Below are 57,671 nucleotides of genomic sequence, written 5' to 3'. Positions count from 1 at the left end.
CTTATCTCCGGCGGTTGGCTTTTATATAGCGCTTGCGATTAGTTTGTACGTCGCTTTTTTGCTAAGGTGTCCGACAACCTATAAAGACCATATCGCGAGGTGTCTGCTTGATTAGGGTGCTAGTAGTCGATGATCACGATCTCGTTCGTACAGGCATTACACGAATGCTGGCTGACATCGATGGCCTGCAAGTAGTCGGACAGGCCGAGTCGGGAGAGGAATCCCTGCTCAAGGCGCGGGAGTTGAAACCCGATGTGGTTCTCATGGACGTCAAGATGCCCGGGATTGGCGGTCTTGAAGCCACGCGCAAATTATTGCGCAGTCATCCAGATATCAAAGTCGTTGCTGTGACCGTCTGCGAAGAAGATCCATTCCCCACCCGGCTGCTGCAAGCCGGTGCGGCCGGCTACCTGACCAAAGGCGCAGGGCTCAATGAAATGGTTCAGGCCATTCGTTTGGTCTTTGCCGGACAGCGCTACATCAGTCCGCAAATTGCCCAGCAGTTGGTGTTCAAGTCCTTCCAGCCGTCCAGTGATTCGCCCTTTGATGCGTTGTCGGAGCGGGAGATTCAAATCGCCCTGATGATCGTTGGCTGCCAGAAGGTGCAGATCATTTCCGACAAGTTGTGCTTGTCGCCGAAAACCGTGAATACCTACCGTTATCGAATTTTCGAGAAGCTCTCGATCAGCAGTGACGTCGAACTGACGTTGCTGGCGGTTCGTCACGGCATGGTCGATGCCAGCCTCTGAAATGACCGACCTGTTTGATCCCAGTGCTTTTCTCTCTACCTGCAGTGGCCGTCCTGGCGTGTATCGCATGTTCGACAGCGATGCGCGCCTGCTTTATGTGGGTAAAGCCAAGAATCTGAAAAACCGTTTGGCGAGTTACTTCCGCAAGACCGGCCAGGCGCCGAAGACCGCTGCCCTGGTGGCGCGCATCGCCCAGATCGAAACCACCATCACCGCCAACGAAACCGAAGCGCTGCTGTTGGAGCAGACGCTGATCAAGGAGTGGCGCCCGCCGTATAACATCCTGCTGCGTGACGATAAGTCCTATCCATATGTGTTTCTGTCGGATGGGGCCTTTCCGCGTTTCAGCATTCATCGTGGGGCCAAGAAGCAGAAGGGCAAGTACTTCGGTCCTTACCCGAGCGCCGGCGCCATTCGCGAAAGCCTCAGCTTGCTGCAGAAGACCTTTATGGTCCGTCAGTGTGAGGACAGTTATTACAAAAACCGCACCCGGCCGTGCCTGCAGTATCAGATCAAGCGCTGCAAGGCGCCCTGTGTCGGCCTGGTGGAACCTGAGGTGTATGCCGAGGACGTGCGCCACTCGGTGATGTTTCTCGAGGGGCGCAGCAATGCCCTGACCGACGAACTCTCCAGCGGCATGGAGGCCGCGGCCAGCACCCTGGATTTCGAACGGGCTGCGGAACTGCGCGACCAGATCTCGCTGCTGCGCCGGGTCCAGGACCAGCAAAGCATGGAAGGCGGGACCGGCGACGTGGATGTGGTCGCGGCGTTCGTCAACCCGGGCGGCGCCTGTGTGCACCTGATCAGCGTGCGCGGTGGGCGGGTGTTGGGCAGCAAGAACTTCTTCCCTCAGGTGGGTATCGAGGAAGAGGTGGCGCAAGTCATGTCGGCGTTCCTTGGCCAGTATTTTGTCAGCAGCCCCGAGCGCGACCTGCCCAGCGAATTGATCGTCAACGTGGTCAATGACGACTTCCCGACCTTGATTGCGGCGATCCACGAACTGCGTGGTCGCGAGCTGAGCATCAGCCATCGGGTGCGCGGCACCCGGGCGCGGTGGCAGCAGCTGGCGGTGACCAACGCCGAACAGGCGCTGAACGCTCGCCTCGCCAATCGGCAGCATGTGGCTGCGCGCTTCGACGCCTTGGCCGAAGTGCTGAACCTGGACGAGCCACCGCAGCGCCTGGAGTGCTACGACATCAGCCACTCCAGCGGCGAGGCAACGGTCGCGTCCTGCGTGGTGTTCGGCCCGGAAGGTCCGATCAAATCCGACTACCGTCGCTACAACATCGAAGGCGTGACCGCCGGCGATGACTACGCGGCGATGCACCAGGCACTGACCCGACGCTTCAGCAAGCTCAAGGACGGAGAAGGCAAGCTGCCGGATATCCTCCTGGTGGACGGTGGCAAGGGCCAGTTGTCCATGGCCCGTGATGTGCTCAATGAACTGGCGGTGCCGGACCTGATCCTGCTCGGCGTGGCCAAGGGCGCAACGCGCAAGGCGGGGTTCGAAACCCTCTACCTCAACGACGCCGCCCATGAGTTCACCCTGAAGGGCGATTCGCCGGCGCTGCATTTGATCCAACAGATTCGCGACGAAGCTCACCGTTTCGCCATCACCGGCCACCGCGCCCGGCGCGGCAAGACCCGGCGCACCTCGACCCTGGAAGGGGTGGCGGGGGTCGGCCCGAAACGTCGTCGCGACCTTCTTAAACATTTTGGTGGATTGCAGGAGCTGTCTCGTGCAAGCATCGAAGAGATCGCCAAAGCACCGGGGATCAGTAAAAAGCTTGCTGAGTTGATTTATGCAAACCTGCACAGCGAGTAGAATGCCACCTCACCTCGTAGCCAGTTGTGCCGATGAATATCCCTAATCTGATCACCGTTCTACGCGTCCTGCTTATCCCGATTTTCATATTGCTGTTTTACCTGCCCTATAGCTGGAGCTATATGGCCGCCAGTTCGGTGTTTGCCTTTGCGGCTGCCACTGACTGGCTGGACGGGTACCTGGCACGCCGCCTGGAGCAAAGCACCCCGTTCGGGGCCTTCCTCGATCCGGTGGCTGACAAGCTGATGGTGGCGGTGGCCCTGGTCCTGCTGGTCCAGGAACACGGCAACCTGTGGCTGACCCTGCCGGCGGCGGTGATCATCGGTCGTGAAATCGTCGTCTCGGCGTTGCGCGAATGGATGGCCGAACTGGGCGCGCGCGCGCAGGTGGCGGTCTCCAACATGGGCAAATGGAAAACCGCCGCGCAGATGCTGGCGCTGGTGATCCTGCTGGCCAACCCATCCGATTTCAGCTTCTGGGTGCTGGTGGGTTATGCCTTGCTGTTGGTTGCAGCCGGCCTGACCTTGTGGTCCATGCTCCAGTACCTGCGGGCTGCCTGGCCCCACCTGAAGACCGATACGGAAAAGAAATAAAACTTTTTTGAATCAAGGGGTTGACGGCGGTTCTGATTTCTATAGAATGCGCACCACCAAGACGCGGGAATAGCTCAGTTGGTAGAGCACGACCTTGCCAAGGTCGGGGTCGCGAGTTCGAGTCTCGTTTCCCGCTCCAAACATAGCGCTGCAGAGTTCCACTGAATTCTGTAAGTGATTGAAATAAGGGCCTTTAGGCTCTTTTTTCGTTCCGGCGGGAACCACTGAAATCCAGCACTATCCGGTGCGTTTAAGTCCCGATTTAAGTCCCGAATGGGAATCTTGAATTTGGACGAGTACTGAATCGGTTTGTTGCTGGAGCAGCTTGGATAACGAGATGAGCATCTGGCCCTGACTCTGTTCAGGAGCTCGCTATGGCACTCTCGGATATGACTGTCCGGCACGCCCGAATCACCGGTAATGACTACACGCTAGGCGACACGGATGGGCTTGCGCTCAATGTGACGGCCCACGGCGGAAAAATCTGGCGTTTCAGGTACTACTGGGCTGGCACGCAGAAGCGCATGTCCCTGGGTAGTTATCCGCAAATCAGCCTTAGAGAAGCCCGAGCGCGACGTGATGAGGCGCGTGCCTTGGTTGCCCAAGGAATCAACCCCTATGAGCACCGTAAACAGCAACGCCGTGCTGTTCGGTTTGCGGCAGAGCATACCTTCGAGGCCGTGTTCAATCAGTGGGTAGAGTTTCGCCGGCTGAGCCTGAAGGAAGGCCGCCAGAGCACGCTCTCGCAAATCTTAAGAATCTTCAATAAAGACATCCTGCCCATACTGGGTGGACGGCCTGTCTACGACATCAATCGTCACGATCTGCTGGATTTGCTGAGCAGGATCGAACAGCGCAAGGCTTTAACGACAGCCGAAAAATGTCGGACTTGGTTCAACCAATTGTTCCGCTATGCGCTGGTGAAGATCGAGGGGCTGGAACATAACCCGGCTTCAGACCTCGATGTGGTCGCACTTCCCCAACCGCCTGTTACACACAATCCATTTCTTCGAATGGACGAGCTCCCGGGGTTGATGGCTGCTCTTCGAAACTACGGCGGTGCCAACCAAACACGCCTTGGCCTTCGATTGTTGTTGCTGACGGGGGTCCGCACGGGCGAGTTACGATTGGCGACACCCGATCAGTTCGATCTGGAGAAGCGCTTGTGGGTCATACCGGCGGAAGTGGTAAAGCAGCTCCAGTTAGCGATGCGGAAGCCAGGGAAGCAGGCCCAAAATGTACCAGCCTATATTGTCCCGCTGTCGGTTCAGGCGCTAGAGATCGTGCGTCACTTGCTGGACCAGGTTGTCCCCGCACAGCGCTACTTGTTTGCGCATCGAAGCGACCTGAGCAAGCGCATCAGTGAGAATACGCTGAATGGCGCGCTACGCCGGATGGGGTACGTCGATCAACTCACGGGGCATGGCATGAGGGCGACGATCTCGACGGCGTTGAACGAGATCGGATACCCGAAGATGTGGGTGGATGCCCAGCTTTCTCATGCTGATCCGGATAAGGTGAGTGCGGCCTACAATCACGCGGAGTACGTGGAGCAGCGCCGGACCATGATGCAGGATTGGGCGAACCGTCTGGATCTGTGGGGGCAGGGCCAGCTGAAAGCGGCAAGCTCTCCGCTGACTATTCGTTTAGAGGGCGCAGCTTCGCTGCCGTTACTGGAAAACGCGAAGGGAAATGCCGTTCTGTACAGCAGCTTTCCACCGGCGACCACCCCGGCGGCGATGCTGGACAGTCGCGAGAATGCCCCCATGGAGTCCAGCCGATTGTCTGTCGTAGCTGCTCCGACACGGACTGAAAAAGCTCACAACTCTCACATGTCTGACATCCAGTCTGAACGCGCGGAAATGTTGGCCACGTTTGAGGCTCCGAGTAACTTGCCGTTGCTGGTTTTCGCCAGGCTGGCCGGCAAATCCCGTGATCAGATCAATCGCGATATTAAGGCTCGCCGCCTGCTGTCTCTGAGCCTGGGGAATCGCGGTCAGCGCATTCCCGATTGGCAGCTTGATCCATTGCGGTACAAATTGGTTCTCGCGGTGCTGATGCAGTCTCCGGATATGGATTCATGGAAGCTTTATCGCACTCTTTGTAAACCCCATGAGCGACTAAAAGGTCTTTCGCCAATTGATGTACTCACTCTGGAGAATTTCGACGTTACCGCACGGATCGTTTGCACTGCCTTAGGCTCGCGCTGAGGTGCTGTCTTCGAGCAGTGACAGCGGATGTTGCCGCTTGCTTAAGTGCATCTGGCACGAGCTACTTCTGGGTGCGTGGAGTTCACAAGTTACGTGAAATGTTGGAGAGGGGCGGAGAGAGGCTTCTATTGCGCAGAGTGACACCATTTGGCAATATCTCGCCCCCGAACTCTCTTGTCAGCTCTCCATCCCTCTCATTTGGGGGCTGCGTCTTGGAGAGGGTGGGTAACCCGGCCTCGCGCCGGGTTTTTTATTCGCCCGGCAGGCATGGCTGGCAGATAAATTTTGAATATTCAGCGACCCTATGTATGGGGTGCTAGGGGTCGAGTGTTCGAATCACTCCGTCCCGACCATATAATTCAAAGGGTTGCGAGATTTTATCTCGCGACCCTTTTTTGTTTTCAGGTGTTTTTACCCCCACAAAACGTCCGGCTCTTGATGGACATTTCGATGTGATACCACTATCGGAGTTTGCCCAGTGGACTTCGATCCTTTTTCGATATTGAGCTGTGTCGGTCGTAATATGTGACGTTCGATGATGGGCAGAGGAACCAGTGACGACCAAAGGCACATTACGGCTGTCGCTATAAGAGATATCATCCCGCCATCAGCTCAATAGGGGCTCCCTGGCCGTTCAGTTTCGGCACTCCCTTGAGCATAACGACAAGGATTGTTGCGCATGGACGATATCGTTCAGCCCCTCACACCCCAAGAAGAAGCCCCGCCTAAGGAAGTAAAGGTCCTTGCCACCTTGGTAGCAAAGCTAAATCTTGCAGATTTCCAGAACGCTATCCCTGTGATTCGCGAGCTTCGTATCTCGAACGAAACGAGTAATCGTTTCGTCAATGCCACTCTTACGCTTAGCTCGGCCCCCGAGGTATTTAAGTCTAAGATCTGGCGGATCGACGAGATCGCTGCAGATAGCTTCCGGGTCATACCTGGGCTTGATCTTGTCTTGGACGGCCCGTTGTTGAGTCGCCTGACAGAGTCAGAAATGTCGACCTTTACGTTTGTCCTCGAAGCCGATGACAAGGAGGCGGAGAGCGGTCGCAAGGAAGTTGCTCGGCTTGAACAGGTCGTAGACCTTTTGCCCAGAAACCAGTGGGGCGGATTGCGGCATTTACCAGATATGACTGCGGCTTTTGTTCAGCCGAATGATGCAGCGGTTGAGCGGTTGCTCAAACAGGCAGCCGAGTTGCTTCGTCTTAGCGATAAGCCGTCCGCACTTGACGGATATGAGGGTGGCCCCAAAAGAGCTTGGCAGTTGGCGTCGGCAGTGTGGGGCGCGGTGGCGCGCATGAAGCTCGACTATGCGTTGCCGCCGGCCAGCTTTGAACAATCAGGACAGAAGATTCGTAGCCCTAGTCAGCTTGCTGACTCCGGGTTGGCTACTTGTCTCGACCTGACTCTGCTTTTCTGCGCAGCATTGGAGCAGATTGGTCTTAACCCCGTGATCGTATTCACCCATGGTCATGCTTTTGCTGGTTTGTGGCTTAAGCCAGAAGAGTTTACGACTGCCGTGGTGGATGATGTCACTGCAGTACGTAAGCGGGTGAAGCTTCAGGAGCTCGTGCTGTTTGAGACCACTCTTATTACCCACGCCTCGATACCGCCATTCTCTTATGCGGTAGAGATGGGCACGAAACAGGTAGCCGAAGACGCTGAAAGTGTTTTCGAGATGCTGCTAGATATCCGTCGCGCCCGTTTGCAACGTATCAAACCGCTCGCCAGCTCAGAGGCTCAGATTGCACGTGTCGCCGTTGCTGAGTCTGATGAAGCCCCATCGCTTCTTGTGGAGGAAGGGATTGGCATCGCCGATGACAATATTAAGGTGCAGGTTGAGGATCTGTCTAAGCTCGACCCAGCAGATCGCCTCGGCCGGTGGCAGCGAAAGCTTCTGGATCTGTCGCTTCGAAATAACTTGCTCAATTTCAAAATGGGTAAGCGAGCGCTGAAGCTTGAATCTCCTGATCCCGGTGCTCTCGAGGACATTCTTGCAAGTGGACAGTCTCTGAAGCTGCTTACCAGGCCTGACCTGATGGATGGCGCAGATCCGCGTGAGCGCACACTCTATGAACAGCGTGAGCGAGAAGATGTTCGCCGTCGTCATGCTGAAGATGCTCTCAAGCGTAGGGAAGTATTCGTTGCGCTGACGTCCGCCGAAATGGATGTCCGGTTAACTGAGTTATATCGAAGCGCTCGTACTGCTTTGCAGGAGGGTGGCTCCAACACGCTTTTCCTGGCCATCGGTTTCCTTAGTTGGACGCGTGAGGATAGAGCTGGGCAGAAGTACAAAGCGCCACTGGTCTTGGTTCCTGTCACTTTGGAGCGTAAGAGCGCACGCTCCGGATTCACCATGGTGCTGCACGATGATGAGCCTCGTTTTAACCCGACTCTGATCGAGATGCTGCGTCAAGACTTTGAGCTGGGCTTAGGTTCGCTGGAGCAGGAGCTGCCTCGGGACGACTCCGGTCTGGATATCGTAGGCATTTGGAACAAAGTTGGTCATGCGATTAAGGACATCGCTGGCTGGGAGCTGAACGAGGACGTTGTGCTCTCGATGTTCTCATTTGCCAAGTATCTCATGTGGAAGGATCTTGCCGAGAATGCAGAGCACCTTCGACAGAGTCCAGTAGTCCAGCATCTTCTGGATACGCCACGCGATTCGTTCATCTCCGATACCCCGTTTCCGGAGGCTGAGTCTCTGGACCGTGATTACGGCCCGACTGATGTGTTCTGCCCACTGCCATCTGATTCATCTCAGCTTGCGGCTGTGATGGCCGCAGCCAAGGGTAAAGACTTCGTTCTCATCGGCCCACCTGGCACGGGTAAAAGCCAAACGATTTCCAACATGATCGCCCAGTCGATCGCTCAAGGGCGCCGGGTGCTGTTCGTGTCTGAGAAAATTGCTGCCCTGGATGTCGTGTACCGGCGCTTGCGTGAAATCGGTCTGGGTGAGTTCTGCCTTGAACTTCACTCCAGCAAAGCTCGGAAAACGGATGTCCTTGCTCAGTTACAGTCGGCTTGGGAAGCGAAAGGGCAGGTAGATGCTGCCGCATGGGAGGTGGAAGCGCAGCGGCTCGCGTCCCTGCGTGACAGCCTCAATATTTATGTCGAGCGTCTGCATCGCCGGCACCGCAACGGCTACACCATCTACGATGCCATCGGGACGGTGACATCGGGTGTTGATGAGGCAGTAGCTCCACTTGGTTGGCCATCTCCGGAAACGCATGATCAGAAGGCCATGCTTGAACTTCGAGAGCTGGGCGACCGCCTTGAAGTGAACGCACAGGCTGTGGGTTACAGTCAGCTGGCAGGCAACGCTTTGTCCGGGGTAGGCCAAGCAGAGTGGTCGCCTCATTGGCAGCAACAATTCGTGCAGGCGGCTCGTGACGTGCTTCCCGCTGTGCTTGAAGTCCAGAGAGCTGCCGATCGCTTTGTTGAGCTGTCTGGGCTTCCTGTTACGGAGTACACCCCAACAGCGCTTGAGGGGCTATCGATCCTTTCTCGAGCACTTCCTGCTGCCGCTGGGCATGATTGGCGTTTCGCACTGCGCCCCGATGCTCGCTCGATTTCTAAACGTCTGAGTGACGGCTGCACTTGGGTCGACGAACACCGTGACATTAACTCCAGACTCTCATCCCTCTGGTCCTCTCGTATTATTGCTGAAGCTAAACAAGGCATTGATTTGCTGCAGCAACGCCGCGCTACGTTCGTTGATCTAGGCTCGGCCTGGCCAGAAAATGTCACTGACGTTCTCGGGCAAGCTGTCACATTGCTGTGTCAGATAGACGACCTCAAGCACCAGCTAACGGCGTCCTATGTTGATGCGATTGAAGTACTTGATACCGAACTCCTGCTGCGCGAGTGGAAAGACGCGGAGGAGTCTTTCTGGCCTAAGTCTTGGTTCGGAAAACGCCGCATCGCTGGGCTATTGGCTCCGACGCAGACGTCAACAGGTGAAGTCGACAATGGCAAGGATCTCGCTACTTGGGTAGAGATTCGGTCGGTGCGTCGAGCAATCGATGAGCTGGAGCCAGGTCATGAGTGTGTTGCTGTTTGGCAAGGTGCCAAATCCGAAGCAACGCATCTTGCGACAGCGATCAAGCTGCAAGAGGCTATGCGGCTTCAGAAAAGTAATTCTGCCTGGATCGATGACGGCTTGCAGTTGGTTGAGCAGGGCCAGCTAGGTGATGGCCTGAAGGAGGAACTCCGCCGGCTGCGTGCGCTGACTCGTCTCGATGCTGGGTTAGATGAGCTGGTTGATCTCAGCTCAGCAACTAGCTCTCTCTGGAGCGGTTTGACCACGGATATTGACGTGCTGACTGCAGCTCTGCGCTTCCAGGCTGAACGACGTGGCATAGAAGAACGCGGTCGGCTTATCGACGACCATCCTCATGTAGAGGAGGGGCGTTGTGGCTCGTCGTTAAAAGCTGATTTTGAGTTGCTCAAGAACAGAGCAGCAGTTGAGCGAGAGTTGGTGGATCTGGCCGATCTGCGAGAAATCGTTCCTGTCTGGAATGACTTGAAAACGAAAGTTGATGTCGTGCGTAGTGCGGCAGCGTTTCAGGGGGAGATGGCTACCGCGGTGGCGAAGCTGGCACTCAATCCTGAGCAGGTCGCGGCCTACAAAACACCGCTTCAAACTCTGTTGGGGGATGGTAACGCACTACTTGAACCGGAGGCTGCTATAGCCAATGCCGGTGTTGCTCTTCGAGAAAAGCTTGAGTTGCTACAGGCGCGAGCGGCGCACCTGACGGCTGTCGGTCATTTCACCGAAATGGGCGTCATCGAAACTGCTCACCTGGCGCTAAGTGATATCAAGAAAAACTGCGAAACTGTCGTCTCGTCTGAATCGCGCCTTAAGGCATGGTGCGCTTGGCGGAAGGTTCGCGATGAAGCCTACGCTGTCGGCCTGGCGCCGATTGTTCAAGCGTTGGAAGCAGGAGCTATCAGCTCTGGAAAAGTCCGGCGTGTATTGGAAGTAAATTATGCCCGCTGGTGGCTGAATACGACGGTCGACAACGAAGAGGTGATCCGGACGTTCGTCAGCGTGGAGCATGAGCAACGCATTCGCGATTTCCGCGCTTTGGACGACAAGTTCACCGAGTTGACCAAAGACTGGCTCCGAGCTCGGCTGTGTTCCGACCTACCAAGCCAAGACAGTGTAAGTCGCTCTTCAGAGTGGGGAGTCCTGCGACATGAGATGGGCAAGAAGACCAAGCACATTCCATTGCGGGAGCTGATGAGTCGTGCGCCAGAAGCGCTAACCAAGCTGACTCCATGCTTGCTCATGAGTCCTCTATCCATTGCTCAGTATCTGCCTCCTGCCTCAACGCCATTCGATCTCGTTATCTTCGATGAGGCATCTCAAATACCTGTCTGGGATGCCATCGGCGCCATGGCCCGAGGGAAGCAAGTGGTGATGGTGGGCGACCCCAAACAGCTCCCTCCAACTTCGTTCTTTAACCGCGCTGAGTCGACCGCTGAAGATGAGGATGTAGAGGCTGATCTCGAGAGTATTCTGGACGAGTGCATCAGCGCCAATCTGCCAATGCGTAATCTTAACTGGCACTACCGTAGCCGCCACGAAAGTCTGATCGCTTTCTCGAACCAGCGATACTACCAGTCGAAGCTGGTGACCTTCCCATCACCGTTTACGGCGGACAAAGCAGTACGGTTATGCCCAGTCCCGGGTGTATATGACAAGGGCGGGTCGCGAACAAACTTAATTGAAGCAAGATATTTAGTTGCTGATTTGGTTGCTCGCCTACAGTCTCCTGCCTTCCGCGAAAGCGGGCGGACCGTGGGGGTCGTAACCTTTAACGGCGAGCAACAGAAGCTCATCATGGACATGCTGGATGAGGCTTGCCGGAAAGACCCATCACTCGATTCGTATTTCGCTGAGTCCGAGCTGGAGCCTGTGTTCGTCAAGAACCTTGAGAGCGTTCAAGGCGATGAGCGAGACATCATCTATTTCTCGACCACCTACGGAAAAGACGCTGCCGGTGTGCTGTCCATGAACTTCGGTCCGATGAACCGCCCTGGTGGTGAGCGTCGACTAAACGTGGCAATAACCCGTGCTCGCCAGGAGCTAGTGGTGTTTTCGACCTTGCGCCCAGAGCATATTGATCTAGCTCGTACGCAAGCGATCGGGGTTCGAGATCTTAAGCACTTCTTGGAGTTTGCAGAGCGTGGCCCACGGGCTCTCGCAGAGGCCGACTTTGGTAGCGTGGGTAGTTTCGACAGCCCATTCGAAGAGGCGGTTGCAGCGCTTGGCTAAAAAGGGATGGCAGATATTTACCCAGATTGGCGTTTCCTCCTTTCGAATAGACCTTGGGGTTGTTCACCCTGACGCACCTGGACGGTACCTTGCCGGGATTGAATGCGACGGTGCTACCTATCACCGCAGTGCGACCGCTCGTGATCGTGACAAGCTCCGTGAGTTTGTACTGCGTGGACTTGGCTGGGAGATCGTTAGGATATGGTCGACGGACTGGTGGGTTGATGCAATTGGAACTGCCGAAAAGGTACATCAACGTCTGACCGAACTCCTTGCTGAGTCCCGAGCCAAGCAGGCTGTCATCGATGCCGCTCAAGAGGCAGAGCGACTAAAAATCGACGCAGCTATGGCTGAGGTCATTGAGGTAGTAAGTCAGGTTACTGTGGTCGCCACAGTGGATAGTGTGGGGTCATCCAATGACCCCTCAGGTGCATTCCCTGATTTGAAGTACGCTAAGGCTGCATCTATCAAACCAGATGAGGATGTCCTGGCTTTTGCTCGTCCCCTTGAATATTTGATTTATAAAGAATCCGACCCTCGTCAGGCGGTAGGGTTGGTCGATCCAGATCAGTTCTTTGAGGCGAGTTACACGGAAACGTTGGAGCAGATGATTGCTCATGTCGTGGCGGAAGAGGGACCGGTTCTGGACACGGCGCTTGCAAGGCGCATTGCCCGTGCTCATGGCTGGGTACGAACCGGCTCACGGATACGTGATCGCGTTGACCAAATTGCCCGGGCGCGATTCCGCTCACATGAAGAGGAGCAGACAGGAGTCTTTTTCTGGCCGACTCATATCGAGTCGGATGCCAGTGTCGTCTTTCGTAAGCCCGGCGATGAAGACACCACGAGAGGGCTATCTGAAATCTGCCTGCCAGAACTACGTGCTTTGGTTGACGAGATGGTGCAGCGGGGGCACGAAGGGGAGGCCCTAATATATGCGGTCGCGAAGGAAGCTGGTGTAAGCAAGCTTGCTCATGCGGGACGCCAGCGGATTGAGAGGGCCGTACGTCAAATGGCGGAGTAAGCAAGAAACAAGGGGGCCGTGAAGGTCCTCTTACTTCTGGGAAACTGAACGTGCCCTTGCTCTGAGAAGCGTGGAGTACAAATGCATTCTTTATGCGCTAGCTGATGTTTCGGTTACGAAATGCGCAGGTGATTCAGGCAACGCTAAGAGTTATGTTAATGTGCCATCATATGGGCGTTATGGAGAGTCGTGATGGGTTGGAAAGGGACTGTACGTTCGCTGCAAGCGTCTGCGCGGCGATCAGAGCGTAACGCTCATCGCCGTCAGCGTGAACTTGAAAAGCGACAGAAAGAGTACGCAAAGATGGAAGCGCTGGAACAAGCAGCGTATGAAGTTGAGGTGTACGAAAATCACGTAGATATCATCCTTTCAATGCACAAGGAGTGTGCCGAGGCTGTGAAATGGAAGCGACTTCTCTCCAATCCTGAACCTAGGCAGCCACTCAAGAGCGGTACTCTTGAACAAGAAGCTACGCACGCGGCCGCTACATATCACCCCAATTTCTGGGCTCGGCTCTTCAAGCTAGAGGCTCGTCAGCGTGCAGCCCTGAAAAGCAAGATTGGCGCCGCGCAGGCGGAAGACGAAAGGCGATATCAGGCTCAGCTTGATGAATGGAAAACTGCCCATACCGAGTGGGCAGAGGAGAGGGACATTGCGATCCGTATCCTTGATGGTGACCGTCAGGCCAAGCTAGATGCCATCGAAGCTTTTGAGTCGTTTGCAGAAATATCACACCTCGGCTCAGCTATTCAGATGATTGTTCATGAAGGTGGTGTCCTAGAAGCCAAAGTCGCTATCCATGGCTCCGACGTGATTCCTACCGAAATCAAATCTCTACTCAAAAGCGGCAAGTTGTCGACCAAAGCTATGCCAGCTGGTCGGTTCAACGAACTCCATCAGGACTACGTGTGCAGCTGCGCGCTGCGAGTAGGTCGAGAGTTGTTGGCAATCCTGCCGGATGACCTGGTCATCGTCACCGCTCTTGACAATGTGCTCAACAGCTCGACAGGTCATATGGAGGAGCAGCCAATTCTGAGTGCTGCGTTCTCTAGGCCAACTGTTGACGGACTTAACCTCGAAACCATCGACCCGTCTGATGCGATGAAGAATTTCGTCCATAACATGAGCTTCAAGAAGGGCGCTGGATTCTCGGCCGTTGCCGCCCTTGATGCTCAGCGTTTCGCCGTGACCGTATAACTGAATCATCTGAGAACCCAGAGAATGGCATGGCAAACATGAAACAAATCGGCTTGTACGCTGGCATATTGGGAGCGTTGGCATCAGTGGCTGCGCTCGTCCTACCGACCCCGGCGGTTTCGCACAGCTCCGGCGGTAACAACAGTCCGGTCATTTCTGGCAATGGCAATAACGTCAGCTACCAATCCGGTTTTCCCGATCTTGAAACGATAAGAGCCCAGCGTCCCAATATTAGTGATCAACAATACGCTGCAATTAAGCCCGGCATGACATATGAACAGGTGCTGGATATCGTCAAGATTCCTGGTAAAGAGGCCGCCAGTGGCAGCAACGTGCAGATCTATACGTGGGGGACGGAGGTGTACGTATATATGATGGTGACCTTGGTAAACGGCAAGGTTGAATCCAAGTCACATTGACGCGGTTCCATGGTATTGCATCGCCAGGTAACGTCATGGATACCAGGCGACGCAGTTCAGCATTGATCTATTTGCTCCGAGGCTTACCGGCGTCACTCCGCTTGTCTCGAATTTGACCATCTTGATTTCGCGAGCGAGGCTGTTGGCCACCGCCGGGTTTCGGAACGGTCACATCTTTGTTGATAGGGCGTCGATCTGTCATCGTAAATCTCCTACGAGTGTGGGGTTTTTACACCTAATCTCCTAAGCCGACTTACACTAAAACACATCATGTGGTGGTTTGTGTTTATCGTAAGCACAATATAGCGCGTTTTTTCACGTTGGCAATGACTGGTTGTTGTCGCTGATGCGGAATTGACCCTGCTGCCGGCGCAACGCTGACCCAGCAGCAATCAGCTGATAGTCAGCACCGATAATGCTTTACGAAGCAGAAGCTTGGGTCAGTGAAATTTCGGTAGTTGGGTCAATTCAGCTTTGGACTGCCCCCGCCCCCACAGACATTTTCCAGCCTCAAAGCGAGGCACTTTCGAAGGCCTCAGGACTGACGCCGCCCAGGTAACTGTGACGACGCGTTCGGTTGTAAAACGCTTCAATGTAATCGAATACGTCGGCACGAGCCATGTCACGGGTTTTGTAGATCCTCTTGCGAATGCGTTCTTTTTTCAGGCTGCTAAAAAAAAGACTCCGCCACGGCATTGTCCCAGCAGTTTCCTCGGCGGCTCATACTCGGCTCTAGGTGGTTGGCTAAACAAAAAACGTTTCCAGTCATCGCTGCCATATTGGCTCCCCTGATCCGAATGCACGATGACTCTGGTTTTGGGTTTACGGCGCCATACCGCCATGAGCAGTGCATCCAATGCCAGCTCCTTGCCCAGCGTTGGCTTCATTGACCAGCCGACCACTTTGCGAGCATACAGATCCAGTACGACGGCCAGATATAACCAGCCCTGCCACGTCCGGATATAAGTGATATCGGTCACCCAAGCCTTATTAGGGGCATCGACAGTGAACGCCCGGTTGAGTCGATTGGGGGCAATGATCGATGGCCGCCCTTTGATTGCGCGCGGGGCTTTATAGCCTCTGAGCGCCTTGATTTTATTGGTGCGCATCAATGCCGCGACACGGTGCTTGCCGCAACTTTCTCCAGCCTCGCGCAAGTCAGCAAACACCCTCCGTGCACCATACACACCTCGACTGGCCGCATAGGAGTCGCGGATCAGCCCTAAAAGCCGACCATTCTCTTTTTCTCGATCAGAAACAGGCTTGTGTAGCCATTGATAGAACCCGGCACGAGCGACTTGCAAAACCCGACACAGCGTAGTGATCGCGTATTGATGTCGGTGCTCGTTCATAAAGCGGTATTTCACTCGGGTTCCCTGGCGAAGTACCGCGCTGCCTTTTTTAAGATGTCGCGCTCTTCTTCCAAGCGTCGCATTTGGGCTCGCAGCCGTAAAATCTCGCTTTTGGCTTCGAGCAGTTCGCTGGCCTGTTTCTCGGTTTTGTCAGGCGTCACGGCTTTGACCCATTTGTAGAGGCTGTGGGTCGAAACGCCGAGGCGCTCGGCTGTTTCCGCAACGGAATATCCGCGCTCAATGACTTGCCTGACGGCTTCTGCCTTGAATTCCGGCGTGAATCGTTGGGTGCTCATAAACTTCCTCCTATGCTCAAAGCATAGGCTGGAGATGTCTACGGTGCCGGGGGCAGTCCAACAATGTACGTCCCCTTCGGTATGACCTCGAAACGATTGAGTCTGGACGGTCCGGCTTTGGCCGATTCATGCCGGTAATGATGGGCAGAAATCAAGCCAAATGGCGCGCTCGGCGATGTCATACGAAACTATGAGTACTCAGTAATAAAGATGCCGACTTATGAAGTCGGTAGCAATCCAGTCGCGGTCTAGGCAGGGAAAGAAATCATCGACTCGGTCGGCGTGTGTTCATAGGTTGAGGACAACACTGCACTTAGACGATCGCCCAACAGACTCCACGCATTTTTCTTCTCATCGGCATAGTCGTGATGCAAGTAATGACGTCTCACCCGAGAGCCGGCCAACACATGGTTTTGGCAGCGATCGATGACGTCCAGGCTGACCCCTAAAGCCTGCATCATGGTCGCGCCGGTGCGGCGCAGGTCATGAGGCGTCCAGTCGCCGTTTTGGCCGCCGGCAAGGACCTGGGTATCGTCGTGACGCCGTTTGGAGAGGGCCTTACGGTTTTTGAACCGGGCCTGGCGATCGCCGACCTGTTTGCTCACCACTTTCACGTCCACATGCCCATCATCCTGCTTGTTCGGAAAGCACCACAGGGAGTCTCCCGTCAGGGTCTTGAGTTCCTGAAAGAAATGCAAGGCGAAGGAGGAGAGGAAGATATGGTGGTCCTGTTTCTTGCCGCGGGTGCCTTTGACGTTTTCACTGGGGAGGAACCACGTCTGCCGGTCCAGATCGACATTTTTCCATTCGGCCTGGAGCAACTCGCCAATCCGGCACAGCGTGCCCAGGCTGATCCAGAGTGCGAGTTGGGTTTCTTTCTTTAGCGGCCGTACGCCGTCGTATTTTTGCCCGGCGGGCAGGGCGTCGTAATCGGCGGTCATTTGCTGGAAGCGGTTGTGCAGTTCCATCAGCTCAGCCGGCGAAAGGATCCTGCTTCTTTCTGCCTCGTAGTCGGCCGGGATCAAGGGGGAAATGTCGACCAGCTCCGTCGGGTCGCCCTCGATCAATAAGGCCCGCCAGGGCTGACATTTTCTGGCCCAGCTGAACATCTGAGTGAGGTCGGCGAAGAAACTGATGGCTTGCCGGTGAGCGCCGCGGTTGACCACGGTGCGGATCAGCGCCCGAACATCGTGTTCGGAGACGCTGCTCACTGCGGTCTTGCTGAGTGCTGGCAAAAGGTCCTTGTTAAAGCGTCGTTGCAACTCGGTATTGCCGTCTTTACGCGAACAGCCAGGCCTTGACCAGATCCTGGACGGTCAGTGTTTGCACCTTCGACGTCTTTACCTGTTCGGCCTCTACGTTAGCCGCGGCATATGCCTGTGCCTTGGCGGTTTTCTTTTGCTCGTTGGGATTGATTTGCTCATCGATGAGCGCCCGGGCCTGGTTGCGTGCTTTACGGATGTCCGTCAGGGATTTGCGCGGCCAGGACCCGCAGGAGTACTCTTTGTTCTGCTCTCCCCAGCGATAGCGATAGAAAAAGCTGACCGACACACCGTCCTTACGGACGGAGATTCGACCGGCCAGATTGCCATCCTCCCTGAGGATTCGGCCGGCATCGTTGGCGGTCAGCGACTCGAGTTCTTTGAAGGTGATTTTGGCCATGAAACGGACTCCCCCTACTTTTACCCCCACAAAACCGTCGGCTCTTGATGGACGCTACTGGACTCTCGTAGAGCAGAACACCGCTGGAGCTCAAGTAAATACAAGCTTAGAAAAATCCAGGGTGAAATTTTGAAGTCTTTCAAGAAGTATGAAAAAGGAGATGGGGTGCTAGGGGTCGAGTGTTCGAATCACTCCGTCCCGACCATATTTTTCAATGACTTGGCCCAATCTGGAAAGATTGGGCTTTTTCATGTTGAAAAAAATACTCCCACATTTACTCCCACGAATATTCTGGAACTAGGTAGCGTTGGTATCTCAAGGGCTGTGAGCTAGCGTCGGCTTTGGTGCTACTTCGCGCTAGCTTTCGCACAAGCAGCAACGATGGGCGTTAGAGTGCAAGCACCCGTCCAACACACCTTGCGTGACTAAACTGGCGCCCACCTGTGCGGCAACAACTCGGTAATCTCACTCGCACGTTCCATCGGCAGGCGTGTAAGAACATCCTTCAAGTAAGCATACGGATCATGCCCGTTGAGCCACGCTGACTGGATCAAACTCATGTTCGCCGTCGCACGTTTACCGCTACGTAACGAGCCCACGAAGTTCCAGCGCCCAAGAGCCTGTGGCCGGATTTGATTGTCGGGTGGTCAGGCGCGGTTACCCCCGTCCAACCCCCTAAGAGTCGTGCATGCGAGTTTCCCAGCAAACGGCTCAAGCTGTTGGCGCCGACGCTGAATTGACCCGTTTACCGAGATACCACAGACCCAGTCTGATTCCTCACGAACCATTTCCTGTGCTGGGTTTCTGCCGTTTGGAGTTGGGTCAGTCTTGCGTCGGCACGTAGGTCAATTCGGCGCTGGCGCCAGCAACCAGCCAAAGCCAGGGTAGGCCAGCACCCAAAGCAGGCGGTACCATTACGCCAGCTTCCTCACGCGCTGAACCACTGCAACTTTGCTAATGCGCTTCCTCTTTCAAACGCACTGTTGAAAATTCCACCGAAGAAACTTAGCCTAAAGCTTAGTTATGGCTTATTTCTTTTGAGCTGTCTGGTGCGCATTGTTCATGAGCGTATCGCAACTCAGAATGAGCTGTCGACCATATGCTCTAGACGCCTCCCATACTGCCTTTTTATTTACAGAAAAGATCATGTAGGCAGTGTGGAGCAATACAGCAGCCATAACTATAATCAGTTTTTCATCGATGCGTGGAAGCTCTTCAAAGTAAGTCGGTTTGAAATATAAAACGGCTATGCAAAATGCCAAAACTAACAAATTGCAAATGATCGCAATCGTTTTTAGGCCAAGCAAATTTCGACGAAAGCCATAAGTGATATTTTCGCCAAACAGCATCGAAAATTTACTCGTGTCGCGCGTGCGGTCACGCAACCAAGCGTTGGCAGCACGATAAAAGTCGTTAGCCTTCGTAGTATCAAATTCTTCTTCGTTGGCTGTCGGAGCCTCTTGCTTCAGCTGATCAGCTACAAAGTTTCGAAAGAGGCTCTTTGAAACCTCCGGCAAATCAGAATTATCCCGATGCCATTGTTCGGGCGTCTCGCCAGATCCCAGTTTGGTTTGGATATTCTTGCCTCGGTGTCTAGCCATATCGGCAAATGCAAAAACCAATACCACTCCCATAAAGGACGCGATGGCTTGCGAAATGCCTAAGTGGTCCCAAGGCACAATGATAAATAATAATGCAAGCGTAGGGAGGCCTGCGATAATCGCAGGAAATACCCTTGCTTTAATGCTGTATGTGTCGAATTGCTTTAAGAACTCCATCTACTTGCCGTCTCTAGTTCTGGTTATAATTTAAACGAAGAGTTAAATAACCGGCTCCGCCCCTGCTGCTTTACGGCAGACAACACTGACACATCAGCCATGGCTGACTACATAACATTTTACCGCGCATGATGTCTATTTAGCGAATCAGTGCATTCCACAGTGTAGGGGCTCGTCTGGGCTGGGTCTGTGGCGGAAATGTTGCATCCATCGAGATGGGAGAAGGGACAGCTCCTCCGACACGAGCGTTATTTTTGCTCGCCGCTATCTTTCAATGCTTCGAGCCAATCATCAATTTAATCGACCGATACGCTTTAATAAACGTATCGACCGAATAAAATGTGATATGACGACAGTATTCTGTCTAAGCCTCTGAAATTTTCTTCAGGAGGATTTGATGAGTTCTTTTTTCGGTCACTCTTCTACTTCGTCATAGAAAGGAACGTAGGAGATCGGCCCCCATCCTTCGCGCTGTGGCATGCCAGGGGTGAAGTGACAAATTGTGCCCCCTTTCGTTTGGCCAACTTTAAAGCCACGACGGGCGAATGCGTTTGTTACAGCTCTTTTGGGATGACGCGGTGCTTTTGCTGCAACTGAAACAAAGGCGGTACGAGTAGGCTCCTCAGGCGCATTTGGCAGCGGCTCACCAACGAGCATATTCAAGGTCTCAGAGGAGACGTTGTGACGCCCTCCATGGTGAGGGATTTGCACGAAGGTTACACGCCGTGGCAAATCGATACCGATGCCAGCAGCATATTCTGCAGAGGCGCGAAGCGTTTGGATTCCTGCATCCCCCGTCAACAAATAGCCCCTATCTCCCACTGACGCGAACAGAATTGCGCTGCTTTCGTTTTCAGCAGAAGTCGACACGGTATCCGGAAGGTATTCCACGTCCCAACGATCGGCGATGAATCCCAAAGCTCCTTTGACTGCGTCAAAGACTGAAGCCAGTGCGCTCTCGTTTTTCTTTAGGTCAGGAGCTTTTTCGAATTGTGGTACTAACTCATGAACATAACGGTCTCGGGTGGGAGAGAGGACAGTAAAAATCCCAATCTTGCTACCGGCAAATGGCTCGAAGATTTTAACCCCTCGTTCTTGGGCCGTCTCTTCCAAAGCGTACGCTGCCGACATTTTTTCCTTCAAACGTTCTTCTAGGCTGGTGTCAGTGATCCGGCGGTCACGAAAATAATGTCGAATCTCGGCGCTGTACGTCCAAGGTTGATGCATCCAAACCTCGCCGACTGTTAGATTCTCCAGGACGTACAGAAGCCCCCCTGCGTGATCATTATCCGGGTGAGAGTTGACTACGTAGTCAACGTAATGAGAATGAAAATGCGTTTTCACGTGGTCAACCAATGCCGAGCCATAAGCTTTGGTTCCCCCATCGTAAATCAGTATTTTGTACTGATCATTTTCACGCCACCGAACAGCGATGGCATCTCCGCTGTGTTCCCCATCCCCAACCGGTAGGAAGTCAATCTCGATGCAGTCCGCCATAAAAATATGCTCCGTCAAAATTCCGCAAAATCTATCGCGGCCAAGGGGTGGCCTGTGGCCATCTGGAGTTAGATTGGGGGGTGGATCCAAAAACTTCAAGGCCCTTGGAAATTTCAGTCGTGCATGGTTTCGCCGTTGCGATGTCTAGTCGAAAGAGCGGGGGCAGTTATCTTGAGCTGCTTATATAATGCCGATTGCGCTTCCGGCCGAAGCTCATTTTGGCTCGGTACACCAGTTTGATGGCTCCAAGCAGCTGATTCCGTCACAGAAAGCATGTGCGAATCGACACTGATATCGGAGGTATTGATCGCGTTCGAAATGAAGGACTGGGTAAGCGGCGCGTGAAGACGCCAGTAAAAGTGCGTGGTGGACCCGTGCCTCGAATGGCTAAGCTCCACCTTTCAGTATTCGAGGCGAAGTTCATACATCTGCTTCGGAAGAGTCCACAATTTCTTCTCGCAAAAGTACAATCTGCTGGTTTTCGTCAATAGGAAGGTGTTCCTGCTGGTTCAAATTTAGTCGAAGCTTAAGATAATACAGCTGAGCTAGTCTAGTTCTAAGCCGCGCTTCACCGTTGTGCATTTGGTAGTCATGTTCAATTACCATCTTCTTCTTTTCTGGGTAATTGGGGTTAGGCCCAATGACGACATCAACAAAGGTATTCCACTCTTTATCTTCGGGGGTAGGTAGTGGTGGCGCTATCTCAGTCACAACTACGTTAATACGCCCCAGAACAAAATCTTTGAATTTTAGAGAGTTGAAACAGTATGCACGTAAGTGCCAGCGAAATCCGTCATTCGCAAATGACGTGGGAAATAAGATCCTAGTTGTAGGCTCTTCAAAATTTTCCATAGATCGGTAATCGACCACCACTGCCTGCTTTTTTTGTATCGCCCGTATTAACGCTATCAAAACATCAGGGTTAATCTTTCGCGTTGGAAAAGGAAGGTTCGCGACCGGTGGTGCCCAGCCAATAAAGCTTTCGCTTTCTCGGCCACTTCCGAGCTCTTTCCACTGAAGCTCGTTCAAATACTGCGCGCCGTCTTTATTTGCAAAAACTGGCTGGAAATCTTTAGAGGCCACGTACGATTTTAACGTGCGGTCATACACGAGATTTTCAGGGGCGAGCTCAGAGTATTTAGCTAGATCCAGAGATGCCTGCGGCACTGAGATCCTAAAAAATGATGTGAGGTCGGAGCGGTTCACGCGGCCTTCCCACAGCAAGCGGAAGTCGATGAATTCGAGACGCCTGTCCTGGCCCCATCGTCCCACTCGTACCATTTGCTCTGTCATGTCTTTGATTTGCCTACAAATTTTAATGGGTATAAAAATTATTCACTGACTTCATTGATCAGTATAGTTTATATGCGTATCGTGTGCATACCGTCCTGAGCTGGACGCCGACACTCGCTGAGGGTATCCACATGGCAGCAAAGTTCACATTTTTTAAAGTCGGCGATGGGGACATGACCCTTATCCGGCTCGCGGACACACGAGTAACTACCATTTTGGTCGATTGCAACATTCGGACAGCGGCTGATGATCCTAATGATGACACTGCGGACGTGGCTACTGAGCTTCGTAAGCGTTTGCAACTCGACCTTAATGACCGGCCGTTCGTGGACGTAATGTTGCTGAGCCACCCTGACGAAGATCATTGCCGTGGCCTGATGACGCACTTCTGGCTCGGCAAACCTGAAGACTATCCCGACGATAAGCTTGAGCGTTCCAAGCGGCGTATCATCATTCGAGAAATGTGGTCTTCGCCATTGGTGTTCCGTCGCCGTTCCGAAGACCACGTCCTGTGTGAAGATGCAGGTGCGTTCGATACAGAGGCCCGCAGGCGTGTGACGCACTGGAAAAATCATCGGTGGGCAACCAGTGGTAACCGTATTCTCATCATGGGTGAGGACATCAACGGTAAAACATCGAAGATCGAAGAAATCGTGATCAAGTCTGGTGACTGGTTCAACACGATTGATGGTACTCCTTCGGATTGCTTTTCAGCCCAACTGCTGGCGCCTGCACCACACGATGACGACGTCGATCTCGAAGAACAGCTTTCCAAAAATGAATCTAGCGTCATCATGAAAATGGAGCTCAGGCCGACTTTGGGTTCACACAATGTTGCCCGTGCACTTTTGGGAGGGGACGCTGAGGTGCTGATCTGGGAGCGGATGTGGACGCGCTTCAAGGACACGCCGTCTACCCTAGAATACGATTTGCTCCTCGCTCCTCATCATTGCTCATGGCACACACTTTCTTACGATAGCTGGTCGAAAAAAGGAAAAGACGCCAAGGTGTCTGAAGAAGCGAGAAATGCTCTGGGGCAGGCGCTGCAGGGGGCTACCATTGTCTCCAGCAGCAAGACCATCAAGGATGACGATAGAGACCCTCCATGCATTCGCGCCAAGCGGGAATATGAAAGCATCCTTCGACCTGTCGACGGTTGGTTCACCTGCGTAGACGATGTCAAAACCGCAAACGTTTTGGAGCTAGAGGCTACTAGCAATGGGAGCTTCAAACACCTGGTGGCTGGGGCAATCGCGGCGGGTGCCAGTACCGCTGCGGCCGCTGCGCCTCGTGCAGGTACGGCCGAAAAATGACTGAATACTACGAAATCGGAACGGTCATTCAGGATCCGGATGAGCTCGCGCTTTACCCGGAAACAGCCGCGCTCTGGCGGGCGTGTGAGCGCAATCCTTACATTGAGTTTCTTGAGCTTCGGCGAGAAGACCATCAGGGAGGGCATTCCGAATTCGTGGTAATCCACGCAGGTAATGGCAATGTGGCGACCGGGAATCCAGCGAATATACGTCGAACGGAAAGGCTCGCCATTGAGGTCAATCCGGCTCTTCGCGTACCAGTGATTGTACGAACCCTGCGTAAAGATTTTCCTGCGTTGTCACATCAACATTGCTGGGTACCCGGCACACCTCGCACGCTTTGTCTGTACGAGGTGAGCTGGAACACTGTGGCGCGTAGTTGGACGGCTGAGCGCTACCTGCAAAAGATGTTCTGGTGGTTGGGTGAGTCTTCTGACTTGAAACTGCATCGCGATGATCAGCCGATGGAACAGCTCTTCTACGACAGTCCCTACAAGCTGATCCTTCCAGCAAACCATGCCGAATATGCCAAAGATGACAGCAAGCGACTGATATTGGAGCGCGTCGATCAGACTACGAGTATCACCTTTAAGGCCGTACCAGCGGGCGGTGTGGAAAAAACTGGCGCTATACAGGTCTTGGCACTATGCGTTGAGCCTGTTGCTTCAGCAGAAGTAGTAATGTTCCCTTCCACCCTTGGTGCACTTGATGATCAATTAACTGCCTGGGGAAGTGGACTCTTTGACCAGCTTGACGCATCAATCCGCCAACAGGCTGCAGCGGGTATCAAAGAATCTGAACACCCTCAGGAGGAGGGGCTGCTTATCTTGGTGTGGGTGCCAAGGCTGCGTCACGGCGAGGTTGCCGGCACGGATGTGAAGGGGTACTTGGTTAAAACTTCGCTACTCGATCTGGCAAAGAAGCTTGATGTGGTGGGGCCAGCAGACAATGAAGGCCGCCACTTTGCTATCCAGTTAATCGGTGTCGCTGGCGGAGAGGAATGGAAAAACCTTAGCGTCCTGCCAGTCGAAGTTTGGCCATCGTTGAATGAAACGCTAGCTCGCGATATGTCGGCCATTGATGCAGAAACCGCAGAGTTCTCGGCAGTCCTGGCAGGAGTAGGAGCGTTAGGAAGCGCCCTTGGAGTTCTCTGGACAAGAGAAGGCTGGGGAAGGTGGACGTTCGTCGATCCAGATCAACTGCTGCCGCATAACCTTACACGGCATGTAGCGTTCAACTTTCACACCGGGTTTAGAAAAGCTGAGGTGCTGAGGGAGATCAGTGCTGAGATTTATCCGCACGCACCGAAGCCGAAAGCCTTCGTCATGAGCGTCGTAGACCCCAATCCTGAGCTGCGCCAGGTGATTTGTACCAGTCAGTTGGTGGTCGACGTCACGACGACATTCGAAGCGCCTCGGGAGCTTGCGCTGATGGATGCTGCGCCCAGAACGGTAAGTTTGTTCCTGACACCCTCAGGGTTGTCCAGCGTAATGCTGCTTGAAGATAAGCAACGGTCGATCAGGGTAGATGCGCTCGAAGGCCAATACTACAGGGCGATTATTCAAAACGATTGGGGTAGCACCCATTTGAAGAACCACCTGGGCGATCGGTGGGTAGGCGGTGGCTGCAGAGATGTCTCGCTGCGTATGTCGGGCGAATGCATTCAGCTACACGCAGGCATTTTGTCAGGGCAACTGCGCAAATCCATATTGGCTGAAGCGGCACGGCTTTGTGTATGGGAAGCCGACGAAGCTTCAGGTGGCGTCGCCGCTCACGAAATCCCGGTCTACCAGGTGATCACTCATGAAATAGCTGGATGGCTGGTCAAGGTGGATTTAGGCCTAGTTGAAAAAATTAGAGCCACACGGGCCAAAGCACTTCCGCATGAGACGGGTGGCATAATCGTTGGTATCACGGATCTCAAAAGTAAAACCATCGTCATCGTAGACGCTCTTCCCACGCCGCCAGACAGCGACGCCAGCAATACGCATTTTATCCGGGGTCGTGAAGGGCAGACTGAAGCCTTGGCAGACGTTCATCATCGTACAGCTCGAGTAGTTGATTACATCGGGGAGTGGCATTCACATCCTGAGGGGCACTCCGCGAATGCGAGCCCAGACGATAACAAGCTCCTCGCATTACTTAGCGAGCGTATGTCGGTTGAGGGTTTGCCGGCGGTGATGCTCATCCTAGCTGGAAGTGAGCTTCAGGTGTTTGTGAGCTAGTCAGTGCAATGCAAAATTAATAAAGACGATTCCTGTTTCCCGACAGCCAGGTAATCGAGCGCTGCTTTGAGCTCGTTTACCTCCCAAGTCGACCTATTGTCTTTGAGTAGCTAAGCCCAGAACCGTAGGAACCACTCCATTATTTCATCCGCCCTGCCTTGATTTAAGAAGTATGTTCAGCGAAGCGGGAAAAATGTAAGCGTCTGCCGAACTCACATTGCGTAATTTAGGCACAACCAAATGGTACAGCAGCAGTTGATAGCTCTCACTGGCCCTTCGGGTAGGCAACCGCGTCAGCAAATCTTCCAGGAAGGCATATGTCCGAAATGAAAGGCGTGCTCGACTGCTGGCGGCAGATTCGGCCCTATCAGGGAATGGGACTGGAGGTACCTGTAGAACCTATCCGACTATGCAGAATCAGATAGCCATCATCGACAAGGATTTTTTACGTGGCTCAAAATAAAAAACCGATACCGACTCTCGATGCAGCAAAGCTACGCGAGAACGCGCTCACCTCGATTCGCCTTGGGGTAGAAGATTTCCAGCGTTGCCAAGGTGGCGAGAACCCCGACCCCGCCAGAGCGCTCTCCTCGATCCGGAACCTCTTTGCCGGTGTTCTTCTGCTTTTCAAGTATAAGATTGCCACCAGCGTTGATGATCCAGCCGATGCGGCTACCTTGATATTCAACCCTCCGGAAATTTTGCCACACCCAGACGGCGAGGGTGGGGTTACTTGGCAGCCCGCTGCAAGGTTCAAGGAAACCACCATTGATGTGGCTACGATAAAGAAGCGCTTTGATGTTTTCGGTATCGAGATCGATTGGGGCGTCATAAATAAGCTTCAAACTTGCCGCAATCATCTGGAACATCTGCATCCAGCGCATACCCTTGGCGAAGTCGCCGATTTCGTAGCGGAATTATTCCCAGTGCTGCGAGATTTCATCCACGACGAGCTTGAGGAGGAACCTGCTGCCATTTTGGGTGACACTTGGCAGATCATGCTGCTACATCACGACTTTCTGACGGATATCAAAGAGCAGTGTGACGAGGCGTGGGCTGGCGCAGGCATCCCTGACGGTATGAGCGGGTGGCTAGAGGCATGCAAATGCCCTGAGTGCGCTTCCACACTCCTAAAGCCGGCTCCGGAAAACCTAGACGCCGGCGAAACAGTCAAATCCGACGATGAGCGGTTCCAAGCGATGTGTGTCAAGTGTGGCCACCGAGAGCTAATCGCTCCGATGCTTCTGGAAGCGTTAGGCAAAACGCATGGCTATGATCCACGTGACGGCGAAGAACCCACTTTGGAGCGCTGCCAGGAATGTGATCGGGATGCCTATCTAGTCTTGGATAACACATGCCTATGGTGCGCGTGCGAACTCGATTACACCGAATGCGAAGACTGTGGTGAAGCACTAGGGCAAGATGACCAAGAAAGCGGTGGTCGGTGCTCTTATCACGCATATGCGTATGAGAAGTTCATGCGCGAAGACTGATTGTTGGGTGGCCCTTCGGCAATCGCCCGATGTCGTGCTTTTAACGATGTTTAGGGGTATCTGAGCCTGCGGTGCTCGACATCGAAGCGTCCATGCAACACACCTTCCTGATGCCATCGCTTAAGGCGATGGTGTCCACCAATATGAGGACATCATCGCCCTTAATGCTAGAGTTCGGAAGGTGTGTTCCCCGTACGCTTACGGTGGCGTGTAGGGCTCCAAAAACCATCGCATCAGATTAAAAGTTACCCACAAACTGCGTGGGTATTTCTGTGGATAACTGTCTATTTGCTACGACGTATACGGGATGCAATGAATTGATCACAAACTGAGCATCTCTGTTTTCACCAGCAGGAGTGTGGGGTTGATATTCTTCTGTATCTAGAGACGCTAGACCTTGCGATATGTGCATGTTCATTCTCGCTCAAGCAAGAGAAAAGGATTGTCGGCAGGTATCGTTTCGAACAACAGTTCCGGCCTTTCTAGCAAATAACCTTTGAGTCTTGCTTTCTTCCGAGGACCTTCGACCTGACAGATCCAGATGTTCAAGCCATCTTCCCGTTTCCTGTGGACCTTCATTTTTTCGAACTGCTTCTGCACCCAACGCCATTCTTCAATCTCTTGATCGGAATCCTGTGAGATACCAGGAAACTCCTGCGCGTAGCGTTGGAAGAGACCTGGTGTGACCAATAGCACAGTGCCGCTCACTGTGTGGATTTTAGCCTTGCTGTCGTTGATGATCAGCTTGTGGCTCTGGATGCCTGCCTTGACCCAATTCAGGAATGCCTGGCCAGGGTTGTCCGAAGTGGGATTTGATATTTCGAGAGCATTTTGTGACGGCGTATCACGCACCTCGGTTTCACCCATTCCGAACATATCCAGCAATGTTCCGAGGTAGTCGGCATCCTTCATCGCCATAGGATCTTCCAGCGATTGGTTTTGATGCGATCCTGTTCCGTCTGCCTTGGGGACTAGTGCAGGTGCCGGAGCGTCAGTCGGGTGGTCATCGACTGCAATGCTCACCGTTCCGCTGAAAGCTTTTGGGCGGTCTTCGTTCCCCCAGATCAATGCCGGTTGAATGCGCAAAAACGTAAAGGTCTGCTGCCAGTCCCCCTGAGTGACAAGAGCGGTCCAGATGGCTTTGCCTTCTGGAGTCGACTCGGCCAGCCCATGCGATTGCAGTTCGTCGAACACAGCAAGGTTGGAGGAGGGAATGCCCTCAATCGCTTGCGACAGTAGATAGGCTCGCAGTTTGTCCGTGACCGTCTTGCTGACCAGCCAGAGTGCATCCTGGGTCAGCCATCCCGCGGCACCCGGCTGGTTGAGTTTCAGCTCGTGCTGAACCAGATGACGTAGTCCGCTGATCAAGTGATGTTGCAGCGAATGAATCGGCGCTTGCAGCGCCTTGCTCGGGTTACCACCGATGTTCTGTGCGGTGGAAACACGGTCGGCCTGCATCACCAACTCACCGAGCACGCCGGCACGTTCGTACTGGCCCGCCAGGACATACAGCAGGCTGGCCCACAGTGGCGGAAATCCACTGAGCCAATCGAGGATTGGGCGGTCGAGAATTTGGGTGTAGAGCAAGCCTGCGGCAGCGCCGTGCAGGTGGTAGTCCCGACCCTTGATGTAACGAAAACGGTAGGGCTGATCCAGGGAGCCCTGCCAAGGATGCCAAACACGGCCATCCTGGCGTTCGACCAGCAGGTCCACGGCGATCTTGCCGATGTCATGCAGCAGGGCGCCATAGGCAATACCCGCCGACCAGGCATCGGTCTGGGCGGCTTGGTCTTCGGGCGCGGCGCCGGTGGGAAGCAGATACGACTGACGCAGTTTCAAACTGCAAGCGACCAGCTCCAGGCCATGGTCGAGCATGCCGCCGAGATACGCATGGTGGTGTGTCTCGCTGGCCGGGAGTTGCTGGACCTGTTCGGCGTAGCGATGGATCGGATTTAAGTAGAGCTGGGTGAATTGGGCGTGGGAGAGGGCGGTGTATTGCCAGATGCGATCGAGCAACTGACGGCGGTGTTCCGCTGCTAACAAGCTGCTGGCCGACTCGATGGGCAGGTAGCCTTCGGCGACGCTCACGGTCGGTGGCGGAGGGAGCTTCTGCCTTTTGTGGCGAAACAGACTGAGCATCAGGACCTCCGGGAAATGGTTGGGTCAGTGGCCTTTTAGCCTTTTCGGATAGGGCTCTTACCCTAGCCCCCCATTCCCCTTCCAACCCTTACCTATCCTTTTGGTGCGTGTCCTTTTATACGGCAATCGGAATATTGATACGGCTAGACATCGTTTTGTTGGAGGGCTGGTTCGGAAAAGACAAGAGTCGGTACACTGCGGTGCGAATTTTCTCGGGGCTTGCCATGAATTTGACAGATGCCACGCTGGTGCTGCTGCTTGCGGCACGTATCCATGGGACCGACGAAGCCGTCAGGGCTTCGGCGAAGAGCGTGGTCAAGAAGTTGCCGCGCAGTAAACGCGATCTGATCTACAAGGTGATCGACAGCCGGAGTCCGCTCGAGCTGGTGGATTTTCTGGCGCAGAACCTGGATACATAACGGCATGCTGCGGGTGTGCGCCCCTCTCTTGTTCTTTGCGTGAGTGGTCCGCGGCCTGAAGTTTTTCTGGGCTCAGAAAAAAAGGCCCAACTCGCGTTGGGCCCTGTGATGCGATTACAGCGGTGAGGTAACGATCAAACTCCATCGTTCATGCAGAGTGAGTCATCCAAGACCGCTCGCTTCAGTTGCTGCTCCAGGTTGAGGACATATTCCGAGGCGCTACGGGCCTGGCCACTGGCCCGAAAGATCGCGCGTTTATCTGTCTTGAGTAGACTGAGCCAGGAGTCGATATAGCCCTCGTGCCGCAGCTCTCCCTGAATGCCGGCATAAGCACATAAAAAAGCAGCACCCATTTCGGCGATCAACTCCTCAAACCCGTAGTCTGGTGAGCCGAACGGACAGGCTGACGTCACGCCTTCGCGCTGCAACCGAGCGTGATGCCCGGTCCAGTGCGTCAGCTCATGCAGCGCCGTGGCGTAGTACCCGCTTTCATCGTGAAATTGTGCCTTTGTCGGCAGTTGGATGATATCTCTGATCGGGTGGTAAAAGGCTTCGTTGGCAGGCCGATGAACGATGCGTGCACCTGAACTTAACAGCAGATTTTCCGCGATGCTGTTGGGCTGGAAGGGATCACTCTGTTCCGTCTCGAGCAGGGTGTCACTAAGCATTTCGAGCCCCTCCGTTTGCTCGATGTTGAACAGAAAATGTGTCCTGAGAATACCGAAGTGAGCGACCTTGGGCTGACCGTTTTCATTGAGGACCGGTTGGCCTGACTCGGTCTGTTCCTCGCGCTCCATCGGCTTGTAGAGCACAGCCAGAGTACTGTGCTCACCCTTACGGATGTGCCCGCCGGCTTTTTTTGCTTGGTTGAAGGTCAGCCAACGATCTCGAGTGAACCCCTGCAACCTGGCCTCGGCCCAGAGCAGAGGTAAATTGATGCCCGAATACGGACGTCGCGTGACGGCATTGATGGGGAAGGGTTGATGACGACTGACGTCAACTGAGCCACTTGAGGACCAGGGGTTGATCCAGGGGGTAACGCCTTGGTCCAAAGCTTTAACGATCTTGTCTGTCACGTCTTGGTAGATATCGCGCATGGCAATTTCCTCGAGAGAAAACGGAGGAACTCCGTGCCCGTCGGGGAGGGTTCCCCGGTTGGGTGATGGGCTGGATTGATGCAGGTCTTGCATGGCGTCCGAATGTGGAGGTGGGCGCCTCCAATTGCGCTTAGCGCTGGTGTTCTCCTGCAAGCGCTATCAGTAAGGCGCCAGGCTGACCCGGTTCTTGGAGTAGGCTGAGACTCAATTGCAGCAACGGGTCGTGGTCGAAGTGATCGGTTGGTTCAATGTGGACTACCTCGAACAGCACACAGGACTTTTGTGGATAGGCCAGGTGGGCTTCGAAGGCTGCGCGCAATACATGGCTCAACCGATCGACCTGCAGCTTCCCAGCGTGATCTGAACGTTCGAACTGTACTGCGCGTTGCCACGCGCCAGGGGTGAACACGATGGGCAACCGAAGGGTGTTCAGTGTTTCCGGTGTCAGTGAGTCGGGCATGGTATGTCTCCGTTGAAAGCGCGAGAAACCTGTCCCGTGCGGGAAAAGATTTCCCCGCAGTGGGTTGAAGAAAATCAAGAGGATTTTCCTAACGAGCAGAGCTCGTAAGGCGCTCAGGAGAGCAGTAGGCGTTCATCACCGTAGAAACGGTCACCGTGCGAGCTACCGAACGCTAATCGCACTTGGGGAAGAACCATCACCGAAGTGACGTAGCCTTGAAGGTTCTGGCTGCCTGGGTAGGGTGCTGTCGATAACAGCGATCCGTACCTTGTATTTAGCGGAGCGATTTATACGGGTCAACCTCCGAAGAGACGCTGTGTCACGATGATCGTCTTCTGTTTTCCAGTGAAGATTTTTTGGCTTGGCAGGCTGATAAACGGTCAAGCACGGACAGTTTTCAGTAGTAGGCTGTTACTCCTGTCTCAATCATGAAAACGCTCAGCAGAGGGCGAGAACATGCCGACTCAGAACCCTGTTCAGAATTCACGTGTCCACCGCTGGGCATATACCTGTGGCATGTCGATAAAGCGCGGGTATCGCAATTTGAAAGCGTTTGAGTCCCGCGTGGCTGAGCGTGCGGTGACGGCAGGATTGCCCGCGGGTAAATTACTTGTTCGCGGGAGCTTTTTGATTGCCAGACTGGCATTGATCGGAGCACTGCTTTTTGTAGGTTTTTGGGCGCTCCTGTCGTTGATGACTCTAATGGTTTTGTATTGCGTAATCGCCCATCGCCGACTCAACGACTCAAAGGACTTTTACGGTGCTCAGGCATTCGGCGATCCTTATGGCGAGTACGAACTCAATCGTGCACCGGGACAGCCTGATCTAGAAGAGCATTAGTGGGTTGTCGTTAGCTTTTTCTGATTGAAGTACCTGCAGAGATCAGAGCGTCAGCACCTTTCGAACCCGCATTTTGTGCACTGAGAGTCCCTTTCCCTAGCATGCCTTCTGCTATGGAACCGACGCTATATCCGGCCCAACTCATGGTGGCTAGAAAAACCATCGGCAGCACGATGAACATCGCCCCCATCACATACTCGATCACCTGCGCGGTGACAGTCCCATCCATAAACCCGGATGTGGGCAGCGATAAAAGCACCTGATTGGACACCGACACTTGGTTGTACAAGGAATCGAGCATGCTGGAGTCGACCCAGCGTGCTAATTCCCACCAGAAGCTCAACATGTGCAGCGTGAACAGCGCGAACGTCACCGTCATGACGGTCTTCAGCTGGTAGGTACTAACCAGCAGAATCAGCGGCAAACTGATGATGACGCCCATGATCAGGAAGGCCTGCACCATCGGCAGGGCGGCGCGTAGTGCATTCATTGCCGGGAAGTTGCTGAAGGAGCCGAGGGCTAGCCCGGTGTTGGTGGCCAGGTTATTGAGTCCCTGATTGATCGAGCCGCCGCGGGCGCTTGAGCCATAGTCCTGGTATACCTGTCCGGGCGACATGGACATCGATTGCTGGCGCGGACTGACCAGTTCGCGCAGGGTGGCATCCTCGATCTCGTTGCTCGAGCGGCCAGTCAGCCAAACTTTCAGCTGAGTCAGCAGAGAGGGATCAACCTGCTGGATCAACCGCTCGCGCAAGCCAACCCCGCTGTCGCTCCACCACTGCTTGCAAGTGGGGTAGCCCGCGCCATTCTCCAGCCGCGGTAAGGAAATATCGCGGCTTTCGTCATACGGCCAACTGATTCGCGGTGTGCGTGAACGATCCGTGTCGTAGTAGCCGGGCGTGTCGAGAAGATAGCTTGAGCCGATCCAGGACGCGTCGTGACTTTGTGCCTTGTCCAGTTGCGGGCGGTTGGTGAACAGCCGAGAGCGGGAATAGCCATAGCAGTCGTGGGTGAAGTCGGCGACTTCCTGCAGCAGTACCTGGCTGTCGATGCGCGAACTGTCGATCTCCATGCGTATCTGCCGGATATCCGGTGCGCAGGGGATGGAGGCGGTGGCCGCCGCGGTTACCCCTTTGCTCAAGGCATGCACCAGAAACCACCAGATCGGCACGTTGGCAGAGCGTTCGCCAATGGTATTGAAGGTCGTCCCCCAGGCGGTTTCTGCTGGCTTAGCCACACTGATACCGCAGCGCTGGCTCGCCGCATCATCGAACGCCATTGAGGCGAGGCTCAATGGAAAGACAGGCGCGCAGCCGAATAACACAATGATGTAGGCCAGCCACAGCCGGTTCTCGATTCGCGGCACTGAGAGCAGTCCCTTGTTACCTTCATCCGCGCCTTGCTGACGGGCCGACAGCCATTCCTGCAAGATGATCGCGCCGAAGGGCGCGGCGAACAGCCCAGTATCGGACAATACACTCCAGAGACCGTTATTGATGATCCAAGCCAGCAGGGAGAGGTAAAACTCCAGGTAGCTGTTGGTGCTCATGAGCATGGTGGTGGCCTCACAGTCGGGTGAGTTCGACGCAGGTAAAGAGCACGAGCCCTAATGCCCCGATACGCTTCACGCGCAATTGATCCTGGGGTCGATGTCGGTAGCGCTGAAGCAGATCGCACCCGAGCGCAAAGAGGGCGCCGTAGAGCAGGGCACGCCACCCCCGCAGATAGGGTCGTACGGATTCGAATGCCTGCTGCCAGGCCTCGAAACTACCCAGCGCAGTGCGGCCGATCCAGGCGACCAGTGCAGCGGTCAGAATCATCACTGCGGCAATCCCAAGAGTTGAAAGCAAAGTGAATAGCTTTGAGCGTTTCATGGCTCACTTGCGCCTGGCGTCAGCATCATTGAGTCGGCCCCGTTCAGGGTCGCCTTGCTCTACGGTGCGCGAAGCATCGGCACCACCGGCATGCCGATCGAGCACCAGGCTGGCGGTGTTGGTGGCCAGCATCTGCCGGACCTGCAGCTCGGTTTGTAGCAGACGTATTTCGCGCTCCAGGGCATCGATGTTTTTTGTCAAAGCGGTTTGGGCCGGCTCGGCGGAGGCGATGTTCGGTTCGTGACTGCCCGCTAGAATCGTGCGCAGCAGTAGCAATGCCTTGTCGAGCACACTGGACAAGGCTGTCTCACTGGCCAGGCGTCGTGCCAACAGGTCCTGATCGGGGTCGTCACGCAGGGCTTCGACCACACCACGGGTCACCGGCAGCATCGGGCTGGAGGCTTTCGCCAGGTTGTCAGAGGTAGGCGGCAGAGAGCCAGACAACAGCCCTTGCAGGGCCTTGAGGCGCTCGTTATAAGCCTCCTGGATCAGCGGCGTCAGTCCGCTGCCAGCGGTCGCACGCAGAGTTTCGCAGCTGTCGCAGGTCGCGACTTCGCTCTCGCCCAGTACGCGGACGGCCCATTCGGATTCCTCTTGGGGCGAGGTCCAAGTCTGGCAAATAGCCCCGCCTAAGCAGTCGCTGCTACTGATCGAGGCGCTGTCATCCACCGACCGATTATGCAGCAGGTTGTAGCCTGCTCGCACTACGTCGGAAGTCACCCGGATGGGGGGTTGCCCACTACCTCCAGCCTTCTGGCCGCCGACCCAGGACACCCCGTTGCTGCCGTTACGGGCCTCGGTGTTTTTCACCGCGGCCACCGCATCACCGCCGGTTTGCTCCAGATTGCCCTGCATTTCCTGGTTCTTGGCCAGCGCGCCCCAGCCGGCTTGACCGACCTTGTCCGCCATCTTCTCGGCCATGGCCTGGCAGGTCAATTTGGAACGATCGAAGTCGATACGCCCCTGCATCACCCCGTTACTCAGCAACTCATAGAGTCCGGGGTTGGCGCGCTGAATGATCAACGCTGGCAGCGACATTACCGCTTGGGTCGCGTTCTGCACGATGCTGCCCATGATCTGCTGGAAACCTTCGGTGGCGCCGTTCAGCTGGTTTTGCAGGGTATTAGTGAGGCTCATGTTTCCGCACATCATGTTCGCTCGCCAAGATCCGCCGACACCGAGACCACTGGGTCGGTAGAGCGAACTCGGTGAGCCGACTGCCGAGCCGCCACCAATGGTGTACATGACTCGGTCGTCGAGCACTTCGCCTTGAGTGCCCAGACGGTAATCGCCTTCGGCGGCTTGGGCATGCGTGGCCATGGCGAGCAGTCCACAGAGCAACAGGCTCATCATGTCCAACCATGATCGCGCGCAAAGCCGAATCATGATGCAACGCCTTCGAAGTCGATACTGAACAGAAAGGTCTGCCCCTCACGTTTGCAGCAGCTATAGGGACGCCACAGCGACCAGGCGTAGCCGCCATCCGCGCTCTGTACCGGATCGCTGGGGAAGATGGCGCATGTGGGCTGAACCTGAGGGAAGAGCAATTGCCATTTGTGGGTCGACGCGTCGTTTTCAACGATCGGGCCAGGCGGCCAGTAGCCGTCGCGTTTGGCGGGCGTCAGTGGTACATAGACATGCGGCTGCCAATTGCGGGTAATCACATCGCCGGCCCGTTGCGCCATGACGGCGGCCGCCTTGAAGTCGTCGGGCTGTACCAGAAAGCCCTGCCGGGGATAAACGTTGCCCCACATGTTTCCCGAAGCCTGACGACCAATTTCACGGATTCCCGGCATGAGCGACTCGGGGTAAAGACTTTCTGGGATGCCATGGCGCCAGGCCAGTGAGTCCAGGGTACTTAGGTAGTAGGGCATGAACGCAATAGCGCCGCTGGCGCAGGCATAGCCGGATTGCGAAGCCAATTGCGTGGCAGCCCAACCTCCGGGGTGGCCGATGCCATCAACGTTCTTGAAGCGAGGCAGGTTGTCGCGCTGGGTGCTCGGCGTGATCAGGTTGCCGCCACCTTCCGCACCACTGATGGCAGAGGAGAGGGTAGCCATCTCGGCCCAAGGGTTACTGCCGGTGGTGGCGTAGCTTGAGACCACCAGTTCAGGAATGAAATGACGAACCTTGGTCGAGGTTTTGACTGTACAGCCGAAGGGCGTGCAGAGCAGCCAAAAACAAATGCCGACGACCCTGTAGGCGAGACAGTTTGGCGAAAGCACGGAGGACGTGATACTGGCGGTGTCCAGCGCCACGCTTGGGCCGCACGCCAGCAAGATGCTCAGCGCCAGGGGCCGTAGCTTTGTGGGCGAGATTGACGAGCAGGCAACAGGCATGATCCAGGCTCTCGGTGTATGGCCTGGGCAGGTTCGGTTAGGGACTGAAGACTGTCAGTGGAAATTATGAAGGCAGATCTATCGGGTTTGTGAGACGTAAGACTATTATTTGACGTGAAGGGCGCTGCGCAGGATATCGGGTTCTACAAGTAACTGATCTGTAGTAATTTCGAGAGTATTGGCTAGCTTGCATAGGACCAACAGCGACGGATTGCCCGTGCATCGCTCGATTTGACTAACGTACGTGCGATCCACCTCGGCCATGAGCGCGAGTTGCTCTTGGGTAAGGTTTTTCACGCGTCGCATCAAGCGGATGTTTTCCGCCAGCTGCAGACGAAGCTGTTCGTAGTCTTGAGTCATGCGCGCAAATTGCGCCTTGAGGGACTCTCAATCCACGGGATATAGTCTACATTGGCATTGATCTAGGCCATTTGATGCTCATGCCTGTTATCGAGCGTTCATTTGGCGTGGTTAAGCTTTTCGAAGTTGGCCCCAACGTCTAACAATAAATCAGAAATCTAGGGTGGGTATGGACGAAAACTACATCTCAATTCCTGCGGCGGATGGTTGCCCAAGTCTTCTGACACCTTGGGGCACTGAGTTTGCCTCGATGATCGAACGGGGCGTGCAATGCGCTCAGGCTTGGCTTGATACGCCCGGCGAGATTCCCCTGTGGTGGGAGCTGGCGCAAACCCGCAAGACCTTTCCTGTCGGTGACTGCCAGGATGCCTTCGAAGCTGGATTCTTGTTAAGGATTCAGCAGCGGCTTCGAGGTGCATCACAGTAACTTGTCACTTGCGTTAGAACGCGAGACCTGAATGGATTTCGCTATGAGGGTTTTATACCTCGCGCTCTATCTATCCGTTCAGCTACCCGATACGCCGCTTCCAGTTCAGAGCAGCCGTTCTCCTGCATCAGTGTCCAGCGCTCGGCTTTTTCCTCGGGCTCCGTCATGGCCAAGGCGAGATAAAGACTGGGCGGCACGGCTCGAAACAGCGTTTCGAGCTTCTTCGATAGCACAACCCCCTCAGTGTACTTTCCCGGCTCCTTGCTGGCGGAGAGCAGTAAGGCTTTCTGTGCCGGCGTGAGTTTCTTGAACCGTGCGATTTCTTCGATTTCCGCGGGCGGCATGTTCAAACAGATCCACCACTCGATCATGTTGAGCATGGTCTGCGCAGCCGTGGGAAAGTCAGCAAGGTTTTGCGTCGCCAGCCAGAACCATGCGCCGAGCTTGCGCCACATCTTTGTACCCTTGACCACGAATGGCGCAAGCAATTGGTTCTTGGTGATGATATGACCTTCGTCAGTGACCATGATGATCGGTCGGCCCAGGTACTGGTCGCGTTCGGCGAGGTTGTTCACGGTGTTCATCAGGCTGATGTAGCTGATGGACATCTGCGCCTCGTAGCCTTCGCGAGCGTAAGTGGCCAGGTCGACAATGGTCACATCGCTCTCGGGCCAAGGCGTGCCCTCGCGATCGAACAGTTCACCCTCGAAACCCTGGCAAAACAGGTCGATGGACTCGCCCATTTCCTGGGCACGCTCACGACGCTTCTCCGGCAAGTGCGGGTCAGCGGCGACGCGCAGCAACGCGTCGCGCACGTCGCGGGTCAGTACCTGCCGACCCACCGCGACACAAGTCTGTGCCGCATCCAGAATGCACTCGCGGATCAGACTGCGATCGGCTCGACTCAAGCGGGCTTCTTCCTTGGCCTCGCCGCCGGTGATCATCAACCGGGCGGTGATTTCCAGTTCGCCGAGCACGTCGCGCTGGTCCTCGTGACTGGCTACCGCTTCATCGTCCCACTCATCAACGGAAAGACTCGCCACCTGATCTGGCTGCTCGACCAGACGGTAGGCATCGGCAAAGGGGGCGAGACTGACCGAGGCGCCAGGCTTCAATTGGACCTTGTTGATCGACAAGCCCTGTGTCGCGAAGTAGTCGCCCTGCAAACCGAATGAGTTGCCGGCCTCGACGATAAACAGGCGAGGGCGGTACACCGCCATGACCTGCATCAGCAGGGTGACCAGGGTGGCCGACTTGCCGGCACCTGTGGGGCCGAACAACAGCAGATGGCCGTTCATGGCCCGGTCCAGACGTGACAAGGGATCGAAGCTCAACGGCGAGCCACCACGATTAAACAGGGTGATACCGGGGTGGCCGGTGCCCGTGCTGCGGCCCCAGACCGGAACCAGGTTCGCCAGGTGCTGGGCGAACATCAGGCGTGTGTACCAGTTGCGCGTGTCGCGGGCTGGGTTGTAAGCCATCGGTAACCAACGCAGGTAACTGTTGCAGGCGGCGACTTCATCGCCTTCGCGTACCGGTTGCAGCCCCGCACCCAACAGCGCGTTGGCCAGGCTGACCGAGCGCTGGTGCAATTGCTGCTCATCGTGACCGCGCACGTAGAACGCCAGGGTGCCGCGATACAGCTTGTGCTGGCGACCGATGATCGCACGAGCCTCTTCAACATCTTGGCGGGTCTGGGTCGAGGCTAGGTTTTCACCGATGGCTTTGCGGGCCAGGCGGTTCAACTGATCCTCAAGTACATCCTGCGGTTTGACCACCAAGGTCAGACTCATCACCGTGCCTTCGGGTAACTGGTCGAACAGGGCATTCACCGCGTCGCCCTTGCGGGTTTCTCCGGTGAGTTGACCAATCAAGGGCGCCCGGCGAAGCTTGTCCACCACCATGACCCGGTGGGGCTGATCGTCAAAAAACCAGAGTCCGTGCTGCACATTCGAACGCGGTTCGTTGAAGAACAGCCGCTCGGCAAAGTCATGATCGAAGGGCAGTTCCAGCGACTCGCCCTCGGCAGACTCCGGATAGGCAACGCGTTGGTAAAACTCCTCGGGCGCTTCATTGGTTAGCGTGGGCGCAGGATTGAACCAGGGCACTAACCAGGCATAAAGACCTCGGCCATCGACTCGTGTCGATTGCACCCCGCACGCCTGCAACGAAGCCGCGATACGTTCGCAAGCCTGTTGCAGGGATTGCACTGGAGTGACTCCCGTCTCCTCAGCGTCAGACTCAAGCCAGCGATAGATCACCAGGCGCCCCCGTCGGTTATTGCCACGCCAGGATAGGCGGGTCACCACCTTATCCTCAAACAGACCACCGGGCTTGGTGATGGCCTTCAGATGACGACGGCTGAGCTCCAAATATGCCTGGGTGAAGACCGTGCCTCGCGCGCTGTCCCGGATATAGTCGGTGAGTCGGGTCAGATAGGGGGTGAAATCGTTGTCGTCCTGGCAGAAAAACTGCGCTATCCAAGGCGCTTGATCCAACTCGTCAAAGCTATCCTGCAGGGCATCCTCGAGGGCATCGCGAGCCGCCATCAGCCAATCGGGTTCGCGCCCTTCGGTGCCGATGGGCAGCAACTCGAACACCGCGCCCACCGAACGATTGTCATCGAGCAGAAAACACTGCTCAGTGTCGAGGTACTCGACCCAAGGCAGGTGATCGGTGAAGCTGGGGTTGTGCGCATACAGTGCGGTTTCATCGGCTAAGGTCACGCGCGGGCGCGACGGGTTGCGCCAAGCTTTCCACGCGGGAGTGCGGTTGCCCGAATCGCCGGTACGCACTACAAGTCTTCCTGACGTTCACCCGGTAATGCGTACTGCACCCGTTGGTAGAACGGAAAGACGGTTGAGTACCCCGGGACCGGTGCCTGCTCGGTACCACTCAAATGCGGATACACGTACAGCACCAGATCGGGATTGGGCAGGCGCGGGAACAGGTTGCGGATCTCGTTCGCCGCGGTGCGCGTGTACGGCTCCTGGAGAGGCGCGGAGAAATCCGCCTGAGCCAGCGGGCGGCGTAACTGTTGCCGAGCATCCAGCAGTTGCTGCTGAGTGCCTTGCGAACCGGCACCGTTCCAAATGTCCAGCATGGTTTGCTCGCCATGGGGCAGCAGCGTCTCCTTGTCGGTGGAGCATCCCGTCAGGATCCAGCAGAGCAAGCTAATCCAGATCAGACAGGGAGGCATGGTCTTTTTCATGGCGAACGCTCCGGCCCTTGGGCTCGTAGTCGATGGTGATCTCATGGTCGAGGTGCAGTGCGACCTGTGCTGCCGGTGGCACGTACACAGCAGCAAAGGCTTCGCCATACAGTTTGTTGACCCACTCGCGAATGTCGCTGACCCCACCACTGAGAATGGAGTTCAGTGCGCTATTGCCACTGCTACTGGTGACCCCGAGCGTACTGCCGCCCGAACTGATCACGCTGCTGTTGTTCCGCTCATCCCCGAGCAAGGCGGCGACACCGGCACCGGCGGCAGTGATCAGGCTCTGGCTGCCGAGGTATTGCTGGGCGTTCGAGCGGCGCTCGCCGGCGATGCACGGAATGCCATACGGATCGGACACGTAACCCAGTCCACCACGGATCTTGTCGGTGTTCGAGCTCTGGGTCGTGGAAGCCGTGCGGCTGGCTATCGCCTTCGGCTGAGGCACCGTGCGGATGGTGCCATCGGTAAACACAAAGGTAATTGACTCGACCTGTCCGCGTACGCAGGACAGGGTCCAGTCACCGGACGCCGTGCCGCTCATCACGGCCCCCGCGACGTCCGGCAGGTCGATGCCGTTGGCGGTCAAGTTCTCCGGGCCGACCAGCACCTTGAAGGGATAGGGATCATTCACTGTGCCGTCCACCGGGACTCGGCCTATCAGCGCGGTCATGGCGACTGAGCCCATCAATGTCGCGTTTTCGGGAATGGTGTAGACCGGCTTCGCGCCTTCGGTACGATCAACAGATCGCGTCAGGTCGCGCTCACCCTTGGTAACTGCATGTAGCTGTTTCTGGCTGCGATCAATCGCGTTGTCTTTCAAGCCTTCCAGAGAGTTGAAAGCGGTAGGCAGGCTCAGTGCGGAGGAAGTCGTGGTTTTGCCTCTGGCGTCGGTGGACGGAGCATCCGAGGGTTCAATCCACTGCAGCGCATCATTGGTAGAGTGTCGCCCTTCGAACTGAGCGCCGTCGCCGGGCTCAAGCCCCAATCCGATCGGCATGTCCTTGCTTTTGCCGGTCAGCCCCGACAACTGCTCCTGCAATTGAGTCAGCAGGCCGCGAGCCTGACGACTGTCTTGTTCCGCTTTGAGTCGGGCCTCGTTGGCTTGGCGGCGGCCTTCGTCGACCTGCTGGGTCACACTGCCAAGCGCGGTCTGGATACGCGAATCGACACTGTTTTCCCGCTCGCGTAGGCGGTTGTTTTCCGTCTGCAGTGAGTCATTGTGTTTCTTCAAACCGAGCATGTCGCTGCGCATGGCCTTCACCTGGCCGACCAGGGTAGCGACCGTGTCGCGTGGGGTATCGCCCGCAATGCCGAGCGACTTGGCTTGCTCGGCGGATAATTGAATATTGCCCTGATCAACTGGGTGCTCTGGAGAGGAAGTGTTACTACCCGCGACCCAGGTTTTCAGGATGATCAGCACCACGCCCAGCAGCGCAGCCGGTACCAGCCATTTGAGCAAGGCGTTAGCTTTCATCGTCAGCACCTCGCGCAACGGGCGGGAGCAGCACGGCGTGTTCGAGGCCGGCACCCCGAGTGACGAGATAAGCGATCGTGGTGTCTTCGGCACTGCCGACAGGTCCGAGGAAAGTATGCTGGAAGGTCGCGGCGAACAGCGTGGCCTGAAGCCGGCGTGGATCGAGTTGCACCGTCTCTGAACCACGATTGCGCAATTTCACCGCCGTCACCCAGTAATCACCGAGTCGCCAGGCGGCGATGGGTGTGCTGGACACGTGTTCGGTCGGCAGCAGGGTTGGCAGTTCGGTGCGCAACTTAAGCGGGACGCGGCGTACACCGGGATGGGACTCCACGGTGCGCAGCGGCGCGTACAGGCTTTGCGCGGCGTAGCGCGTCAAAGCGACCGGGATCGGTGTACGTTCTGGAACAGGGAAGGTGCTCGATTCCGCCTCGGTAGCCTGCACGGGAGCATTCTTGAGAATTCGCACGGGCTCCAGCGGTTGATCGCCAGGCGTAGCCGCGATATCCAGGAGGATGATCTCGCCCGTTCCCACTGATTGCAGTTGCAGGCGGGTCGGGGCAATGGCTTCCGATGCGCGCAGGTAGAGCGTGCCGCCGGTTGATTGCACGCGCAGCTTGCCCGTCAAGGTTGAGGGCACGCCGACTCGAACATCCTCATCGACAAAGACCACCCGTTCCTGATTGATCACCAGCGGGACCGCGAGGGGGAGGCGTTCCCAGTGCATCAGCTCGACGGCCTGCGCTGCAGCTCCCCATAGCATCAGTGCAACGGCGAGTCCCAGGGTAGAAATCCGCTTCATGGCTCACCTCCAGGCGGGGAGATTTTTTGCGGAGTGCCCTGATAACAGTCCAGTGCCAGCCCCCACTTGTTGCGTTCGGGGTCCAGATCAAAACGCACCACGCGTAATGGATAACGCACCACCACTCGTTTTACCGGTTCGGCGGCGTAATACTCATCAGCGTTGAGGTCGAGCTTGACCAGCCAGCTGTCGCGGTCGAGTTGCTTGACCCTGAGTTCTGGATCCTCGCTGTAGCCTCGCCCCAGGATTTCGTAGACGCCACGCACCCGCTGGCGCAGTTCACCAGCGGCCTTGCGGTACTCGTAGTCGCCGTCGAGGAAGGCCTTGCAGGCGGGTGTTAGGTAGGACTGCAAGCCATAGATGGCGCGGCGATAATCCCGCTCGCCATCCGAGGGCCAACGGTTGAGCTGACCAAAGATGTACAGGGCAAAGGCATAGACATTCTCTGGGGGAATATCCCACCACTTGCGGGTGCTGCCCGAGCGCAGATCTGGCGGTACATGTACGGTCAGATCGGTCGGTGCCGAGCGCCAGCCGTACCAAAGTCCGGCACAGACCAGGGCAACGATCACTACCGCCAGACGCAGGCTGAGGATGTGGGCCTGTTGGGCATCGACCTTGTTCCGAAATCGGCTCATGGTAGCCACCGGGACAGGGCAGGACGCAGACGGCTTGAGCGGCGAACCGTCCAGGCACCGGAGTGCAGAATCAAACTTCCGCGACCCAGACGCCAACGGCTGGCAAGCATCCATTCGAGCTTGCGGTACAACCAGGTCTCGGGGCGAGCCCGTTTGGCCCGACGCAGTAGTGTGCCACCGGCAAATAACACCACCGCCATGCCTGCGATCATGCTGGTCGGCGCCACGGCAATGGAGGCGGTGGCGATCGCCAGCGGAACGCCTAGCAGCAGGCCAATGACCGCACCGGTGCCGAGCGCTACCCACATCTCATCATTGGTCAAACCACGCAATACGGCGGGATCACGGTTGAGCCGCTCCGGAAGAAAAACCAAGGTGCCGTCGGAAAGGCGTTCGATAGCGTCGTTCATGCCTACCTCACAGAATCGCGGCAGCCTTGGTCAAAAACCAGATAATGATCACCACCAACAGGGCGCCGATACCGACCACAGCGCCGAGATCCTTCCAGGTCTTGCGTTGGTTCTGTACGTCGGCGTATACGGTCAACGAGTGCCACGCCACCCCCAAGAAAGCGAGTAGGGCGATCAGCAGGCCGAGCAGGATGCCGCCGTCGTAGGCATAGTTTTTGATCGTCTCGATTAACCCTGATCCTTCGCCACGCGAAGGGGCCTCCATGGTGGGGAGTTCGGCAAAAGCCAGGCTTGGACCGAGCACCAGCAGCAGGCCGAACAGGCGCTGACTGGCACGATCACGCAAGTTGTTTTTCAGAGGGACAAGGCACTTAAGCATGATGGTGATCTCCGGTGTTAAGACAGGGTGAAGAACATCAGAACCAACAACGCGAGCAACACGCGTGCAGCACTACCGCCAAACGCGCCGAAGCGCACGCTGCCGGCGGCCCAGCCGCGGTAAGCCGTCCAGATCACCCAGGCGCACCAAAGCAAGGTCAGAACCAGAACCAGGGATATCCAGAGCGTCGAACTGCTCTGCGATGAAAAACCGGAGGCGTTTTGAAACGCAGCGCTCTGAGTTTCAGTCATGCTCATGGCGAGGGCTCCGCAGGCGGAGTGTCGAGGCGGTAATCACCCACCAGCTCACCAGGGTCGCGAGGTTGTGCGCGGGAAGGGGATAGATAACCCTGTATGCCGTCCCGTATGTGTTGGATGTCCCTGGACAGGCGGGGATAGTCGAAGCGATAGCGATCGTCGGGAGCCGCCGTGTTGTCTGTCATAGCTCGCGCCGTAAGGCGCTCGATAATTTCGAGCTGCTGCTGGACTCGGCTGAGCTGATCCTGCTCATGAGCAGATGCGGCATAACTGCTGCCATTGGCGATAGCCAGCGAGAAAAGCAACAAGAAGCGAAAGGCGGTAGTTGGCATGATACTGGCCCGTGAAGATATGGGAACAGAATCAAGTCAGAGGTCGAATGACTCAGCATTAAACGCGAGGTGGGACCTATCGCTTTTTTGGGGAGAGCCGAATAGGTCTGCTCACATACATCAGTAGTCGATTTGGTTAGAAAAATGCTCAGAAGAAAATTTTGAGCTCAATCCTAGTGTGTTGTTCATACGACAATGTGTGCATAAGTTAATTCTGGGCCAGCATAGGTGACGAGGAGCTAATCATCGCTTAGCATTGGAATGTTTATTCTTAATTACCCTAACCTGAAGGAAGTTTCAGATGTCTCGTTTGGCTGAATTTCGCAAGCTTGAGCAACAACTGGCTGAACAGCTCGCAGAGCTTGAGTCGATGAAAAGTGATTCCGGCCTGAAAAAAGAGATGGAGTTTGAGAGTAAATTGCGGACGTTGCTTGGTGAGTACGGCTTCAGTTTGAAAAACATCATTAGCATTCTGGATCCGGAAGCTGGCCGTCGTACCTCAGGCACGGCAGTTTTCCCCGTAAAAGCAGTCCGCAAGACTAGAGACGTGAAGATCTACAAGAATCCAAACTCGGGTGAGGTAATCGAAACCAAGGGCGGAAATCATCGGCAACTGAAAGAATGGAAAGTCGAGTTTGGCGCGGATGTTGTCGACTCCTGGCGTACTCAGTAAGATCGGTTTGATGACAAAGGGCCTGTAAAGGTCCTTTTTTCGGTGGGAATGATACATCTAGAGTGCAAGTCTTGAGCCCATCCTGCAACAGTTTCAATTGGTGTTTAGATCCTTGATGTTCCCGCAATCTTGGGCGACCGCATTTCACCTAATGCTCTAGCTCATAGTGGGAGTAGTGGATGATCTCTAGCAGTTTTTGCACTCATATGGAATATCAGTTTTCGGTCGTTGGATCGCTATCCTGGCATCAGAATGTTTAAAGGGATTTTTCCCGAATCAGAGATACTTCTTGAATGTGGTTGCCGTGATTGCCGTAGTGATGCCGAGCATCACAGCACAAGGAACAAACACAGCCATGGGATTGAGCGAAAAGGGCAAGGACAAGTAAATAACCCACGGCACGATCAGCATTGGTATTACGGCTCGTTTCGCTCGATGGTAGACAAAGCTACTTTCTCGCCCCGCGCCAAATTTACGTAGATCCCGGCGCATCAGTCCATCGACAAAGCCGGTCAACATTGCCAACAGAAACAGAGGGGCGGACAGGACCAGAATGGTCAGGCGCACCACGAAGGTGAAAGTGACATACACCGCCGACAGTACAAAGTCCTCGATATGTACGTAGAACTGGTTGATCCCGCTCCAGAAGCCGTTGCCCTGGCTCGAAACCCGCGCCTGCTGGGCAAAATCCGCAAAGCCTGTTTTGACCAGCACCCACTGATAGAGGAAATCCAGCCAGTGGGTAATCGTTTGCCCAGGCTGTTGGATAAGAAGTGAAGATTTAAAGTGTTCGCTAAGCCAACTTAATTCACTTCTCAGCATGGCCTGACTATGCCGCCAGCCCTGGTCTCCCCAGAAAAGCAGCAGGCCAGCGAACTCGATCAGGATCGAGAACAACAATGAGGCCATCAACAAGCCGATGACGCGTAGGACTAAGCGGATCGCCGAGATGATCAACCCTGGACGCTGGATCGGCTGTTGCACGGTGTGCTGAGCGGGTGTCGCCATTCTTCACCTCCATGCACGCTGCGGAATTCGTGTGGTCACGACGTTTTCTGGATCGTGTGCTACTGAATAAAAAAATTATCGCGGGACGGGCTACCCCACCTGATCCAGATCGAAGTTTTCTGTTGGCCCGCCTCCGTTGACCGTCCACCACTGTCCCGCCTGCGCGTTGTAGGTGGCGCGCATACGGTGTGCGAGCTCCTGCAGGTCTTTGGGCATGGCATCGTCGTTGGACGGCTTAGGCAAGGGCATGCGGACTTTCCAGAGCTGCCCACCGGACTGGAAGGAGAACATTTGCCCCTTGGGCAAGCTGACGATGTGAGCGGGCTCAATCAACGGCACGCTGGTGCTGCTGACGCGGTCCTGGGAGGAGGACGTGAAGTCTGTATTGGCTTCGGGGTCAGAGGTGTCAGTTGCGCCCGATACCAGGGTTCTGGTGAGCACGTTCACCTTCGGTAACTGCTGAGTGAGCAGCTCCGCGGTGGCTGTCTCGCGCACGCGGAGCATCTGCAGCGTGTTGAAATTACCGATCACCTGGCCGGCCTTGGCACGGCTACCAATGCGCGCTTCGATATCGCTAAGCGTCTGGGTGTAAGCCGTCACCTGGATGCCGGCACCGCCACCTTTGTTGATCAATGGGATGAATTCATCACCCATCAACTCGTTGAACTCATCGGCATGCAGGTTGATCGGCACCTTGTCACTGTTGCTGCTTGATTGGGGCAGTCCATGGTCGACACCGTGTTTGTAGATATGGCCCGCGACGGAGACCAAGTCGGCGAACATGGAGTTGCCCACCGCGGCGGCTACCTCGGCATCGGTCAGCGCGTCCAGACCGACATACACAATGCCGCGTTTGCGGATGATCTGCATCCAGTCGAAGATCGGCCGCGGGTCATCCAGGTCGGTGTAGTTGGGGGCCAGCAACTGGGCGGTTTTGCCGGTGGTGAGTTTCTCCAGCAGTGGCAGCAGCGAGGCGACGATTTTGTCGAAGTAGGTGCGGTCATACCGTACCGCAGAGCGCAGCCCATCCAGCACTGGATCGAATACTCTTTTCGCCGCCAAGTATTGCTCGATGGCCACCACGCGCCGCTCACGCCCAACCATATGCCGGGGAATGTTCTTCTCGGTGAGCTTGCCCTCGAGTTGGACGATCACTTCCCAGGCCGTCGAGTCGTTCTTGGCAAAAAACTGTTGAGCGTATTCGATGAACAGTGCATCAATGTTGACCACATGCCGTTGGATCTGCAGGTAGTCCGGACGTCGGCCCAGCTCGATCAGCGCTCGAGCGATGATGTTGACGAAGCGCCAGGCAAACTCGCGGAAGGCTGCGGAATTGCCTTCACCACTGAGCTGCCCGGCGATGCGCGATGCTACCTCCGAGATACGCCCGAAGCGTCCCACGGCGTTGTAGCGAGCGGAGATCTGCGGCCAGCCCAGATGGAAAACATAAAACTCCTTTTCCCGACCAGCGCGTTTGGCTTCGACGTACATCCGTTTGAGCAGGTCGGCATCGCCTTTCGGATCAAAGACGATCACGACCTCGTGTTCGACGCGGTGTATGTCTTGGGTGATGTACACCTCGGCGAGCCGCGTTTTGCCAACACGCGTCGTGCCCAGCACCAGGGTGTGTCCGACCCGTTCGCCCAGTGGCAGACTGACCACCGCTTCGTCGGGCTCAACCCCATGCAATAGCGTTGAGCCACCGACCGGTGGTAACGGTCGCAACGGGTTGAACGCGTTATCCCAGGCGGTGACGCGCGCCAATGTCGACAGGGGAAACGGTGCATGTTCCAGGCGTCTTTCGAGTCCACGGGCCAAGCGGTAGTGCGGCGGTTGGTCGACGTAGTGAGCGACCGCCGGATCCTGAGCCTCGACCAAGCGCTGGGTATGCAGGCGCGTCCAGCGAAAGCCGCGCCCCATGAATAGATATTTACGGCTGACCGGAATCTGCCGGCTGGTCAGTTCGTAGCGGGGCAGCCGCCGGATGTTGCGCCGATAGCGCAATACCTCCCAGCCTTGTCGCAGGCGTATGAAGCCAAACAGGGCATAAGCCAGCGCGACCACCAAACCGATTTCGGGTGACAGGGCCACGGCCCAAGGCGAGTACAGGCACAACACGGCGGCTGCAAGGCAGATCGCGACGGTGTACAGCTCCACTGCTGGCCGAAGCTTTGATTCCATCGCATGCTCGGCCATGACATGGACTCACTGTTCCAGCGAGGTACTGGTGATCAAGACGGGGTAGTGTTGGATCTGCAGGCGTGTGGCGATGTCGTTACCGTTGACTGGGAGGATGGTAAGGCCGGGGGCAAGTGCTCGAATCCGGGCCAAAGCCTCTGCATCGGCCACTTCGACGGCGAAGCCTGCGGCACCCAGTTCGTGTAGTTCAGATGCGCGTTCACGCAACCAAGTCAGTGACTGGTGATCGTCACCGACCAGAAAAAATGCTTGCAAGCCCGGCATGTTCAAGGTTCGAGATGTGATCTGGCCGGGGCTCAGGAGGGCGCTGTGCACAGGCAATACCCAGGTCTCATCGGCAAACGTGGACAGGTCCGTATGAACGGGCAAATCAGCCGGTACTTTGCGAGCTATTGGCAGGGCCGTTGCCGGAATATTGCGTTGGTTGAGGTAGCTAGCCGAATCCCCAGTGTCGATTGGCGTCGCCTGGGCGAAAGGTGCCGATAGGAGGATGAAGCAACAGGTTAGGAGGATTCTCTTCATGGCGGTGTGCCCTGTTTGCCGGAGACCAGCAACCTTTGAAGTTGGCGGGAAAAACCAGCGCGGTAGCGCGCAGCCGGCGCTCCCCCCGCGGGTCGGTGATAGCGTCCTGCAGCGGATACCCAGTCGCCGGTAGCGGCGTGATGCTCCTGCAGCAGGGCAGCGGTAACGGCGAGATTTTGGTAGGGGTCGAGGGCTTCACAGGGACTGGAAAAGCGGTGCCCGTGGTAGCCAAGATTGGTTTGTCCAAGCCCGGCATCGACTCGCTTGGCGCTATACCGCGTGAGGGCCATGAGCAGTGCATAGCAGGCGGCTTGTTGAGTCGCGAAGCGATAGGGCACTCCGGCAATGTTCAGCGTCCATGGCCATGGCAGCAGTTGGTCACGAACCCGGGTACCGCTTTCCTGTAGGGTAATCGCAAACAATACTGCCGAAGGTATGCCGGCCTCATGTGCCGCCAGTTGGTAGGCCGGCGGCGGGAGCTCCTCTGCCTGAACCGCTAGCATCACCAATGTCAGCGCAATCCCACTCAGTCGAGTCGTTGCCATTGCCCATTCACCTGTTGAAATGTGGCAGGCAAGGGCCCCGGGGCACCCAGACTGAACCAACGTCCACGGTCATGGTTCAAGGTTATTTGCCGGCGCTGAACCTTGGCCGGATCAATGTCTGCTTGCCGAGCCCAACTGAGAACGCGTTCATCCTCGCCTTGACTGCCCACCAGGTAGATGTCGAAAGCCGTGTTACTGCTTTGCAAGCGTTGCGCTGTGGCAATGCACGCCGAACAGCGATCTTCCACAAACAGTGCTTGGCGTGGCACGACCGGCGAGCTGGTCGGGGATGCCATGCCCTGAATCGGCAGCAGTCCAGGAAACAGCTTGGCCCAGGCCGCGGTGTAAGCGTTCTGATAGGCCAACTCACGCTCGGCGCGTTTGGCTTCTAACGCTACTTGCAACTCGGCATAGCGCTGGCGCTCTTGGTCAGTCTCGGCCTCGACTCCGAGTGTGGTCAGTGGATCGAGGTCTGGGCTCCAGAAACCGCGAGGGCCCGCTTGGATCTGTTCGAAGCGTGTCCACTCCTGCTCGGTTAGCCCCCAGTTTGAAGCCTGCCTGGAGTCAGAGCGTCTCAGGGGTGCAGGCTGCGTGTCCTGGAACTGTGACTGTGTCGAAAGAGGATTCCCTATCGCAGCACCTGCACTCAACAACGACAAAAGACAAACGACGGGGAAGAGTGGCGCTCTGTTCATGATCGCCTCTCAAGGCCAATACACGGTCTGGTCTGGCTGAGCGGCCACCGCGAAGACGGCTGAGTTCGGTTCCAGTGTTTTCAGTTGCCAGGCTCCGAACTGCTCGCCGCTATGGAGCAGTCGAACATCCGTGAGCGAGCGAGAGTGATGAGGTGCAACTGCCAGAAAGCGTTCGCCACCGCGGGACTCGACACTTAACACTGAGAATGGAGGTGAGAGCGGGGCGGGCTTGGTACGATCTGTTGCTCTGGGTTTGATCTCCGCAGGTGGCGGTGCTGGTGGTTGGGACGATGGCTGAGGCTTGATGTCGATCAGTTGCAGTTCGACGTGCTCAACGCGTGTGCGTAATGCCGCCAGGTCTGCCTCAGTCGCACGGGTTGTCAGACCGTCGCGCAGTTCCTGTATCTCCTGTGCCCATTGATCCAACATCGGATCGAGGGTGTTGGCCTGTTGCTCGCCACTATCGACCATTAGTTTCAAGTCTTTCACCGCGTACTGCAGCTTCTCCTGGGCGTCTTTTAGGGTGTTTGAATCATGTTGCAGGGTGTCCAGGGTTTGTCGGTATTGCGTGGCTGTGCTCTGCAGTTCGGTCATGTGTTGATGCTGGTTGAACACGCCAGCGCTCAGGCTGGCGACCGCCAGGCAAAGCAATCCCACGATGAGGGTTTGAAAGGTTGAGGCCTTCATGGGCGAGCCTCCGACTGGTGAGTTGAAGCAGGGGCTGGCGATGCGATGCCGAGCTCAGGTTTCTGTTGTTCGAAGCAAACTGAGCGGCTGACGTCGTCGGTAGTGAGTTGCCAGGCGGGGCCTGCGAGTACTTGCAGCGCACTGCGTAATGGGATTGGTCCAAGCCGGTAGTGGGCGGCAGGCAGGGGGCGAGTAAAAAGCGTTGTCACGGGCCCGGCGGCAGGACAGAGCGAATAACCCGAGCGCTGCAACACGTAATGCATTGCATCCTGCACTGAAGGACTCAGGTTGGAGGGCACACTGACGTCGATAATTTGAGAGAGAAGGTCATGTTGCTCCTTGCTGGCCTCAGTGCTGACTAGCGTATAGCGGCCATAGCGGAGTTCTGCCGGGTGATGTGTTTTGCCAGTGTCTCCCGAAAGCCGGGCACCCTTGGCGCCAGCGTCGATTTGCGGATCAGTCGGCAATGGGGTAGGGATTTGCGAAGCACAGGCGCTTAGCAAACCCAGCAAGCAGATAGGCGTGAAAAAACGCTCCATGGAACAAACCTCATGTCAGATTCATTGCAGAAGCTGACATGAGGTGATAGAGCGAATCAGTGAAAAAGTTGATCCAAGACGGGTCGTGTTTACGCCGAACACGTGACTACTCATCAAAAATGGCGAGTCCATCCAAGACAGCAGCATCAGGATCGAAGATCAACAATCGCACATCTGCCAGTGCCGCGAGATACAGTACGTTGACCAAGGTTTCTGGTGTGCCAGCGTCGAGTTGCTCTTGCCTCAGCCATGAGTAAGGGCGGCCCTCGATCGTTAACAGGTTATCGTCAGTCCAGGGTGTGCCGATCAACTTACAGCCGACGCCCTGGCAGTCGTTTAAGGTAAAGGGTTCGAACAGCAGGCCGGTTGGTCTGCAGCCCAAGCTGCCAGCCCGGCGTCCCAAGTAGCGCACTGTTTCTTCAGTGAGGTGTACGGTGCTGATTTCCCAGGCTCGACTGTAGTGACCTGTTTCGAAGCGTAAACGGTGGACCATGGCTTGGGCTTCTTCCTGGGAGTACAAGTCGCCGACGTGATGCCACTGGTTGAACATTTCGCCCCTCACGGCGTAGATCACCTGCCGTACCAGTCCCGTGGATTCGTACTGCTCATCCAACTCATCCGGAATGGATTGGCCTTCACTGATCAAGGCGAAATCGTCATTAAACAAGCACGGGTACTGTTGCAGGGCATCATCAGGCAGATGGGCTTGTGAGTCGTGCACGGGGCGAAAGCAGGGAGGGCAGTCGTTTTCATAGGTGATCAGTAACAGCCGTTCGATCTGAAAGTGGTCATAACCGCGTGCAAATGGGTTTGAGCTTGGCAGCGGAGTTACTGCTTGCGGGAGAGGGTTCATGTGAAGTCTCCAGAATGAAAATGAACAAGGCGCCATTCGGCGCCTTTGAGGGTTAAAGCAAGCCATGTTCGGCCAGGGAGAACGGACGACCTTTGCCTACGATGAAGTGATCCAGCACCCGCACTTCGACCAAGGCCAAGGAGTCTTTCAGCCGTGCGGTTAAAGCACGATCTGCCAGGCTAGGTTCCGTACAACCGGAAGGGTGGTTGTGAACAAGAATGGCGGCCGCGGCGTTATGAACCAGGGAGCGTTTAACGACTTGGCGGGGGTAAACACTGGTGCTATCAATGCTGCCGTGAAAGAGGACTTCGAACGCCGAGACGCGGTGTTTGGCATCGAGGAAAATCACCGCGAACACTTCATGTTCCTGCGGCGCCAGTTGCAGTTTTAGATAAGCAGCGACCGTGTCAGGTGACGTTAGGTCAGGGCCTCGGGCAAACAATCGACGATCCAAAATATGTAGCGCTTCGTCGATCAGTCCATTTTCTAGGGCAATGCGATCAGCTTCGAAATCCGAGGTCTCAATCTGTGCGAATGAGGGGCTCATGGCGGTACCTCTGAGGGAGAAAGTCAGGGGTACACGCCCTGATGGGAGTAGTACCCCCAAGGGTGGATGTGGCGTCGTGTGTGTTAGCCGATGACATTCTGTTTACAGGCGAGTGAAACGGTGGCGTTGGCCGTGTAGTAATGAGCCGCAGCTATCGCAGGGTGATGAGGAAAAGGCTTTTATGCCCCAGCCTGCGTTTAAGTCGAAGTCGGCGCTGATGGGCATTAACTGCATCAGGCCATGATGTATCGCGGCAATGCGCTGCTCGATTTCATGTTCCGAGTGATAGAGCGATAACGTGCTGTAATCCTCGTAAGCGGCACCGAACAGGCAGTCGTCGCAAAGCCAGAAGGATTCCATGAGGGGCCCCCTGTGTCGATTGAAAAAGGCGCTCTAAGGAGCGCCTTGCTGAGGAACATCGTGAACTGTTCAGGCGGACTGAACGGTACGTGTAGCGTCACCGCAAGTTGTGCCTGCAATGGGTGGGGAGACGGACTCGAGTCGAGTCTGTGTTGGCGTTTCGATCTCCTCAGCGTCGGCGTTGGCCGACGATGAGGAGGACTCACTGTTGGGCGCCGGCTCAGCAGGTACTGTTGCCTCCTGCCTGGCTGGCGCTTTGTATTCGAAGGTGCCGTTGACCTTGATCCAGTCGATGAACAGCAAACGGCCCTTCAGGCCGGCGCCCGGTTGACCTTGTTTATCGCCTTTCTCGTAGAGAAAGGGATCGATCCACAGGTCGCCGATACGGAATGACAGCAAGACCTTTTTCTCGGCATTGACGGCGTCCTTGTAGAGTCGGATCAAGCGTTCAGCTTCACCCCCAGCGACTTTGCAATCGAAGCGGGTGTATTCCACGGCGTTGGAAGCGCCGTGTAGGGCTGAGATATCACATGCCATGAAGGGTTGGCCGCGGCGCACTTGTACCTCGCGAACGCGGTTGAGGTAGCCGATGCCGACGGTGTGCAGGTTGAAGTAAGTGGTCGCTTCTGGGGATTGGTTAGCGTGGGCCATGGTGGTTCTCCTGTTTGAAGGGAAAACGGTGACGCACGGTCCCTGGCGGGGAAGTGAGCCCCCGTCAGGTTGGGTAAGGTGAAGACGCGCAGTGAACTATTCACCACCGGTAAGCCGGTAATGATCAGCGTGATACATCTAGGGAATAGCAGCGCAGCAGAGGAGCGTCTGCGGGGGATCCGAAGGTCTGGAGTAGTGGGCATTCATCACCGCCGAAGCAGCAATCGTACGAGCCTCCGAACGCTGATCGTACTTGGGGTAAACCACCACATAAGTGGCGTAGCCTTGAAGGTTCAAGCTACCTGGGCTGGGCTGTCAACGACAGCGAACCATGTTCTTTGTATATGCCCGTCACAGGGGGGCGTCAAGGCGCTGTAACTCGATTTTTTATGGCCAGAATACACTGGCAGTTGTTGGACAGAAGAAAGTGAAGAGTGGGCCTGGCGGTGAGCCAGGCGAGGAAGATAACAGCCACCTTTGGTGGTCAGACGCCGTCGACAAGTGCCTCGTAAAACTTGGTTTAACTGCGCCATGAGTCACCAACCGACCCTTGTCGTGGCCTGGATCGAAAGCTGCTGGCACGCATCCGCGCACAAAGGGTGCCCAGTGTTTCCCCGGTGGGCGCCGGGACTGAAGGCGGTCGCCGCAGCGGATGACCGCTATTACCTGTTAGAGGCAACAGTGGTCATCCGCCACCTCGACCCGGTCGAGCACAAATAGGAATAAAACTCTCTAGAGGAGAGGGCTCCGAACTCAGGGAGTCCGACCGAGCTACCCGGAGCGAGTCGGTCTTGGGCCGCCGTTGGCGATGATCCAGGTGCACTACAGCAAGGAAGGCGGGGCGACGTCAAGGTAGAGAATGCCAGTAGCACTCTCTGGATCAAATGGGAGTGAAAACGGTTACTTGCTGCCGAGATGAGTGGCCAATTGCTCGACGGTCGCCAGGATAAAGGCACGGTCACTTTCTTTCAGGTCACTCAACAGGCCGGAGATCATGTTGGCTTGATCGATGGGGCGATTGCTTGACTCGGTGAGCAACTCGTCCATTCGGCAGTCGAAAATCTCCGCCAGTTGCATCAGTTTGATTACGGACAACTCCACCACTCCCCGCTCCAGTCGCGATATGGCTTCACTGCCGATTCCCATCCGCTCCGCAACCTCTTCTTGAGTCAGATTACGCTCGGTTCGGTGCTTCGCGATCATGCGTCCGATTTGGACTTGAGTTGGATGTTTATGTGCCAAGGGTTGAGTTCTCCAGTTCAACCCGAATGGTTGAGCAAAGACTCGTTGACATGAACATCCCTTAAGGTTGAGTCTCAACTCATTGGGTTGTTATCATGACTGAAATAGCCATTCACCGCGACGCTGCTTCAATTCCCCTAGGATTTAGTGGTCGGGATGGTCAGTGAGAATGGATGAGTTGATTAGGCGAATCAGAGGAAACGCTGCGTATGGAAGAGAAGAGCAAATACGGCACAGATGAGATTTGGGACAGGACAATGGAGTTGTTCATCAGCATCCATGATTTCCCTGAAAATCCTGAGCACTTCAACAGCCTTGTCCATTGGCTCAACGAACATCCAGCCCACCTGCAGGCCTTCAATGAACTGGGGAAAATCTGGATGGCGACGGGCGTTGCCTTGGCCCGAGAGGTCGGGCGGCCCCTAACCGAGTTAGAGGGAGTTCTGTTACCACTGATGGTGCACTGACCGAGGCTGAGTGATGTCTTTGGGTACTGAAACGGTTACTTGGAGCGTCCTTCAGGCAGCGTTCAAGTGCGCTTTCGCTGGCGAGGTTGCGTCGGAACCTAAGGTCTCTAAACAGGGGGTATTTTCGTTTCGGCATCGGCTAAAAAAGCAATGAGCTGTTTGTTCTCCACGTTGTTGCTTGGGAGGCAGGACGGATCATCACGAAAGGTAAGTGACCACCGTCCTGAAGGCTCACGAAAGGCGGCATTTTTTATGCCGAAATTGCGTCAGGCTGTGCCTTGGTCATCGGCTTTTTCGGCACTTATTTGTTTAGCAGGGCGCTCCTTCATGACCGTGCTGAGCACCCGGTGAGGCAGGATTCCAACTCGGCGCGCTTCGATCTTGAAGGTCACCCTTGTGTTTTCTTCACTGTCCTCCCACTCATCCCGCACCGTGCGGCCTTCGACCAGCACTCGCATACCTTTCTGGTACAGCGTGCTCCAGTGTTCGGCGTCCCGGTGCCAGAGCTCGACCGGCGCCCAATAACCCCCTCGGTCTTCATAACTACCATCACGCGGTACTGGGTTGTCGAAGTACACATTCAGCCTCAACAAGCGTCGAGGCTCGTCATTGCCTGAGGCAAACTCCTGGAATTCTGGCGCACTGCCGATGTTGCCTTCGCCGACAAAAAAAAGTGCTCATTGTCATACCTCCACTGCTGTTTTGAACTGGCGCAGTAGCTGCTCGGCACTGCCCATTTTGATCGCGCAGGTCGTGGCCTGGCGGTAAAGTGAATGCACCACACTCATCTGTAAGTTCAGAGCAATGCGGTCGTATTCGATGCGCTGCAATCTCTCGCGTACGGCCTGCGACAGGGCTTTGTGGGAGACTTGGCGCTCCCAGACCGTAACCCCCATGCGGGTAAAATCACGGGTGCGCCAACGCAAAAAGCTGCTGCCCGCGCCAGTGTTCTGCAGCACCAATCGAATGTTCAGCAGTGAGACGGGGGGCTGTGCTGCCTGCTGCACGGAAACCTCCATCAGATGACGTAACTGCGCCTCGATCTCCTTCGCAACTTGCGCCAGGTACTCCAACTCCCCCTTACCCTTAAAGGGCCTTAAAAGGCCTTTTAGGGAGGCAGCGTGTTCGAGTTGTCGATAGGTATTCTGTGTCAGCACTTCGAAAGCTATGGGTTGAACTGGGAGCAGGGGATTCATGCATCGTCCTCCGGTACTCCCACTGTTACAAAGGACTCTCCCTGGTCTTCGGCTGAGTCGTTAGGGGCATCTACCGTTACCGCCCCCTGGCGAATGATCGGCGGCGCAAACTGGGAGCGGTGATGTCCTTCAAGGATGTCCGTGGGGGGGAATCCAAATTTCTCGATAGCCGCCAGGGCGCGGGCGTTGTTGGCCGCCATGTCATCGCGGGTGACGCCGGCATTTCGATAACGCTGCGCCTGGCCGAACAAGCTGCGCAGCAAGTGAGCACCGTCGTCGATCCAGGCCTCCATGTCCCTGCGACCGATCAACGCGGTGTGATGGGCCAATAGGGTCCGGCGCACCAGGGTGTCGTAGTCGGTCAGCAGATAGACCGCGAGAAACCCCAACTGACTGCCGATGTACAGCGGCAAGGTGACGGGGTGGATGTTGAGGTTGTCACTCATATCGATCTGGGTCGCAGGTCCTGCCTGATTCGATTCAACTGCTGGCTCAGTTCCAGCATGCCGTTCTTGGCCTGCGTCAGTTTTTCTTCGAGCTGTACGATGGCCCAATCGGCATAGGGGTCGTCCTGGGCGGCAGTTTGTTTGATTAGGTTGGTGACACTGATGTAGCCCGCCATCCCCATGATTGAGTGAGCGCCTTCGCGTGCAGTCCGGCCTTGCCAGATTCGGGCGGCGTGGTGCGTGTGCAGGGTCAGGCTGATGCTGCTGCGCAACGAGCCCAGGTTGAGTTGGTAGTGATCGGCCACGGTGTTGTCCTCGCAAAAGCTTGGACTGGAACGTTGCGACAGAAGAGAGTTAGGGGCAGCCAA

Annotated in this window: 49 protein-coding genes, 1 tRNA gene and 5 pseudogenes; 17 read left to right on the top strand and 38 right to left on the bottom strand. The window is 55.8% G+C overall.

What is annotated here, in order from left to right; all coding sequences use genetic code 11:
• Positions 1-107: 107 nt before the first annotated feature.
• From gacA to M1B34_RS10530, 9 genes are all read left to right on the top strand, one after another.
• On the top strand, positions 108-749 hold the full coding sequence (gacA, locus tag M1B34_RS10565) for a response regulator transcription factor GacA (protein ID WP_011061841.1): 642 nt from the start codon (positions 108-110) through the stop codon (positions 747-749).
• A 1-nt stretch (position 750) separates the two neighbouring features.
• Positions 751-2,574 (top strand): excinuclease ABC subunit UvrC, encoded by a 1,824-nt coding sequence (gene uvrC / locus M1B34_RS10560; protein ID WP_123334235.1) that lies wholly within the window; start codon positions 751-753, stop codon positions 2,572-2,574.
• Positions 2,575-2,606: 32 nt separating this feature from the next.
• Positions 2,607-3,167 carry a CDP-diacylglycerol--glycerol-3-phosphate 3-phosphatidyltransferase gene (pgsA, locus tag M1B34_RS10555; RefSeq protein WP_123334234.1) on the top strand — a complete coding sequence of 187 codons (561 nt, stop codon included), beginning with the start codon at positions 2,607-2,609 and terminating at the stop codon, positions 3,165-3,167.
• Between the two features lie 63 nt (positions 3,168-3,230).
• A tRNA-Gly gene (locus M1B34_RS10550) sits at positions 3,231-3,306 on the top strand.
• Positions 3,307-3,541: 235 nt separating this feature from the next.
• Positions 3,542-5,377: a tyrosine-type recombinase/integrase gene (locus M1B34_RS10545; RefSeq protein WP_268265085.1), complete on the top strand. Its 1,836-nt coding sequence runs from the start codon at positions 3,542-3,544 to the stop codon at positions 5,375-5,377.
• 679 nt (positions 5,378-6,056) lie between these two features.
• Positions 6,057-11,660, top strand: coding sequence for a DUF4011 domain-containing protein (locus M1B34_RS10540; protein WP_341870546.1), 5,604 nt, complete (start codon positions 6,057-6,059; stop codon positions 11,658-11,660).
• Positions 11,644-12,684, top strand: coding sequence for a DUF3320 domain-containing protein (locus tag M1B34_RS33845; protein WP_341870545.1), 1,041 nt, complete (start codon positions 11,644-11,646; stop codon positions 12,682-12,684). The genes M1B34_RS10540 and M1B34_RS33845 overlap by 17 nt, the downstream gene beginning before the upstream one ends.
• A 303-nt stretch (positions 12,685-12,987) precedes the next feature.
• Positions 12,988-13,881, top strand: coding sequence for a hypothetical protein (locus M1B34_RS10535; RefSeq protein WP_268265084.1), 894 nt, complete (start codon positions 12,988-12,990; stop codon positions 13,879-13,881).
• Positions 13,882-13,919: 38 nt separating this feature from the next.
• The gene (locus M1B34_RS10530; protein ID WP_268265083.1) at positions 13,920-14,300 is read left to right on the top strand and encodes a hypothetical protein; all 381 of its coding nucleotides are present in this window, start codon (positions 13,920-13,922) and stop codon (positions 14,298-14,300) included.
• Between the two features lie 510 nt (positions 14,301-14,810).
• Here M1B34_RS10530 and M1B34_RS10525 read toward each other — a convergent pair.
• The 6 genes and pseudogenes from M1B34_RS10525 to M1B34_RS10500 form a co-directional block, all read right to left on the bottom strand.
• Positions 14,811-15,948, bottom strand: a pseudogene (locus tag M1B34_RS10525) (IS3 family transposase).
• 248 nt (positions 15,949-16,196) lie between these two features.
• A pseudogene (locus M1B34_RS10520) lies at positions 16,197-17,610 on the bottom strand (tyrosine-type recombinase/integrase).
• Between the two features lie 425 nt (positions 17,611-18,035).
• Positions 18,036-18,251, bottom strand: a pseudogene (locus tag M1B34_RS10515) (transposase domain-containing protein); the annotation flags it as partial.
• Positions 18,252-18,638: 387 nt separating this feature from the next.
• Positions 18,639-19,388, bottom strand: coding sequence for a hypothetical protein (locus M1B34_RS10510; RefSeq protein WP_268265082.1), 750 nt, complete (start codon positions 19,386-19,388; stop codon positions 18,639-18,641).
• A gap of 414 nt (positions 19,389-19,802) precedes the next feature.
• Entirely contained in the window at positions 19,803-20,885 is a 1,083-nt protein-coding gene (locus tag M1B34_RS10505) for a ComEC/Rec2 family competence protein (protein ID WP_268265081.1), read from the bottom strand.
• Between the two features lie 420 nt (positions 20,886-21,305).
• Positions 21,306-22,166 (bottom strand): BrxR family helix-turn-helix transcriptional regulator, encoded by an 861-nt coding sequence (locus M1B34_RS10500; protein WP_279653225.1) that lies wholly within the window; start codon positions 22,164-22,166, stop codon positions 21,306-21,308.
• 143 nt (positions 22,167-22,309) lie between these two features.
• On the opposite strand from M1B34_RS10500, the gene M1B34_RS10495 reads away from it, so the two are divergent.
• From M1B34_RS10495 to M1B34_RS10485, 3 genes are all read left to right on the top strand, one after another.
• Complete coding sequence (locus tag M1B34_RS10495; protein WP_268265079.1) at positions 22,310-23,491, top strand: ComEC/Rec2 family competence protein; 1,182 nt, start codon at positions 22,310-22,312, stop codon at positions 23,489-23,491.
• A complete protein-coding gene (locus tag M1B34_RS10490) occupies positions 23,488-25,716 on the top strand; it encodes a Mov34/MPN/PAD-1 family protein (RefSeq protein WP_268265078.1) in 2,229 nt (742 codons plus the stop codon). The genes M1B34_RS10495 and M1B34_RS10490 overlap by 4 nt, the downstream gene beginning before the upstream one ends.
• Positions 25,717-26,165: 449 nt before the next feature.
• Positions 26,166-27,209, top strand: a complete 1,044-nt coding sequence (locus M1B34_RS10485; protein ID WP_268265077.1) for a hypothetical protein — start codon at positions 26,166-26,168, stop codon at positions 27,207-27,209.
• Between the two features lie 414 nt (positions 27,210-27,623).
• On the opposite strand, the gene mobH is transcribed toward M1B34_RS10485, so the two are convergent.
• A complete protein-coding gene (gene mobH / locus M1B34_RS10480; protein WP_268265076.1) occupies positions 27,624-29,348 on the bottom strand; it encodes a MobH family relaxase in 1,725 nt (574 codons plus the stop codon).
• A gap of 224 nt (positions 29,349-29,572) precedes the next feature.
• On the opposite strand from mobH, the gene M1B34_RS10475 reads away from it, so the two are divergent.
• Positions 29,573-29,767, top strand: coding sequence for a DUF7740 domain-containing protein (locus M1B34_RS10475; protein WP_020300924.1), 195 nt, complete (start codon positions 29,573-29,575; stop codon positions 29,765-29,767).
• 134 nt (positions 29,768-29,901) lie between these two features.
• Here the strand turns inward: M1B34_RS10475 and M1B34_RS10470 are convergent, their stop codons facing one another.
• Positions 29,902-30,864 carry an ArdC family protein gene (locus tag M1B34_RS10470; RefSeq protein ID WP_268265075.1) on the bottom strand — a complete coding sequence of 321 codons (963 nt, stop codon included), beginning with the start codon at positions 30,862-30,864 and terminating at the stop codon, positions 29,902-29,904.
• A 130-nt stretch (positions 30,865-30,994) separates the two neighbouring features.
• The gene (locus M1B34_RS10465; protein ID WP_268265074.1) at positions 30,995-31,324 is read right to left on the bottom strand and encodes a hypothetical protein; all 330 of its coding nucleotides are present in this window, start codon (positions 31,322-31,324) and stop codon (positions 30,995-30,997) included.
• Positions 31,325-31,780: 456 nt separating this feature from the next.
• Between M1B34_RS10465 and M1B34_RS10460 the strand changes: the two genes are divergently transcribed.
• Positions 31,781-32,164 carry a DUF3742 family protein gene (locus M1B34_RS10460; protein ID WP_268265073.1) on the top strand — a complete coding sequence of 128 codons (384 nt, stop codon included), beginning with the start codon at positions 31,781-31,783 and terminating at the stop codon, positions 32,162-32,164.
• A 10-nt stretch (positions 32,165-32,174) separates the two neighbouring features.
• On the opposite strand, the gene M1B34_RS10455 is transcribed toward M1B34_RS10460, so the two are convergent.
• From M1B34_RS10455 to M1B34_RS10435, 5 genes are all read right to left on the bottom strand, one after another.
• Positions 32,175-33,719, bottom strand: coding sequence for a conjugal transfer protein TraG N-terminal domain-containing protein (locus tag M1B34_RS10455; RefSeq protein WP_268265072.1), 1,545 nt, complete (start codon positions 33,717-33,719; stop codon positions 32,175-32,177).
• Between the two features lie 10 nt (positions 33,720-33,729).
• Positions 33,730-34,038 carry a hypothetical protein gene (locus M1B34_RS10450; protein WP_268265071.1) on the bottom strand — a complete coding sequence of 103 codons (309 nt, stop codon included), beginning with the start codon at positions 34,036-34,038 and terminating at the stop codon, positions 33,730-33,732.
• Positions 34,039-34,041: 3 nt separating this feature from the next.
• The gene (locus tag M1B34_RS10445) at positions 34,042-35,424 is read right to left on the bottom strand and encodes an integrating conjugative element protein (protein WP_268265070.1); all 1,383 of its coding nucleotides are present in this window, start codon (positions 35,422-35,424) and stop codon (positions 34,042-34,044) included.
• Positions 35,421-36,377 carry a TIGR03756 family integrating conjugative element protein gene (locus M1B34_RS10440; protein WP_268265069.1) on the bottom strand — a complete coding sequence of 319 codons (957 nt, stop codon included), beginning with the start codon at positions 36,375-36,377 and terminating at the stop codon, positions 35,421-35,423. Before M1B34_RS10440 ends, M1B34_RS10445 begins: the two co-directional genes overlap by 4 nt.
• Positions 36,378-36,482: 105 nt before the next feature.
• A complete protein-coding gene (locus M1B34_RS10435; protein ID WP_122543110.1) occupies positions 36,483-36,737 on the bottom strand; it encodes a helix-turn-helix domain-containing protein in 255 nt (84 codons plus the stop codon).
• 169 nt (positions 36,738-36,906) lie between these two features.
• Between M1B34_RS10435 and M1B34_RS10430 the strand changes: the two genes are divergently transcribed.
• Entirely contained in the window at positions 36,907-37,164 is a 258-nt protein-coding gene (locus M1B34_RS10430; protein WP_123330913.1) for a LasR-specific antiactivator QslA, read from the top strand.
• Between the two features lie 41 nt (positions 37,165-37,205).
• Here the strand turns inward: M1B34_RS10430 and M1B34_RS10425 are convergent, their stop codons facing one another.
• From M1B34_RS10425 to M1B34_RS10385, 9 genes are read right to left on the bottom strand one after another with little or no spacing between them, the layout of a single operon-like run.
• The gene (locus M1B34_RS10425; protein ID WP_268265068.1) at positions 37,206-39,959 is read right to left on the bottom strand and encodes a conjugative transfer ATPase; all 2,754 of its coding nucleotides are present in this window, start codon (positions 39,957-39,959) and stop codon (positions 37,206-37,208) included.
• A complete protein-coding gene (locus tag M1B34_RS10420) occupies positions 39,959-40,375 on the bottom strand; it encodes a TIGR03751 family conjugal transfer lipoprotein (RefSeq protein WP_191958683.1) in 417 nt (138 codons plus the stop codon). The genes M1B34_RS10425 and M1B34_RS10420 overlap by 1 nt, the downstream gene beginning before the upstream one ends.
• Positions 40,338-41,855 carry a TIGR03752 family integrating conjugative element protein gene (locus M1B34_RS10415; protein WP_268265067.1) on the bottom strand — a complete coding sequence of 506 codons (1,518 nt, stop codon included), beginning with the start codon at positions 41,853-41,855 and terminating at the stop codon, positions 40,338-40,340. Before M1B34_RS10415 ends, M1B34_RS10420 begins: the two co-directional genes overlap by 38 nt.
• Positions 41,845-42,657, bottom strand: coding sequence for a TIGR03749 family integrating conjugative element protein (locus M1B34_RS10410; protein ID WP_268265066.1), 813 nt, complete (start codon positions 42,655-42,657; stop codon positions 41,845-41,847). The genes M1B34_RS10415 and M1B34_RS10410 overlap by 11 nt, the downstream gene beginning before the upstream one ends.
• Positions 42,654-43,295, bottom strand: a complete 642-nt coding sequence (locus M1B34_RS10405; protein WP_268265065.1) for a PFL_4703 family integrating conjugative element protein — start codon at positions 43,293-43,295, stop codon at positions 42,654-42,656. The genes M1B34_RS10410 and M1B34_RS10405 overlap by 4 nt, the downstream gene beginning before the upstream one ends.
• Entirely contained in the window at positions 43,292-43,705 is a 414-nt protein-coding gene (locus M1B34_RS10400; RefSeq protein ID WP_268265064.1) for a TIGR03750 family conjugal transfer protein, read from the bottom strand. The genes M1B34_RS10405 and M1B34_RS10400 overlap by 4 nt, the downstream gene beginning before the upstream one ends.
• A gap of 7 nt (positions 43,706-43,712) precedes the next feature.
• The gene (locus M1B34_RS10395; RefSeq protein ID WP_174395431.1) at positions 43,713-44,084 is read right to left on the bottom strand and encodes a TIGR03745 family integrating conjugative element membrane protein; all 372 of its coding nucleotides are present in this window, start codon (positions 44,082-44,084) and stop codon (positions 43,713-43,715) included.
• Positions 44,085-44,101: 17 nt separating this feature from the next.
• Positions 44,102-44,341: a TIGR03758 family integrating conjugative element protein gene (locus tag M1B34_RS10390; protein WP_268265063.1), complete on the bottom strand. Its 240-nt coding sequence runs from the start codon at positions 44,339-44,341 to the stop codon at positions 44,102-44,104.
• A complete protein-coding gene (locus M1B34_RS10385; protein ID WP_268265062.1) occupies positions 44,338-44,673 on the bottom strand; it encodes an integrative conjugative element protein, RAQPRD family in 336 nt (111 codons plus the stop codon). The genes M1B34_RS10390 and M1B34_RS10385 overlap by 4 nt, the downstream gene beginning before the upstream one ends.
• A gap of 301 nt (positions 44,674-44,974) precedes the next feature.
• On the opposite strand from M1B34_RS10385, the gene M1B34_RS10380 reads away from it, so the two are divergent.
• Positions 44,975-45,346 (top strand): histone-like nucleoid-structuring protein, MvaT/MvaU family, encoded by a 372-nt coding sequence (locus M1B34_RS10380; protein ID WP_174395434.1) that lies wholly within the window; start codon positions 44,975-44,977, stop codon positions 45,344-45,346.
• A 276-nt stretch (positions 45,347-45,622) separates the two neighbouring features.
• On the opposite strand, the gene M1B34_RS10375 is transcribed toward M1B34_RS10380, so the two are convergent.
• The 12 genes from M1B34_RS10375 to M1B34_RS10320 form a co-directional block, all read right to left on the bottom strand.
• Complete coding sequence (locus M1B34_RS10375) at positions 45,623-46,354, bottom strand: TIGR03747 family integrating conjugative element membrane protein (protein WP_268265061.1); 732 nt, start codon at positions 46,352-46,354, stop codon at positions 45,623-45,625.
• A 90-nt stretch (positions 46,355-46,444) separates the two neighbouring features.
• Positions 46,445-48,550, bottom strand: a complete 2,106-nt coding sequence (gene traD, locus M1B34_RS10370) for a type IV conjugative transfer system coupling protein TraD (RefSeq protein ID WP_268265060.1) — start codon at positions 48,548-48,550, stop codon at positions 46,445-46,447.
• 9 nt (positions 48,551-48,559) lie between these two features.
• A complete protein-coding gene (locus tag M1B34_RS10365) occupies positions 48,560-49,075 on the bottom strand; it encodes an integrating conjugative element protein (RefSeq protein ID WP_268265059.1) in 516 nt (171 codons plus the stop codon).
• Positions 49,072-49,620, bottom strand: a complete 549-nt coding sequence (locus M1B34_RS10360; protein ID WP_268265058.1) for a lytic transglycosylase — start codon at positions 49,618-49,620, stop codon at positions 49,072-49,074. The genes M1B34_RS10365 and M1B34_RS10360 overlap by 4 nt, the downstream gene beginning before the upstream one ends.
• Positions 49,602-50,315: a TIGR03759 family integrating conjugative element protein gene (locus tag M1B34_RS10355; RefSeq protein WP_268265057.1), complete on the bottom strand. Its 714-nt coding sequence runs from the start codon at positions 50,313-50,315 to the stop codon at positions 49,602-49,604. The genes M1B34_RS10360 and M1B34_RS10355 overlap by 19 nt, the downstream gene beginning before the upstream one ends.
• 9 nt (positions 50,316-50,324) lie before the next feature.
• A complete protein-coding gene (locus M1B34_RS10350) occupies positions 50,325-51,002 on the bottom strand; it encodes a chemotaxis protein (protein WP_268265056.1) in 678 nt (225 codons plus the stop codon).
• Complete coding sequence (gene pilL2, locus M1B34_RS10345; protein ID WP_268265055.1) at positions 50,999-51,541, bottom strand: PFGI-1 class ICE element type IV pilus protein PilL2; 543 nt, start codon at positions 51,539-51,541, stop codon at positions 50,999-51,001. Before pilL2 ends, M1B34_RS10350 begins: the two co-directional genes overlap by 4 nt.
• A gap of 106 nt (positions 51,542-51,647) precedes the next feature.
• On the bottom strand, positions 51,648-52,394 hold the full coding sequence (locus M1B34_RS10340; RefSeq protein WP_268265054.1) for a DUF5983 family protein: 747 nt from the start codon (positions 52,392-52,394) through the stop codon (positions 51,648-51,650).
• Positions 52,395-52,446: 52 nt separating this feature from the next.
• A complete protein-coding gene (radC, locus tag M1B34_RS10335) occupies positions 52,447-52,941 on the bottom strand; it encodes a RadC family protein (protein ID WP_268265053.1) in 495 nt (164 codons plus the stop codon).
• Positions 52,942-53,043: 102 nt separating this feature from the next.
• The gene (locus M1B34_RS10330) at positions 53,044-53,301 is read right to left on the bottom strand and encodes a hypothetical protein (RefSeq protein WP_268265052.1); all 258 of its coding nucleotides are present in this window, start codon (positions 53,299-53,301) and stop codon (positions 53,044-53,046) included.
• Between the two features lie 69 nt (positions 53,302-53,370).
• A complete protein-coding gene (locus M1B34_RS10325) occupies positions 53,371-53,952 on the bottom strand; it encodes an STY4534 family ICE replication protein (RefSeq protein ID WP_268265051.1) in 582 nt (193 codons plus the stop codon).
• Positions 53,953-54,852: 900 nt separating this feature from the next.
• Positions 54,853-55,194: a helix-turn-helix domain-containing protein gene (locus M1B34_RS10320; protein WP_191958665.1), complete on the bottom strand. Its 342-nt coding sequence runs from the start codon at positions 55,192-55,194 to the stop codon at positions 54,853-54,855.
• A 209-nt stretch (positions 55,195-55,403) separates the two neighbouring features.
• On the opposite strand from M1B34_RS10320, the gene M1B34_RS10315 reads away from it, so the two are divergent.
• Complete coding sequence (locus tag M1B34_RS10315) at positions 55,404-55,661, top strand: hypothetical protein (protein WP_268265050.1); 258 nt, start codon at positions 55,404-55,406, stop codon at positions 55,659-55,661.
• A 266-nt stretch (positions 55,662-55,927) separates the two neighbouring features.
• Here M1B34_RS10315 and M1B34_RS10310 read toward each other — a convergent pair.
• The 3 genes and pseudogenes from M1B34_RS10310 to M1B34_RS10300 all read right to left on the bottom strand — a co-directional run.
• Positions 55,928-56,332: pseudogene (locus M1B34_RS10310) on the bottom strand (single-stranded DNA-binding protein); the annotation flags it as partial.
• A 12-nt stretch (positions 56,333-56,344) separates the two neighbouring features.
• Positions 56,345-56,857: a DUF3158 family protein gene (locus tag M1B34_RS10305; RefSeq protein ID WP_268265049.1), complete on the bottom strand. Its 513-nt coding sequence runs from the start codon at positions 56,855-56,857 to the stop codon at positions 56,345-56,347.
• Positions 56,854-57,608, bottom strand: a pseudogene (locus tag M1B34_RS10300) (PFL_4669 family integrating conjugative element protein). The gene M1B34_RS10305 and the pseudogene M1B34_RS10300 overlap by 4 nt, the downstream one beginning before the upstream one ends.
• Positions 57,609-57,671: the final 63 nt, after the last annotated feature.

It is taken from the genome of Pseudomonas morbosilactucae, from assembly GCF_023241715.1.
Classification (GTDB): Bacteria; Pseudomonadota; Gammaproteobacteria; order Pseudomonadales; family Pseudomonadaceae; genus Aquipseudomonas; species Aquipseudomonas morbosilactucae.
This window is presented reverse-complemented; position numbering and strand designations above follow the sequence as displayed.

Coding starts and splice junctions, on each gene's coding strand:
- uvrC (WP_123334235.1), top strand. CDS start 751: ATGACCGACCTGTTTGATCCCAGTGCTTTTCTCTCTACCTGCAGTGGC.
- pgsA (WP_123334234.1), top strand. CDS start 2,607: ATGAATATCCCTAATCTGATCACCGTTCTACGCGTCCTGCTTATCCCG.
- M1B34_RS10545 (WP_268265085.1), top strand. CDS start 3,542: ATGGCACTCTCGGATATGACTGTCCGGCACGCCCGAATCACCGGTAAT.
- M1B34_RS10540 (WP_341870546.1), top strand. CDS start 6,057: ATGGACGATATCGTTCAGCCCCTCACACCCCAAGAAGAAGCCCCGCCT.
- M1B34_RS10535 (WP_268265084.1), top strand. CDS start 12,988: ATGGAAGCGCTGGAACAAGCAGCGTATGAAGTTGAGGTGTACGAAAAT.
- M1B34_RS10530 (WP_268265083.1), top strand. CDS start 13,920: ATGAAACAAATCGGCTTGTACGCTGGCATATTGGGAGCGTTGGCATCA.
- M1B34_RS10510 (WP_268265082.1), bottom strand. CDS start 19,388: ATGGAGTTCTTAAAGCAATTCGACACATACAGCATTAAAGCAAGGGTA.
- M1B34_RS10505 (WP_268265081.1), bottom strand. CDS start 20,885: ATGGCGGACTGCATCGAGATTGACTTCCTACCGGTTGGGGATGGGGAA.
- M1B34_RS10500 (WP_279653225.1), bottom strand. CDS start 22,166: ATGGTACGAGTGGGACGATGGGGCCAGGACAGGCGTCTCGAATTCATC.
- M1B34_RS10495 (WP_268265079.1), top strand. CDS start 22,310: ATGGCAGCAAAGTTCACATTTTTTAAAGTCGGCGATGGGGACATGACC.
- M1B34_RS10490 (WP_268265078.1), top strand. CDS start 23,488: ATGACTGAATACTACGAAATCGGAACGGTCATTCAGGATCCGGATGAG.
- mobH (WP_268265076.1), bottom strand. CDS start 29,348: ATGCTCAGTCTGTTTCGCCACAAAAGGCAGAAGCTCCCTCCGCCACCG.
- M1B34_RS10475 (WP_020300924.1), top strand. CDS start 29,573: ATGAATTTGACAGATGCCACGCTGGTGCTGCTGCTTGCGGCACGTATC.
- M1B34_RS10470 (WP_268265075.1), bottom strand. CDS start 30,864: ATGCGCGATATCTACCAAGACGTGACAGACAAGATCGTTAAAGCTTTG.
- M1B34_RS10465 (WP_268265074.1), bottom strand. CDS start 31,324: ATGCCCGACTCACTGACACCGGAAACACTGAACACCCTTCGGTTGCCC.
- M1B34_RS10460 (WP_268265073.1), top strand. CDS start 31,781: ATGCCGACTCAGAACCCTGTTCAGAATTCACGTGTCCACCGCTGGGCA.
- M1B34_RS10455 (WP_268265072.1), bottom strand. CDS start 33,719: ATGCTCATGAGCACCAACAGCTACCTGGAGTTTTACCTCTCCCTGCTG.
- M1B34_RS10450 (WP_268265071.1), bottom strand. CDS start 34,038: ATGAAACGCTCAAAGCTATTCACTTTGCTTTCAACTCTTGGGATTGCC.
- M1B34_RS10445 (WP_268265070.1), bottom strand. CDS start 35,424: ATGATTCGGCTTTGCGCGCGATCATGGTTGGACATGATGAGCCTGTTG.
- M1B34_RS10440 (WP_268265069.1), bottom strand. CDS start 36,377: ATGCCTGTTGCCTGCTCGTCAATCTCGCCCACAAAGCTACGGCCCCTG.
- M1B34_RS10435 (WP_122543110.1), bottom strand. CDS start 36,737: ATGACTCAAGACTACGAACAGCTTCGTCTGCAGCTGGCGGAAAACATC.
- M1B34_RS10430 (WP_123330913.1), top strand. CDS start 36,907: ATGGACGAAAACTACATCTCAATTCCTGCGGCGGATGGTTGCCCAAGT.
- M1B34_RS10420 (WP_191958683.1), bottom strand. CDS start 40,375: ATGAAAAAGACCATGCCTCCCTGTCTGATCTGGATTAGCTTGCTCTGC.
- M1B34_RS10415 (WP_268265067.1), bottom strand. CDS start 41,855: ATGAAAGCTAACGCCTTGCTCAAATGGCTGGTACCGGCTGCGCTGCTG.
- M1B34_RS10410 (WP_268265066.1), bottom strand. CDS start 42,657: ATGAAGCGGATTTCTACCCTGGGACTCGCCGTTGCACTGATGCTATGG.
- M1B34_RS10405 (WP_268265065.1), bottom strand. CDS start 43,295: ATGAGCCGATTTCGGAACAAGGTCGATGCCCAACAGGCCCACATCCTC.
- M1B34_RS10400 (WP_268265064.1), bottom strand. CDS start 43,705: ATGAACGACGCTATCGAACGCCTTTCCGACGGCACCTTGGTTTTTCTT.
- M1B34_RS10395 (WP_174395431.1), bottom strand. CDS start 44,084: ATGCTTAAGTGCCTTGTCCCTCTGAAAAACAACTTGCGTGATCGTGCC.
- M1B34_RS10390 (WP_268265063.1), bottom strand. CDS start 44,341: ATGAGCATGACTGAAACTCAGAGCGCTGCGTTTCAAAACGCCTCCGGT.
- M1B34_RS10385 (WP_268265062.1), bottom strand. CDS start 44,673: ATGCCAACTACCGCCTTTCGCTTCTTGTTGCTTTTCTCGCTGGCTATC.
- M1B34_RS10380 (WP_174395434.1), top strand. CDS start 44,975: ATGTCTCGTTTGGCTGAATTTCGCAAGCTTGAGCAACAACTGGCTGAA.
- M1B34_RS10375 (WP_268265061.1), bottom strand. CDS start 46,354: ATGGCGACACCCGCTCAGCACACCGTGCAACAGCCGATCCAGCGTCCA.
- traD (WP_268265060.1), bottom strand. CDS start 48,550: ATGGCCGAGCATGCGATGGAATCAAAGCTTCGGCCAGCAGTGGAGCTG.
- M1B34_RS10365 (WP_268265059.1), bottom strand. CDS start 49,075: ATGAAGAGAATCCTCCTAACCTGTTGCTTCATCCTCCTATCGGCACCT.
- M1B34_RS10360 (WP_268265058.1), bottom strand. CDS start 49,620: ATGGCAACGACTCGACTGAGTGGGATTGCGCTGACATTGGTGATGCTA.
- M1B34_RS10355 (WP_268265057.1), bottom strand. CDS start 50,315: ATGAACAGAGCGCCACTCTTCCCCGTCGTTTGTCTTTTGTCGTTGTTG.
- M1B34_RS10350 (WP_268265056.1), bottom strand. CDS start 51,002: ATGAAGGCCTCAACCTTTCAAACCCTCATCGTGGGATTGCTTTGCCTG.
- pilL2 (WP_268265055.1), bottom strand. CDS start 51,541: ATGGAGCGTTTTTTCACGCCTATCTGCTTGCTGGGTTTGCTAAGCGCC.
- M1B34_RS10340 (WP_268265054.1), bottom strand. CDS start 52,394: ATGAACCCTCTCCCGCAAGCAGTAACTCCGCTGCCAAGCTCAAACCCA.
- radC (WP_268265053.1), bottom strand. CDS start 52,941: ATGAGCCCCTCATTCGCACAGATTGAGACCTCGGATTTCGAAGCTGAT.
- M1B34_RS10330 (WP_268265052.1), bottom strand. CDS start 53,301: ATGGAATCCTTCTGGCTTTGCGACGACTGCCTGTTCGGTGCCGCTTAC.
- M1B34_RS10325 (WP_268265051.1), bottom strand. CDS start 53,952: ATGGCCCACGCTAACCAATCCCCAGAAGCGACCACTTACTTCAACCTG.
- M1B34_RS10315 (WP_268265050.1), top strand. CDS start 55,404: ATGGAAGAGAAGAGCAAATACGGCACAGATGAGATTTGGGACAGGACA.
- M1B34_RS10305 (WP_268265049.1), bottom strand. CDS start 56,857: ATGAATCCCCTGCTCCCAGTTCAACCCATAGCTTTCGAAGTGCTGACA.